The organism is Henriciella sp. (genome assembly GCF_029937755.1).
GTDB lineage: Bacteria > Pseudomonadota > Alphaproteobacteria > Caulobacterales > Hyphomonadaceae > Henriciella.
The window spans coordinates 1-53432 of the sequence record NZ_JAPYPG010000011.1; the positions used below are offsets into that span (position 1 = coordinate 1).

General features: G+C 62.4%; 61 protein-coding genes and 1 tRNA gene (1 of these 62 running past the window's edge). 40 read left to right on the forward strand and 22 right to left on the reverse strand.

Features of this window, described 5'->3' with window-relative positions; all coding sequences use genetic code 11:
* Together Q1K29_RS18530 and Q1K29_RS17015 are read left to right on the forward strand one after the other, a co-directional pair.
* Positions 1–128: rhodanese-like domain-containing protein (locus tag Q1K29_RS18530; RefSeq protein ID WP_366524230.1), on the forward strand; the 128-nt coding region annotated here is incomplete at its 5' end.
* A gap of 58 nt (positions 129–186) precedes the next feature.
* Positions 187–462, forward strand: coding sequence for a metal-sensitive transcriptional regulator (locus Q1K29_RS17015; protein ID WP_300396447.1), 276 nt, complete (start codon positions 187–189; stop codon positions 460–462).
* Positions 463–598: 136 nt separating this feature from the next.
* Here Q1K29_RS17015 and katG read toward each other — a convergent pair whose 3' ends face one another.
* Together katG and Q1K29_RS17025 are read right to left on the reverse strand one after the other, a co-directional pair.
* The gene (gene katG / locus Q1K29_RS17020) at positions 599–2812 is read right to left on the reverse strand and encodes a catalase/peroxidase HPI (RefSeq protein ID WP_300396449.1); all 2214 of its coding nucleotides are present in this window, start codon (positions 2810–2812) and stop codon (positions 599–601) included.
* A 203-nt stretch (positions 2813–3015) separates the two neighbouring features.
* Positions 3016–3483, reverse strand: a complete 468-nt coding sequence (locus Q1K29_RS17025) for a GNAT family N-acetyltransferase (RefSeq protein WP_300396451.1) — start codon at positions 3481–3483, stop codon at positions 3016–3018.
* Positions 3484–3634: 151 nt separating this feature from the next.
* On the opposite strand from Q1K29_RS17025, the gene Q1K29_RS17030 reads away from it, so the two are divergent.
* Entirely contained in the window at positions 3635–4117 is a 483-nt protein-coding gene (locus Q1K29_RS17030) for a hypothetical protein (protein WP_300396452.1), read from the forward strand.
* 33 nt (positions 4118–4150) lie between these two features.
* Positions 4151–4705: a DUF1697 domain-containing protein gene (locus tag Q1K29_RS17035; protein ID WP_300396453.1), complete on the forward strand. Its 555-nt coding sequence runs from the start codon at positions 4151–4153 to the stop codon at positions 4703–4705.
* Here Q1K29_RS17035 and Q1K29_RS17040 read toward each other — a convergent pair.
* Positions 4702–5085, reverse strand: coding sequence for a glutathione S-transferase N-terminal domain-containing protein (locus Q1K29_RS17040; RefSeq protein WP_300396454.1), 384 nt, complete (start codon positions 5083–5085; stop codon positions 4702–4704). The genes Q1K29_RS17035 and Q1K29_RS17040 overlap by 4 nt on opposite strands.
* A 162-nt stretch (positions 5086–5247) precedes the next feature.
* Between Q1K29_RS17040 and Q1K29_RS17045 the strand changes: the two genes are divergently transcribed.
* The gene (locus Q1K29_RS17045; protein WP_300396455.1) at positions 5248–5946 is read left to right on the forward strand and encodes a hypothetical protein; all 699 of its coding nucleotides are present in this window, start codon (positions 5248–5250) and stop codon (positions 5944–5946) included.
* A 22-nt stretch (positions 5947–5968) separates the two neighbouring features.
* Here the strand turns inward: Q1K29_RS17045 and yihA are convergent, their stop codons facing one another.
* The 4 genes from yihA to rpmH are packed head-to-tail and all read right to left on the reverse strand — an operon-like array spanning position 5969 to position 9042.
* Entirely contained in the window at positions 5969–6613 is a 645-nt protein-coding gene (gene yihA / locus Q1K29_RS17050; RefSeq protein ID WP_300396456.1) for a ribosome biogenesis GTP-binding protein YihA/YsxC, read from the reverse strand.
* Entirely contained in the window at positions 6614–8452 is a 1839-nt protein-coding gene (gene yidC / locus Q1K29_RS17055) for a membrane protein insertase YidC (protein WP_300396457.1), read from the reverse strand.
* A gap of 37 nt (positions 8453–8489) precedes the next feature.
* Positions 8490–8873, reverse strand: a complete 384-nt coding sequence (rnpA, locus tag Q1K29_RS17060) for a ribonuclease P protein component (RefSeq protein ID WP_300396458.1) — start codon at positions 8871–8873, stop codon at positions 8490–8492.
* A 34-nt stretch (positions 8874–8907) separates the two neighbouring features.
* Positions 8908–9042, reverse strand: a complete 135-nt coding sequence (rpmH, locus tag Q1K29_RS17065) for a 50S ribosomal protein L34 (RefSeq protein WP_018148127.1) — start codon at positions 9040–9042, stop codon at positions 8908–8910.
* Between the two features lie 170 nt (positions 9043–9212).
* Between rpmH and Q1K29_RS17070 the strand changes: the two genes are divergently transcribed.
* The 4 genes from Q1K29_RS17070 to Q1K29_RS17085 are packed head-to-tail and all read left to right on the forward strand — an operon-like array spanning position 9213 to position 13704.
* Positions 9213–10007 (forward strand): DUF547 domain-containing protein, encoded by a 795-nt coding sequence (locus Q1K29_RS17070; RefSeq protein ID WP_300396459.1) that lies wholly within the window; start codon positions 9213–9215, stop codon positions 10005–10007.
* Between the two features lie 38 nt (positions 10008–10045).
* Entirely contained in the window at positions 10046–10792 is a 747-nt protein-coding gene (locus Q1K29_RS17075) for a TVP38/TMEM64 family protein (RefSeq protein ID WP_300396460.1), read from the forward strand.
* Entirely contained in the window at positions 10789–12297 is a 1509-nt protein-coding gene (locus tag Q1K29_RS17080) for an FAD-dependent oxidoreductase (protein WP_300396461.1), read from the forward strand. The genes Q1K29_RS17075 and Q1K29_RS17080 overlap by 4 nt, the downstream gene beginning before the upstream one ends.
* Positions 12298–12312: 15 nt before the next feature.
* Positions 12313–13704: a HAMP domain-containing sensor histidine kinase gene (locus Q1K29_RS17085; protein WP_300396462.1), complete on the forward strand. Its 1392-nt coding sequence runs from the start codon at positions 12313–12315 to the stop codon at positions 13702–13704.
* Here Q1K29_RS17085 and Q1K29_RS17090 read toward each other — a convergent pair.
* Positions 13701–15485, reverse strand: a complete 1785-nt coding sequence (locus Q1K29_RS17090) for a gamma-glutamyltransferase family protein (protein ID WP_300396463.1) — start codon at positions 15483–15485, stop codon at positions 13701–13703. The genes Q1K29_RS17085 and Q1K29_RS17090 overlap by 4 nt on opposite strands.
* An 81-nt stretch (positions 15486–15566) precedes the next feature.
* On the opposite strand from Q1K29_RS17090, the gene Q1K29_RS17095 reads away from it, so the two are divergent.
* Both Q1K29_RS17095 and Q1K29_RS17100 read left to right on the forward strand, forming a co-directional pair.
* On the forward strand, positions 15567–16559 hold the full coding sequence (locus Q1K29_RS17095; protein WP_300396464.1) for a P1 family peptidase: 993 nt from the start codon (positions 15567–15569) through the stop codon (positions 16557–16559).
* 50 nt (positions 16560–16609) lie between these two features.
* Positions 16610–16686, forward strand: a tRNA-Arg gene (locus tag Q1K29_RS17100).
* Between the two features lie 21 nt (positions 16687–16707).
* On the opposite strand, the gene Q1K29_RS17105 is transcribed toward Q1K29_RS17100, so the two are convergent.
* Positions 16708–16983: a hypothetical protein gene (locus tag Q1K29_RS17105; RefSeq protein ID WP_300396465.1), complete on the reverse strand. Its 276-nt coding sequence runs from the start codon at positions 16981–16983 to the stop codon at positions 16708–16710.
* Positions 16984–17108: 125 nt separating this feature from the next.
* The gene (locus Q1K29_RS17110) at positions 17109–17633 is read right to left on the reverse strand and encodes a hypothetical protein (RefSeq protein WP_300396466.1); all 525 of its coding nucleotides are present in this window, start codon (positions 17631–17633) and stop codon (positions 17109–17111) included.
* 156 nt (positions 17634–17789) lie between these two features.
* Between Q1K29_RS17110 and Q1K29_RS17115 the strand changes: the two genes are divergently transcribed.
* The 9 genes from Q1K29_RS17115 (at position 17790) to Q1K29_RS17155 (ending at position 26664) form a co-directional block, all read left to right on the forward strand.
* Positions 17790–18875 carry a hypothetical protein gene (locus Q1K29_RS17115; protein WP_300396467.1) on the forward strand — a complete coding sequence of 362 codons (1086 nt, stop codon included), beginning with the start codon at positions 17790–17792 and terminating at the stop codon, positions 18873–18875.
* Between the two features lie 369 nt (positions 18876–19244).
* Positions 19245–21071 carry a tetratricopeptide repeat protein gene (locus tag Q1K29_RS17120; protein WP_300396468.1) on the forward strand — a complete coding sequence of 609 codons (1827 nt, stop codon included), beginning with the start codon at positions 19245–19247 and terminating at the stop codon, positions 21069–21071.
* A 55-nt stretch (positions 21072–21126) separates the two neighbouring features.
* A complete protein-coding gene (locus Q1K29_RS17125; protein ID WP_300396469.1) occupies positions 21127–21756 on the forward strand; it encodes a hypothetical protein in 630 nt (209 codons plus the stop codon).
* A 12-nt stretch (positions 21757–21768) separates the two neighbouring features.
* The gene (locus Q1K29_RS17130) at positions 21769–22278 is read left to right on the forward strand and encodes a tellurite resistance TerB family protein (protein ID WP_300396470.1); all 510 of its coding nucleotides are present in this window, start codon (positions 21769–21771) and stop codon (positions 22276–22278) included.
* A gap of 91 nt (positions 22279–22369) precedes the next feature.
* Positions 22370–23551: a VWA domain-containing protein gene (locus Q1K29_RS17135; protein ID WP_300396471.1), complete on the forward strand. Its 1182-nt coding sequence runs from the start codon at positions 22370–22372 to the stop codon at positions 23549–23551.
* 116 nt (positions 23552–23667) lie between these two features.
* Entirely contained in the window at positions 23668–24153 is a 486-nt protein-coding gene (locus Q1K29_RS17140) for a DUF2165 domain-containing protein (protein WP_300396473.1), read from the forward strand.
* Positions 24154–24245: 92 nt separating this feature from the next.
* Positions 24246–25169: an alpha/beta hydrolase gene (locus tag Q1K29_RS17145; RefSeq protein WP_300396475.1), complete on the forward strand. Its 924-nt coding sequence runs from the start codon at positions 24246–24248 to the stop codon at positions 25167–25169.
* A gap of 4 nt (positions 25170–25173) precedes the next feature.
* Positions 25174–25881 (forward strand): DUF4336 domain-containing protein, encoded by a 708-nt coding sequence (locus Q1K29_RS17150; RefSeq protein ID WP_300396477.1) that lies wholly within the window; start codon positions 25174–25176, stop codon positions 25879–25881.
* 12 nt (positions 25882–25893) lie between these two features.
* Positions 25894–26664 carry a crotonase/enoyl-CoA hydratase family protein gene (locus Q1K29_RS17155; RefSeq protein ID WP_300396479.1) on the forward strand — a complete coding sequence of 257 codons (771 nt, stop codon included), beginning with the start codon at positions 25894–25896 and terminating at the stop codon, positions 26662–26664.
* Here the strand turns inward: Q1K29_RS17155 and Q1K29_RS17160 are convergent.
* The 3 genes from Q1K29_RS17160 to Q1K29_RS17170 all read right to left on the reverse strand — a co-directional run bounded on the left by Q1K29_RS17160 (position 26661) and on the right by Q1K29_RS17170 (position 29522).
* Positions 26661–27182 (reverse strand): hypothetical protein, encoded by a 522-nt coding sequence (locus Q1K29_RS17160; protein ID WP_300396481.1) that lies wholly within the window; start codon positions 27180–27182, stop codon positions 26661–26663. The two genes, Q1K29_RS17155 and Q1K29_RS17160, sit on opposite strands and share 4 nt — an antisense overlap.
* 82 nt (positions 27183–27264) lie before the next feature.
* Positions 27265–28956, reverse strand: coding sequence for a DUF2207 domain-containing protein (locus tag Q1K29_RS17165; protein WP_300396483.1), 1692 nt, complete (start codon positions 28954–28956; stop codon positions 27265–27267).
* A complete protein-coding gene (locus tag Q1K29_RS17170; RefSeq protein WP_300396485.1) occupies positions 28956–29522 on the reverse strand; it encodes a LemA family protein in 567 nt (188 codons plus the stop codon). Before Q1K29_RS17170 ends, Q1K29_RS17165 begins: the two co-directional genes overlap by 1 nt.
* A 134-nt stretch (positions 29523–29656) precedes the next feature.
* Here Q1K29_RS17170 and Q1K29_RS17175 point away from each other — a divergent pair, with 134 nt between their 5' ends.
* Genes Q1K29_RS17175 through Q1K29_RS17195 form a run of 5 tightly spaced genes read left to right on the forward strand, consistent with a single transcriptional unit; the run spans position 29657 to position 33547 of the window.
* Complete coding sequence (locus Q1K29_RS17175) at positions 29657–30514, forward strand: DMT family transporter (RefSeq protein WP_300396487.1); 858 nt, start codon at positions 29657–29659, stop codon at positions 30512–30514.
* A gap of 41 nt (positions 30515–30555) precedes the next feature.
* Entirely contained in the window at positions 30556–31815 is a 1260-nt protein-coding gene (locus tag Q1K29_RS17180; protein ID WP_300396489.1) for a TCR/Tet family MFS transporter, read from the forward strand.
* A gap of 60 nt (positions 31816–31875) precedes the next feature.
* A complete protein-coding gene (locus Q1K29_RS17185; RefSeq protein ID WP_300396491.1) occupies positions 31876–32406 on the forward strand; it encodes an HAD family hydrolase in 531 nt (176 codons plus the stop codon).
* Positions 32403–32843 (forward strand): GNAT family N-acetyltransferase, encoded by a 441-nt coding sequence (locus tag Q1K29_RS17190; RefSeq protein ID WP_300396493.1) that lies wholly within the window; start codon positions 32403–32405, stop codon positions 32841–32843. Before Q1K29_RS17185 ends, Q1K29_RS17190 begins: the two co-directional genes overlap by 4 nt.
* Before the next feature lie 11 nt (positions 32844–32854).
* Complete coding sequence (locus Q1K29_RS17195; RefSeq protein ID WP_300396495.1) at positions 32855–33547, forward strand: aspartate/glutamate racemase family protein; 693 nt, start codon at positions 32855–32857, stop codon at positions 33545–33547.
* On the opposite strand, the gene Q1K29_RS17200 is transcribed toward Q1K29_RS17195, so the two are convergent.
* The 4 genes from Q1K29_RS17200 to Q1K29_RS17215 all read right to left on the reverse strand — a co-directional run bounded on the left by Q1K29_RS17200 (position 33544) and on the right by Q1K29_RS17215 (position 36184).
* A complete protein-coding gene (locus Q1K29_RS17200; protein WP_300396497.1) occupies positions 33544–33981 on the reverse strand; it encodes an EVE domain-containing protein in 438 nt (145 codons plus the stop codon). The two genes, Q1K29_RS17195 and Q1K29_RS17200, sit on opposite strands and share 4 nt — an antisense overlap.
* A 67-nt stretch (positions 33982–34048) precedes the next feature.
* Positions 34049–34837 carry a heme-dependent oxidative N-demethylase subunit alpha family protein gene (locus Q1K29_RS17205; protein WP_300396499.1) on the reverse strand — a complete coding sequence of 263 codons (789 nt, stop codon included), beginning with the start codon at positions 34835–34837 and terminating at the stop codon, positions 34049–34051.
* Between the two features lie 13 nt (positions 34838–34850).
* Positions 34851–35411 carry a class I SAM-dependent methyltransferase gene (locus tag Q1K29_RS17210; protein ID WP_300396500.1) on the reverse strand — a complete coding sequence of 187 codons (561 nt, stop codon included), beginning with the start codon at positions 35409–35411 and terminating at the stop codon, positions 34851–34853.
* A 71-nt stretch (positions 35412–35482) separates the two neighbouring features.
* The gene (locus tag Q1K29_RS17215) at positions 35483–36184 is read right to left on the reverse strand and encodes a hypothetical protein (RefSeq protein WP_300396502.1); all 702 of its coding nucleotides are present in this window, start codon (positions 36182–36184) and stop codon (positions 35483–35485) included.
* Between the two features lie 475 nt (positions 36185–36659).
* Between Q1K29_RS17215 and Q1K29_RS17220 the strand changes: the two genes are divergently transcribed.
* From Q1K29_RS17220 to Q1K29_RS17235, 4 genes are all read left to right on the forward strand, one after another.
* Positions 36660–38741, forward strand: coding sequence for a S9 family peptidase (locus tag Q1K29_RS17220; protein WP_300396504.1), 2082 nt, complete (start codon positions 36660–36662; stop codon positions 38739–38741).
* Positions 38742–38746: 5 nt separating this feature from the next.
* Positions 38747–39760 (forward strand): adenosine deaminase, encoded by a 1014-nt coding sequence (locus Q1K29_RS17225; RefSeq protein WP_300396506.1) that lies wholly within the window; start codon positions 38747–38749, stop codon positions 39758–39760.
* Positions 39761–39843: 83 nt separating this feature from the next.
* Positions 39844–40899 (forward strand): FUSC family protein, encoded by a 1056-nt coding sequence (locus Q1K29_RS17230; RefSeq protein ID WP_300396508.1) that lies wholly within the window; start codon positions 39844–39846, stop codon positions 40897–40899.
* A gap of 9 nt (positions 40900–40908) precedes the next feature.
* Positions 40909–41313 carry a DUF1622 domain-containing protein gene (locus Q1K29_RS17235; RefSeq protein ID WP_300396510.1) on the forward strand — a complete coding sequence of 135 codons (405 nt, stop codon included), beginning with the start codon at positions 40909–40911 and terminating at the stop codon, positions 41311–41313.
* Here Q1K29_RS17235 and Q1K29_RS17240 read toward each other — a convergent pair.
* Positions 41246–42280: an AraC family transcriptional regulator gene (locus Q1K29_RS17240; RefSeq protein WP_300396512.1), complete on the reverse strand. Its 1035-nt coding sequence runs from the start codon at positions 42278–42280 to the stop codon at positions 41246–41248. The two genes, Q1K29_RS17235 and Q1K29_RS17240, sit on opposite strands and share 68 nt — an antisense overlap.
* A 130-nt stretch (positions 42281–42410) precedes the next feature.
* On the opposite strand from Q1K29_RS17240, the gene Q1K29_RS17245 reads away from it, so the two are divergent.
* Entirely contained in the window at positions 42411–43238 is an 828-nt protein-coding gene (locus tag Q1K29_RS17245) for a DUF2306 domain-containing protein (RefSeq protein WP_300396514.1), read from the forward strand.
* 6 nt (positions 43239–43244) lie between these two features.
* On the opposite strand, the gene Q1K29_RS17250 is transcribed toward Q1K29_RS17245, so the two are convergent.
* The gene (locus Q1K29_RS17250; protein WP_300396516.1) at positions 43245–43685 is read right to left on the reverse strand and encodes a GNAT family N-acetyltransferase; all 441 of its coding nucleotides are present in this window, start codon (positions 43683–43685) and stop codon (positions 43245–43247) included.
* A gap of 152 nt (positions 43686–43837) precedes the next feature.
* Between Q1K29_RS17250 and Q1K29_RS17255 the strand changes: the two genes are divergently transcribed.
* Positions 43838–44359 (forward strand): hypothetical protein, encoded by a 522-nt coding sequence (locus Q1K29_RS17255; protein ID WP_300396518.1) that lies wholly within the window; start codon positions 43838–43840, stop codon positions 44357–44359.
* A gap of 5 nt (positions 44360–44364) precedes the next feature.
* Here the strand turns inward: Q1K29_RS17255 and typA are convergent, their stop codons facing one another.
* Entirely contained in the window at positions 44365–46197 is a 1833-nt protein-coding gene (typA, locus tag Q1K29_RS17260; RefSeq protein ID WP_300396520.1) for a translational GTPase TypA, read from the reverse strand.
* Between the two features lie 194 nt (positions 46198–46391).
* Here typA and Q1K29_RS17265 point away from each other — a divergent pair, with 194 nt between their 5' ends.
* Both Q1K29_RS17265 and Q1K29_RS17270 read left to right on the forward strand, forming a co-directional pair.
* Entirely contained in the window at positions 46392–46862 is a 471-nt protein-coding gene (locus Q1K29_RS17265) for a PH domain-containing protein (RefSeq protein ID WP_300396522.1), read from the forward strand.
* A 101-nt stretch (positions 46863–46963) separates the two neighbouring features.
* Complete coding sequence (locus tag Q1K29_RS17270; protein ID WP_300396524.1) at positions 46964–47536, forward strand: type 1 glutamine amidotransferase domain-containing protein; 573 nt, start codon at positions 46964–46966, stop codon at positions 47534–47536.
* 69 nt (positions 47537–47605) lie between these two features.
* Here the strand turns inward: Q1K29_RS17270 and Q1K29_RS17275 are convergent, their stop codons facing one another.
* Positions 47606–48034 carry a hypothetical protein gene (locus tag Q1K29_RS17275; RefSeq protein WP_300396526.1) on the reverse strand — a complete coding sequence of 143 codons (429 nt, stop codon included), beginning with the start codon at positions 48032–48034 and terminating at the stop codon, positions 47606–47608.
* A gap of 120 nt (positions 48035–48154) precedes the next feature.
* On the opposite strand from Q1K29_RS17275, the gene Q1K29_RS17280 reads away from it, so the two are divergent.
* From Q1K29_RS17280 to Q1K29_RS17290, 3 genes are read left to right on the forward strand one after another with little or no spacing between them, the layout of a single operon-like run.
* Positions 48155–48454, forward strand: coding sequence for a metalloregulator ArsR/SmtB family transcription factor (locus tag Q1K29_RS17280; protein ID WP_300396528.1), 300 nt, complete (start codon positions 48155–48157; stop codon positions 48452–48454).
* Positions 48451–49152 (forward strand): SdpI family protein, encoded by a 702-nt coding sequence (locus Q1K29_RS17285; RefSeq protein ID WP_300396530.1) that lies wholly within the window; start codon positions 48451–48453, stop codon positions 49150–49152. The genes Q1K29_RS17280 and Q1K29_RS17285 overlap by 4 nt, the downstream gene beginning before the upstream one ends.
* 52 nt (positions 49153–49204) lie before the next feature.
* On the forward strand, positions 49205–49774 hold the full coding sequence (locus tag Q1K29_RS17290) for a cytochrome c (RefSeq protein WP_300396532.1): 570 nt from the start codon (positions 49205–49207) through the stop codon (positions 49772–49774).
* Here Q1K29_RS17290 and Q1K29_RS17295 read toward each other — a convergent pair.
* Positions 49771–50469 (reverse strand): HAD family hydrolase, encoded by a 699-nt coding sequence (locus tag Q1K29_RS17295; RefSeq protein WP_300396533.1) that lies wholly within the window; start codon positions 50467–50469, stop codon positions 49771–49773. The two genes, Q1K29_RS17290 and Q1K29_RS17295, sit on opposite strands and share 4 nt — an antisense overlap.
* Before the next feature lie 162 nt (positions 50470–50631).
* Between Q1K29_RS17295 and Q1K29_RS17300 the strand changes: the two genes are divergently transcribed.
* The 4 genes in view from Q1K29_RS17300 to Q1K29_RS17315 are tightly spaced (each overlapping or abutting the next) and all read left to right on the forward strand, a layout consistent with a single transcriptional unit that may run on beyond the window.
* Entirely contained in the window at positions 50632–51405 is a 774-nt protein-coding gene (locus Q1K29_RS17300; protein WP_300396535.1) for a hypothetical protein, read from the forward strand.
* On the forward strand, positions 51402–52163 hold the full coding sequence (locus Q1K29_RS17305; RefSeq protein WP_300396537.1) for a hypothetical protein: 762 nt from the start codon (positions 51402–51404) through the stop codon (positions 52161–52163). Before Q1K29_RS17300 ends, Q1K29_RS17305 begins: the two co-directional genes overlap by 4 nt.
* Positions 52160–52921 (forward strand): hypothetical protein, encoded by a 762-nt coding sequence (locus tag Q1K29_RS17310; protein WP_300396538.1) that lies wholly within the window; start codon positions 52160–52162, stop codon positions 52919–52921. The genes Q1K29_RS17305 and Q1K29_RS17310 overlap by 4 nt, the downstream gene beginning before the upstream one ends.
* Positions 52918–53432: the 5' portion of a hypothetical protein gene (locus Q1K29_RS17315; protein WP_300396540.1), read on the forward strand. Its footprint extends 58 nt past the window's final position; the window shows 515 of its 573 coding nt (coding positions 1–515); its start codon is at positions 52918–52920; its stop codon lies off the right edge, out of view. Before Q1K29_RS17310 ends, Q1K29_RS17315 begins: the two co-directional genes overlap by 4 nt.

Consider the following 53432-nt stretch of genomic DNA (forward strand, 5'->3'; position numbering starts at 1 on the left):
TGTGCGGAAGCGGCGCCCGGGCCACCATTGCCGCCTCGCAGCTCATGCGGAAGGGCTTCTCGAACGTCGATGTCTATATCGGCTCGATGAAGGCGTGGAGCGCAGCGGGAAAGCCGACCACCAGCTGACCGGGCTCGAAATTCCCCGCAGCCACCATATATCGATACCCGCTACGGGGTACTCTTCATGAAAACTGACACCAAGGACGCCGCAATCAGGAGACTGGCCCGGATCGAGGGCCAGGTCCGCGGCATATCGAAGATGGTGGCGGAAGATCGCTACTGCATCGACGTGATCCGCCAGGTCCAGGCGATCAAGGCGGCCCTCTCCGGCCTCGAACAGGTCGTGCTGGAGGATCACATCGATACATGTGTGGCAGACGCCCTGACCTCAGAGGATGCCGAAGACCGGCGCGCGAAGGTCGATGAACTCGTCGCCGTTCTCGGCGGCCGCAAGAAGTAGGCCTTTCGGACGACTTCGGTCGCCAGCTTCTCTCTTCCCAAATCAACGGCATAGCGACAGGCACAAAAAAGGCGGCGCCCTTGTGAGCGCCGCCTTCTGATGTCTGGCTGCGGCGGGGCCCTCCCCGCCGGTCAGCTTATTTCTCCAGGTCGTAGCGGTCGGCTTCCATGACCTTGACCCAGGCCTTCACGAAGTCGTTGACGAACTTCCTGTCGGCATCGGACTGGGCATAGACTTCCGCCAGGGCGCGAAGCTGCGAGTTGGAGCCGAAGACCAGGTCGGCGCGCGACGCGGTCCACTTCAGTTCGCCCGAGCTACGGTCACGCCCCTCATAGAGGTGGTCGTTGGTCTCCGACTGCTTCCAGGCCGTACCCATGTCGAGCAGGTTCTTGAAGAAGTCATTGGTCAGCTGGCCTTCACGCGTGGTGAAGACGCCGTGCTTCTCGCCATTATAGTTGGCCCCGAGCACGCGCATCCCGCCAACAAGCACCGTCATTTCCGGCGCCGACAGGGTCAGCAGGCTGGCGCGGTCGACCATCAGCTCCTCGGCCGGAACGGTGAGGAAGTCTTCCTTCACATAGTTCCGGAACGCATCGGCATACGGCTCCAGCGGCTCGAAGGATTCAGCATCCGTCATCTCGTCGGTGGCGTCGGTGCGCCCCGGCGTGAACGGCACGGTGATGTCGTGACCGGCATCCTTGGCGGCCTTCTCGACACCGGCAGAACCGGCAAGCACGATCAGGTCAGCCAGCGAAACCTTCTTGCCGCCCGACTGGGCGTCGTTGAAGGCCGACTGGATGCCTTCCAGCGTGGAGATCACGCGGGAGAGGGTCTGAGGCTCGTTGACTTCCCAGTCTTTCTGCGGCGCAAGACGGACACGGGCGCCATTGGCACCGCCGCGCTTGTCGGACCCGCGGAAAGAGCCTGCAGAGGCCCAGGCCGTCTTGACCAGGTCGGAAACCGAGAGGCCGGAGGCGAGGATCTTCGCTTTCAGGTCGGCGATGTCACCGGCATCGACCAGCTCATGGTCGACCGGCGGCACCGGGTCCTGCCAGATCAGGTCTTCTTCCGGCACTTCCGGGCCGAGATAGCGGACCTTGGGGCCCATGTCGCGGTGGGTCAGCTTGAACCAGGCGCGGGCGAACGCATCGGCGAACTCCTGCGGGTTGTCCATGAAGCGGCGGGAGATCTTGTTGTAGATCGGATCTTCGCGCATCGCCATATCGGCGGTGGTCATGATCGTGATCTGCTTCTTGGACGGGTCATGGGCCTTCGGCGCCATGTCCTCTTCCTTCACGTCCTTGGGCTGCCACTGATAGGCGCCGGCCGGGCTCTTGGTGAGCTCCCAGTCATAGCCGAACAGCATGTGGAAATAGCCCATGTCCCACTTGGTCGGGTTCGGCGTCCATGCGCCCTCGATGCCCGAGGTGATGGTGTCATCGCCGATACCGGTGCCGTGGGTGCTGGCCCAGCCGAGGCCCTGGCCGGTGATGTCGTTGCCTTCCGGCTCCGCACCGACAAGGCCGGCATCGCCAGCGCCGTGGCACTTACCGAAGGTGTGACCGCCCGCCGTCAGGGCGACGGTTTCCTCGTCATTCATGGCCATGCGGGCGAAGGTCTCGCGGATGTCCTTGCCGGATGCGATCGGATCGGGATTGCCGTCCGGGCCTTCCGGATTGACGTAGATGAGACCCATCTGGACAGCGGCCAGCGGGTTCTCGAGCGCTCGGCCCTCGCTGTAGCGGCTGTTTTCGTCGCTGCTGTCAGCGAGCCATTCCTGCTCGGTGCCCCAATAGACTTTCTCCGGCTCATAGACGTCTTCGCGGCCACCGGCGAAGCCGAAGGTCTTGAAGCCCATATCCTCTAGCGCGACGTTGCCGGCGAGGATCATCAGGTCAGCCCAGGAGAGCGAATTGCCGTACTTCTGCTTGATCGGCCAGAGCAGGCGGCGGGCCTTGTCGAGGTTGGCGTTGTCAGGCCAGGAGTTGAGCGGCGCAAAGCGCTGCTGGCCGGAGCCGGAGCCGCCACGGCCATCGCCAATCCGGTAGGTGCCGGCCGAGTGCCAGGCCATGCGGATCATGAACGGGCCATAGTGGCCATAGTCAGCCGGCCACCATTCCTGAGACGTGTTCAGCGCCTCGGCGATGTCAGCCTTGACCGCCTTCAGGTCCAGCTTCTTGAACGCTTCGGCATAGTCGAAGTCCGGATCCATCGGATCGCCAGCCGGGTGATTGGCGTGGAGAATGTCCAGGTTCAGCAGCTTCGGCCACCACTCCTTGTTGCCGGGGCCCCTGAACGTGAAGTGTCTCTCGTTTCCGCCCGTTACCGGGCATTTCAGATCATCAGCCATGGTCGCTCCATTCTTGGCAAGTGTGAATTCTGACCTGTCGATATCACCTCCCCATCCATCGAACAAATCGATTTCATGAGGGGATACTATTGACGTTTGCTATGGCTTAGCGCCACAGCGCGAACAGGGTCTGAGGTGGGCCGCCATGGCCCCTGCAGCAACCACCGCAGACGGGACTATCCACGGAAAGTTTTGTAATGCCGCTAGCCGAGGGCCAGCTCCATGAAGACCGAATGCGGGTCATCGACATAGCCCTCGAAGGGGCCGCGATAGGTAAAGCCGGCGCGTTCATAAAGCTTGCGGGCCGGATAGAAGGTGTCCTGGCTGCCGGTTTCCAGCAGCAGGCGTGTGTAATAGCGCGCACGCGCCTCGGCGATGATATGGCTCAGCATTCGCTGGCCAAGCCCGCCTTTCCGGAACTGGGCCACGGTATGCATCGACTTGATCTCGCCTGACTTTCCGTCCGAGAGCGCCTTCAGCGCGCCGCAGCCGATCAGCAGACCGTTCTCGCGCATTTCCCAAACGGTCATCTGCGGGGTCTTCAGCCCATCAATCAGCAACGCATGCGAGCTTTCCGGCGGGGTCGTCTCGAGCATCAGGGCCTTGTGTGCCTCGATCAGGCTCGTGAATTCCTCAGCATCAAGGTCGGCCAGCTCAATAATGACGCTCATGGCGTCAATGTCGCGCAAGGGAGAGGCACGTCAAGATAATCTCGACGACCTCATGGGGCATGCGTTCATCCAGCGCTCATGCAGACCTCGATAAGCTCTTGCGAAGACAGCAAAAAACAGCAAGTCTGGAGACATGGTGAGGGGGCAAGGGATGAAACTGAGGGCTGGCACGGGCGCTATCGCACTAAGCGTTCTGGCGGGATGCACGACCGCCGAACTCGAGGCGATTTCCGCCGGACTCAGCCAGGGCATGGCCGAAGCCGCCTACACATCGTCCTATAACAATACGTCCGCCCCTTACGGCCCCTCGGCCTATGGCTATTCCGGGCCCTACTGGTCACCGAACACGTTCAGTAGCTATGGCGGCTGGCCATCGAGCTACTCCTATGGCGACTGGGTCGGCTACGGCCAGTGCCGCAACACCGGCTCATTCTATACCTGCGACACCAATGGCGATGGCTATGCCGACATGTACGGCAACACCGATGACGGCTCTTATGCCTCATCCTCCCTGCGCGTGAACGGGCGCGGCGAGGCCTTTACCTGGGGCTCCGATTGCGGTTGCTGGGAACGCAACCGCGCCTATGACGGCCCGCGCCAACCAGACGAGGTCGTGATTTACGATGGCGATTAGGAACTGTCCGCCCGTTCAGGCGCTTGCATCGCGATGAAACGCTGGATCAGTTTCTTGCGCGGGGTGAATGTCGGTGGCGGAAACCGCCTGCCGATGAAGGAGTTCCGTGCCGTGCTCGAAGAGGCCGGCTACGAGAATGTCGAGACCTATATCCAGAGCGGCAATATCGTCTTCGACTCAAGCCATGAGAATTACTGGGACGTCTCCAGCGACCTCACCGAACTGCTGCGCGAGCATTTCGACATTACGCCGCGCGGCCATGTCTACGCGCCGACGGACCTCAAGCGGATGATCCAGCTCAACCCCTTCCGCGAGGAGGGTTTGGAAACACCGAAAACGGTCCACTTCTTTTTCCTGTCGGAGCCCGCCAAGGACGCCGACCTCGCCGCGCTGGAAGAATTGAAGGCGCACAATGAAGCCTTCGAACTGACCGACGAGGCTTTCTACTTGCTGGCCCCGGATGGCATCGGCCGCTCGAAGCTGGTCGAGAAGCTGGACCGGACGCTCGGCGTTCCGATGACGGGCCGCAACATGCGCACCGTCTACAAGGTCGCGGCACTGGCGGGCCTCGAGGTCGAGGACATCTAGGCGGTGTCCAGCTTCGCTTTCATCTTCTTGTTCTCCTTGAACATCTCCGTCATCGCGTTGAACACGCCCTCCTCATAATAGGTTAGCAGTGGCAGCGTCTTGCGATTGATATCGAACGCTTCAGCATAGTGGTCGATCACCGTGTCGCTGTCGGACATGTACTGGTCCGGCCCGGTTTCAACGGCGGGAAAGCTCGATTCCGTGCCGGACTTCTTGAGGATCTTTTTTGCCTCATCGTAGGCAGGCGTCCCCTCTTCCACGACCTCGAAGCGAAAGCGGTCAGCCAGGCCGGCTTCGGCGAGGAAGATGCGGAATTTCAGGCTGAACGGGCAATCGAGCTTCAGGATCACGCGGGGTGTAAAATCATCGGATTGCGGCATGATTAGCTCCTTGCGCTTTCAGAAGAGACTCTCCGCACGCCTGTCTTGTTCCCACAGAATGCGTGTCAGTGCGCCTTGCGACTCAATCTGACAGGCCATTCATGCCCCAGTCAGGTGGAACTCATTAACCTGGGCACCATGACACATTCCGCAAAGCAAACGATGAGCGGCCGGAAGACGCGTGGATGGAAACGGGTTGGCGCGATGCTCGGCATCTTCTCTGCCGGCCTTCTGGCGACCGGCTGTGTGAGCGGCTACGGCTATTATGACGACCCGTACTATTACGATGACGGGTATTATGAAGAGGGCTATTACGCGCCCGGCTACTATTCCGACCCGCAATACGGCTACAGCCGTAGTGAGGTCTATATCTACCCGAACACCCGCCAGTACACCCATGACCGCAACAGGCATCGCGGCAAGGCCAAGGGTGACCGGCATCACCGCGGAGATCGACATCATCGTGGAGATCGCCACCAGAGGGGTGACCGCCACCACAGGGGAGACCGCGACAGAGGGGATCGGGGTGACCGCCACCGCGACCCGCGCCATACCGGCCACCGCAGAGACCGTGATGGAGACCGGCGCGGCTGGAACAATCAGGGCCGTCGCGGCGATGACGGCCATCGCGGCCAGGGGCACCGCTCCGACCGTTCAGATGCCAATAACCGGCGAGACAGGGGCGACAACCGCCATCGGGGCCGGCGTGACCGGGCCGATGGCAACCAGCAGTCGCGTCCGCCCCGCCAGCGGTCTCAGCAGGCCCGAAGCCAGCAGAACGAGCGTCAGCGCAGGAGCCAGCGCGGCAAGGAAGAGCTGCGCGGCAACCGGAGCATCACCAAGCCGACACATCATCAGTAAGTCTGTTGGAAGCCGGTAGGCCTTATCCGGCGAGGCCGAGAATTTCGGCGCGCAGCTCCGGCAGGCCCCAGCCCTTCTCGGCAGACGTCACGCGGATGACCGGGTGGGCAGCCGCCCGCTTGGCCAGCACCGCCTCGACCTTGGCCTTCGTGTTGTCGGCCTCGGTCTTCTTGATCTTGTCGGCCTTGGTCAGCACGACCTGGTAGGTGACCGCTGAGGAATCCAGCATGTCCATCACCTCGGTATCGGTGTCCATGATCCCGCGGCGGCTATCGATCAGCAGGAAGACACGGCGGAGATTCACCCGCCCCCGCAGGTAGCGCAGCGTCAGACGCTGCCATTCCTGCGCCTGCGTGCGCGAGACCTTGGCATAACCGAAGCCCGGCAGGTCGACGAGCCACATCCGGCCTTCGCCAAGATCGAAGTAATTGAGCTCCCGCGTCCGGCCCGGCTCCGAAGAGGCGCGCGCCAGGTTCTTGCGGTTGAGCAGCCCGTTGATCAGCGAGGACTTGCCGACATTCGAGCGCCCGGCAAAGGCGATCTCCGGCCGGTCGGCCTCCGGAAGCTGTGAGAGTGCGGCGGCGCCGAGCACGAAGTCGCAAGGCCCCGCGCACAGCACGCGCGCAGCCTCCAGCGTTTCTTCGTCAAACTCGGGTGTCTCGCTCACTCAAGCGTCTTCCTTCTTGCGGCCCAGCAGGCGCCCGATGAGCTTGTCGAGCTCGGTCTCGACGCCATTGCGCCGCATGATGAAGTATTGCTGGATCAGCGACAGGGTGTTCGACCACACCCAGTAGAGCACGAGGCCCGCGGCAAACCCGGCAAAGACGAACATGAAGATGAGCGGCAGGAAGCGCATGATCATCTTCTGCGTCGGATCGGTCGGCGGCGGCGACAGCGCCTGGATGGCGGTCATGGTGACGCCGTAGAGGATCGGCAGGATGCCAATGCCAAGCACCAGGCCGATGATCGGGAGCGCCTTGATGTCAGCTGCTGCCCAAGGCAGCAGGCCGAACAGGTTGCCGATCGCCGTCGGGTCTGGCGAGGACAGGTCGCTGATGTACCAGAAGGGCGCGTGGCGCATCTCGATGGTGACGTAGAGCACCTTGTAGAGCGCGAAGAAGACAGGGATGGTCAGCAGGATCGGGATACACCCGGCAATCGGGTTCGCCTTTTCGCGCTGGTAGAGCTTCATGACCTCCTGCTGGCGGCGCTGCGGATCGGCGGCAAAGCGCTCCTGGATCTCCTTCATCGGTTCGGCGAGCTTCTTCATCTTCGCCATCGACTTGTAGGACTGGTTGTAGAGCGGGACGAGCGGCAGGCGCACGAGCACGGTCAGCGCGAGAATGGCGAGACCGAAGGTGCCGAGGTTCTGTTCCAGCCAGTAAAGCAGCGAGAAGAGCGGCTTGGTGATGTAGTAGAGGATATTGCCCCAGTCGATCGCATCCTCGAAGCGCGGCAGGCCGGCCTCCTCGTAATTCTTGAGGACGGTGTATTCCTTCGCGCCGGAGAAAATGCGGTTTTCCGACGTGATTGTCTCGCCCGGCTCAAGGACCCGTCCGGCGCCGGTGGCCGTAACCTGGAAGACGGCGCCGCTTTCGCGCGACAGGCGCTGATAGCGTCCGGCGAACTCGTAGTCCTGCTCGGGGATGAGCGATGTCATCCAGTATTTGTCGGTAAAGCCGAGCCAGCCACCCTCGGACGCACGGCGCACGCCCTGGTCATCGGCCTTCTTCAGGCCCTTGCCCTTTTCGAGGTTCTTGTAGTTGCGCCAGGTCAGTTCGCTGTCGAACACGCCGAGCAGGCCCTGGTGGGCCATGCCGGATGTGCGCGAGGAGCCGGGGTCTGTCGCATCCAGGAATTCTTTCCACTCGCCATGGCGGCGGATGGAGCCGAGCGGGGCCAGCGTGCGGGTTTCGCTGCCTGTATTGGTGATGCGGTCGGTGAAGGTGAACATGTAGTTCTCGTCGACGTGCACCGTCCGTTCGATCGAGACACCATTGCCCTCATAGGTCATGGTCAGCGGGGAGTCCGTGCTCAGTGTACGGTTCCCCTCCACCTGCCAGCGCGTGGCAGGCCCGGCGACCGGCGTATTCCCGTCAAACCAGTACCAGCCGGCATAATAGCCATACTGCGCATTGGTCGGGCGCAGCAGGCGAAGCTCGTTGACCTTCTCGACCGTGGTGTAGTGATCTTTCAGCTGCAGGTCATCGAGAAGCCCGCCGGTGAGACGGATCGAGCCACTGACGCGGTCGCCGTCGAACCCGACACGCGGATTGGCGTCCAGCGCCTCCTCGACGGAGGGCGCGAGTTCGATGGCGGGCTGGCTTTCGTCGATCGTGCCCGGCTCGACGCCGGCCTTCTGCTGCTCGGCCTGCTCCTGGGCTTCCAGGCGCTCCTGCTGCTCCGGATTGACGATGAAGGCCTGATAGCCAAACACGAAAGCAATCATCAGCACCATCGCGATGATGAAGTTTCGCTGGTCCTGCGGGTCCATCCCCTGGTTCATGTCGTCTTGTCCGTGATCTTTACATACTAAAAAAGGGTCAGGCCGTGCCCGACCCCTGTCTCAAGGATGCCGCGAGGCTTATCAGCGCGCTTTCCATATCGTCAAGCAAGCGCTGCCAGTCGATCCCGGCCGTATCCATGCGGGCGATGAAGACATAGTCGGCCCCCGGTACGCCGAGACGCGGCAGAAGCTCGCGGGCAGCCGCCTTGAGCCGGCGCCGGGCCCTGTTGCGCTTCACGGCATTGCCGGTCTTCTTGGTAGCGGTGAAACCCTCGCCGATATGCAGCCTGTCATCCCCGCGCAGGCGCGCCTGGATGACGAGGCCCTTCCGGCGCTCGGACAATCCGCCGCGCACAAAAAGAAACTGAGGCCGCACGGTGAGCCGTACGACCTCAGCTTTGGATTCGTCTGTCCTTGCCATGGGGGTCACCCCATCAGGCGCAGCAAAAGCGCGCTCAGGCAGAGAGTCTCTTGCGGCCCTTGGCGCGACGGCGGGCGAGCACCTTGCGGCCATTCTTGGTGGCCATGCGGGAGCGGAAGCCGTGGCGGCGTGCGCGCTTCAGGCGGCTGGGCTGAAATGTACGTTTCATGGGCTTACGCCTTGATTGTGTTATTGACCGAATTCGGAAACCGCGGCTGATACAGCCACAGACCAGCCGGGTCAAGGCTGTGATGCCAGTCTCCGGCACTCACGCGAGTGTGATGGCGTTGTGCCGCGACGTGACGTGTTTTGCAAGCCGGTCACGTCTATATCGCGGGCATGATGACACCATCGCTCGCCTCCTTTTCGCCGTTACGCATTGCGCTTGTCCTGCTGGCCTTCGCCCTCTCCGGCGCAGCTGCTCACGCCAAAGCAGGCGAGGTCTCGCATGATGGCTGGGGCGCGCTTCTGGAGCGCTATGTCGTGGCCAGCGAGGACGGGGTGAACCGGGTGGACTATGCCGCGCTGAAGGACAGCCGCGCCGACCGCGACCAGCTCAACCGCTACATTGCCCAGTTCGCCGGTCTCGATTTCTCCACCCTGTCGCGCGACGAACAATTCGCCGCCTGGGCCAATCTCTATAATGCAGTGACGGTGCGCTACATCGTGAACACGTATCCGAGATCCACGATCAAGCCTTGGTACTCGACCGGGCCGTGGAAGAAGATCACCGTCACGGCCAATGGCGGGGAGATTTCGCTCGACGGCATCGAACATGATGTGCTGCGGGTGGAATGGTCGGACGATCCACGCCTGCACTATGCCATCAACTGTGCCTCCTATGGCTGTCCAAACCTGCGCCGGGACCCATGGCGGGCCGCGACGCTGGACGAGGATCTGGACGCCGCCGCCCGCGCCTATATCAACCATCCACGCGGCGTGACCGTGCTCAGGCGCGGGCTTCGCGTCTCCTCCATCTATGACTGGTTCCGCGAGGATTTCGGTGGCAGCGAGGCGGGTGTCATTGCCCATCTCCTCGACTATGCCGACCCGGCACTGGCCGATGAGATCCGCGCAAACCCGGATATCCGCGATCATGAATATGACTGGTCGCTCAATGATACAGACCAGTAAGCGACGCGCAGAAGATATCCATGAAAGGAACCGGGCCCATGTCCGACACTGATGAGAAGACACAAGGCCGGTCGATCTGGATCAGGCTGTGGCCCGTCTATGTAATCGCCGCAGGCCTGCTGGCTGCGTGGCTGTTCGGCGTGTTCGACTATCTCTCGCTCGACACCCTGCAGGCGCATAACAGCACGCTCCAGGCCTTCGTCGCCGAGCACCTCGTCATCGCCTTCATTGTCTACATTCTCGTCTATGCAGCAGCCACGGCCTTCATGCTGCCGGGCTCGGTCTTTACGATTGCGGGCGGACTGCTCTTCGGGCTGGCAGGCGGGTCTGTCGCGACCGTTATCGGCGCCACAGCCGGGGCGAGCATCCTCTTCTTTGCCGCCCGCACATCGCTCGGCAAGGCCATGAACGAACGCGCAGGAAAGCTGGTCCGCCGGCTGGAAGGCGGCTTCAAGGAAGACGCCATCTTCTACATGTTCTCGCTGCGCCTCTTGCCGGTTGTCCCGTTCAACGTGGCGAACGTCGTCCCGGCGCTGCTGGGCGCCAAATACAGGGAATATGCGTTCACCACGGCACTCGGTATCGTTCCGGGCGTTCTCGCCTATACGTGGATCGGCGCCAGCCTCGGTGCGACGTTCGATGCTGGCGAGACGGAAAACCTTTTCGACGTCGTGAAGAATTTCATTCCGGCGCTGGCTGCGCTGGGGATCGTTGCGCTGCTCCCGGTGGCGTACAGGAAAATTGCCGGACGCAAGGCCGCCCGGCTTGAGGAAGCGGCAAAATGACCGATGAACAGCCGACACAGCAAGAGCCCCGTATCGTGGAGACGGAGACCGGCACACCGGGCGATACACCGGAGCGCGAGCCTCGCAGACTGAAGGCTGACCTCGTCGTCATCGGCGCTGGTTCTGGCGGCCTGTCGGCGGCGGCGGGCGCGGCCATGCTGGGCCTCGATGTCGTCCTGTTCGAGAGAGGCGAAATGGGTGGAGACTGCCTGAACTCAGGCTGCGTCCCGTCCAAGGCCCTGATATCTGCCGCGAAATACGCAGCAGCAGCACGCGAGAGCGAAGCCTATGGCATCACCTCCGGCGAGCCCCGTACAAACTGGCCCAAGGTCCAGGCCCATATCCGCAAGGCCATCGACACGATCGCGCCCGTCGACAGCCAGGAAAGGTTCGAAGGCCTCGGCGTCACTGTCATCCGCGAGCATGCGCACTTTACCAATCCGCATACCGTCGCCTCTGAAAGCGCCATCGTCACGGCAAAGCGTATCGTCATCGCAACCGGGTCACGCCCGGCGGTTCCGCCTGTACCGGGCCTGAACGATATCGACTACCTTACTAACGAGACCATTTTCGACATTCCGGAACTGCCTGAGCATCTTGTCGTCCTCGGCGCCGGGCCGATCGGCATGGAAATGGCGCAGGCCTTCCGTCGCCTCGGGTCTGACGTGACCGTGATCGAAATGGGCCGTGTGCTTGCCCGCTCTGACGAGGAACATGCCGCCCTCGCCGCGCGCGCCCTGCGGGAAGAAGGCGTCACGATCCTTGATCACCACAAGGCCGCCCAAATCTCCAATCAGAGCGGTCTTGTCTGCGTGGAGGCCGAAGGGCCGGACGGCACCACATCCGTTCGGGGCACACACCTGCTCGTCGCCACAGGCCGCACACCGGTCACGGATGGCATGGCGCTGGAAGCTGGCGATGTCGAACACGACCAGTACGGCATCAAGGTCTCCGACAAGCTGCGCTCGATCTCCAACAAACACGTCTGGGCGCTCGGCGATGTCGCCGGCAAGGGCCAGTTCACGCATCTGGCCGGCTGGCACGCCTCTGTTCTGGTGCGCCGGGCTTTCTTCAAGCAGGGCTCGACCTCGTCTTCCCTGCCCCTGCCCGCCGTCACCTATACATCGCCGGAAGTCGCGCAGGTTGGCCTGACCGAGCAGGAGGCCCGTGACAAGTATGGCGAGTCTGTCTCCATCAGCGAGTTCAGCTTCGACGAGAATGACCGCGCCATCGCAGAGGGCAAAACCGAAGGCGGCTGCAAGCTCGTCCTCAACAAGGGCAAGCTGGTCGGCGCCTCGATTGTGGGGGAAGGCGCAGGCGATATCATCCAGATCGTCGGCTACGCCATGTCGAACAAGATGAAGCTCACCTCGCTCACCAACTTCATCTCGCCTTATCCGACACGCGCCGAAGTCGTGAAGCGGGCGGCCAGCGCACACTTCCAGGATGCCGTCTTCGGCAAGCCCGCCAAGACGCTTGTAAGCTTGCTTCAGCGCATTCTCTGACTTATCTGCGCAAGCGTGTCTGACGCCCCGTCGCCTCCGTCCGGGACCGGCCGTTCCGGTCTGTTCGACAGCCTGTCCGTCAGGCTTTTCCTCGTCACCATCCTTGCCATTCTACTGGTGGAGTTTCTCGTCTTCCTGCCAAGCGCGGCAAGTTACCGGGCCAACTGGCTGAACGAACGGGTCCAGGCCGCACGCATCGCCGCGCTTTCGCTGGAGGCCGCGCCGAGCCGGATGGTCTCTGAAGAGCTCTCCAACGAACTGCTCCAGCGCGCCGAAGTGCTGGCTGTGGCGGAGCTGAGCGATGACATGCGCGAACAGATCCTCCCGCCCGCCATGCCGCTGGAAGGCCCGAAGAAGCAGGTCGACCTGATGGAAGAAGGCATGATGGGGTCCATCGAAGAGACCTTCGCCACATGGGCGGCACCTGATGGCCGCGTACTGATCATCCGTGCCATGGGCTCAGGGCCCGGCAAGGTGCTTGAGATTGTCGTACCGGAAGCGCCCCTGAAGAAGGGCCTGATCGCCTTCGGCTGGCGCATCCTTGGCCTGTCGCTGCTGATTTCGCTTTCGGCCGGGACAATCATCTATCTGCTGCTCTTCTTCCTCGTCGTGCGCCCGATGCAGCGGGTCACCGCCTCTGTCGTGCAATTCCAGCAGGACCCGGCCGCCTGGACCAAACGTCTGTCGGCCACCCCGCGCCGCGACGAGATCGGGCGCGCCCAGAACGCGCTGGCTGACATGGAAAGCGCGGTCTCCGACACGCTGCGCCAGCGCGAACGGCTCGCCCTGCTTGGGGAAGCGGTCGCAAAGATCAATCACGATCTGCGCAATACGCTGGCCACGGCGCAGCTTGCCTCCGATGCGCTCTCGACCTCCGATGACCCCCGTGTCCAGCGGGCCGTGCCACGGCTTGAGCGGGCGCTGGAACGCGCCATCAAACTCGCCAGCGAGACGCTGAAATATGGCCGCTCCAATACGCCCATGCCCCGCATCCAGACGATCAGCCTTCACGCGGCCGCGGATGAGGCCGCAGCAGAAGCGCTTGGCCCCCATCCCGGTATCCACTTCAGCAACGACATTCCCGAAACGCTGCAGGGAGAGGCTGACCCGGACCATCTTCACCGCATTCTCGCCAACCTCATGCGCAATGGCGCTGAGGCGCAGCAAGGAGAGGGCGACATCCTGATCCGCGCGGGGGAAACGGGGCTGGAGGTCTGCGACAGCGGACCCGGCCTGCCGAGGAAGGCGCAGGAGAACCTGTTCAAGCCGTTTGCAGCCTCATCGCGCCGCGATGGTTCCGGCCTCGGCCTCTCCCTGTCGCGTGATCTCGCCCGCTCGATGGGCGGTGAGCTTGAGCTGATAGAGACCGGGCCGGACGGCACCTGCTTCCGGCTGGTGCTGCCTTAGTCCTGAGGCAGGATCGCCTTCGCGACGCCTTCACGACGTGGATCGGCGCCGCCTTCGAGGCCCTTGTCCCGCACGACAATGACATGCAGGCCGGAATTCTCCCCGCTGCGCTCCTCGACCGGATAGCCCATGGCTGACAGGACATCCGCCCATTCCTGGCCTTTGGGAACATCGACCTCGACACCGACGGACTTTCCGCGCGCAATCACGTTCGGAAGGTTGATCGCGTCCTGTGCGGTGAGATTCCATTCCAGAACGCCAATGATGGTCTTGGAAACGTAGGCCACGATTGAATTGCCGCCGGGCGAACCGGTCACCATGAGCAGGTCACCGGCCTTGTCGAAGACGATGGTTGGCGACATGGACGAGCGCGGGCGCTTGCCGGCGGCCGGGGCGTTGGCCACCAGCTTGCCATTGATGCGCGGCTGGCGGGAAAAGTCGGTCAGCTGGTTGTTGAGCAGGTAGCCATTGACCATGCGCGAGTCGCCAAAGGCGGACTCCACCGTCGCCGTCATAGAGACGGCATTGCCATACGGGTCGACAATGGAGATGTGCGTCGTGCCGGCCTTCTCGTCCGTCATGTCGCGGCCCCAGATCCCCAGCATCGGGCCACGGCCAAGCACCTCGCCCGGATCGCCGGGCTGCGGTGTGGCATCCATGGCCCCGCCCTGTCCGGCGCGGGCATCGAGATAATCCGGATTGATCAGGTCCTCGCTCGGCACCTGCACGAAATCGGCGTCGCCGACATAATAGTCGCGGTCGGCATAGGCGAGGCGCTGGGCCTCGACCCAGGCGAGCAGAACGTCTTCCTCTGCCAGGTCTCCACCGACCGGCAGCATGCGGTTATAGAGCCCGTAGATCATGTTCTGCGTGATCCCGCCCGAAGAGGGCGGCGGCGCCGAACAGATACGCACCGCCTTGTGCTCGCCGCAGAGGGCCGGACGGGTCTTCACCTTATAGCCGGCCAGATCCTCGACCGTCATGGCACCGGGCAGCGGATCTGCGCTGAGCGCCGCAACAATCGCCTTGGCATTGTCGCCGGTATAGAAAGCGTCCGGGCCCTCTTCGGCCACCGCACGCAGCGTTGCAGCATAATCGGGATTATCGCGCACGAAGCCGACCTGCAGCGGCTCGCCATCGGGATAGAAATAGGCCGCGCTCGTTTCATGATCGTCAAGCTGCATCGCCCCGCGCAGGCGCTCATTCGCGAGCAGGCCGGCCAGGCGCGGGGACACTTCAAAGCCTTCTTCCGCAAGGCTGATCGCCGACTGGAAGAGCTTTGCCCAGTCGGCCTTGCCCTCAGCCTCGTGGGCCGTCTTGTAGAGGGCGATCATGCCCGGCACGCCCGCAGAGCGGCCAGACTGCCAGGCGGTGACATAGTCCAGCACCTCGCCATCCTCGATAAACAGGTTTTCGTCAGCCGCCATCGGCGCTGTCTCGCGTCCGTCGAAGACAGTCAGCCGGTCATCCTCGAAGTCGTAATAGACCATGAAGGCGCCGCCCCCGATGCCGGAGCTCTGAGGCTCGACAAGACCGAGCACAGTGTGCACCGCAATCGCGGCATCGACCGCCGTGCCGCCCTCCTCCAGCACATCGAGCCCGGCCTGCACGGCGCGCGGATCGGCCGCCGCCACCATGCCGCCCTTGGTCCACTCCCGTACCGGCGCGCTCGTCTCTTCAGACGGCTGCGTATCGCCCCCGGCGGGCGCAGACGGTTCGGGCTGGCAGGCCGGCAGGGCGAGCAGCATGGTCAGGGCGGGTAGGAAAAATCGCGGTTTCATGCTTGGGCGCATATCCTGTTTTGTGGTTCAACGCGGACAGACTAGACATTCAGCGCTCAGATAAAAGGTGGTTTTCTTCACATGTCACGACCCGGACCGCGAAACCTGATTACGGATGTGCCTGGAATTTCTGTCGGCAATGCCGAAGACCGCGGCGTGTTGACCGGCACGACGGTGATCGTCGCCGACGCCCCGGCAACAGCGGCCTGCTCGGTCGCTGGCGGCGGGCCCGGCACGCGCGAAACCGACCTCTTGCGCTCCGACATGATGGTCGAGCAGGTCGACGCCATCGTCCTCTCCGGGGGCAGCGCCTACGGGCTCGCCGCCGCCGATGCGGTTGCCACGAAGCTCGGTGCGATGGGCCGTGGTTTCGGTCTGAAGGATCTGCCCGGTGTGCCGAAAACCCCGATCGTCCCGGCGGCCATCCTCTATGACCTGGCCAATGGCGGCGACAAGGGCTGGGGGGACGCCCCGCCCTATCGCGCACTCGGCGAGGAAGCCTTCGAGAACCGGGCCGCAAGCTTCCCGCTCGGCAATGTCGGCTGCGGCCTCGGGGCGAATGCGGGCGCGCATGCCGGCGGGCTCGGCTCGGCCTCGCTGAAGACCAATGACGGCATCACGATGGGCGCGATTGCCGGCGTGAACTGCTTCGGCTCTGTCTTCATGCCGGGCACGACCTGTTTCTGGGCCTGGCCCTTCGAACTCGACGGCGAGTTTGGCGGTCATCGTCCGGGTCCGGATTATGACTGCGATCCGGAGGAATGGGGCGACGCAAAGATGAACCCGCAGCCGGGCCAGAACACCACCATCGCCTGCATCGCGACCGATGCCGCGCTGACCCCGTCGCAGGCCCAGCGCGTGGCGCAGATGGCGCTGTCAGGCTTCTCGCGCGCCATCCGTCCGGTCTTCGCGCCCTTCGATGGCGACGCGCTTTTCGTGCTCTCGACCGGCAAGGTCCCGCTGGAGGACCCAACCCCGATACAGCTTGCGCGCATGGGTGAACTTGCCGCCTCGACCCTTGCCCGGGCCATCGCGCGCGGGGTATATGAAGCAGATCAGAAGAGTGCAGCATAAGCGCTTGCATCGGGAGCGGTGCCCCGCTATGTGTCCGCCCTCGAAACGGAGCACCCGTAGCTCAGCTGGATAGAGCACCAGACTACGAATCTGGGGGTCAGAGGTTCGAATCCTCTCGGGTGTGCCATTTTCCGATTTCCTGAAAGCGTCAGCTTGCGCCGCCGTCTCCGTGCCGGGGGCCGAGCGAGTGCAGGAATTCCCGTGCATCGCCCTTGAGGCCGTCGAGGCAGCCCACGGCGCGGATCATCTCCGCTTCATCGGCAGGCTTGATCGGATCGGTCAGGGAATATTCGAGCCAGGCCTGTACCACGGCAAAGAGTTCCCGGTTGAGATCGAAGAGATAATTGTCACCATCCGCATGCGAAACGAGGCCGCCCGGCATACCGGCGTGGCTGACATAGGTGCTCTGGATCCTGAAACACATGAGCTATCCTCTTCAGCCTAAACTAACAGAGAACGCAGCCTGACCGAACCGGTAATCTTGGCTAATCCGTAGAAATACCGAGGATCGCACCCAATTCAGGGCCTCATTTGTGCCGTCCCGGCTAGCTAGATGGCATCGCCCGGCGTGATCTGCGCGATCACATGGCGGATGGTCAGGAAGAGGCGCATCACGGTGGCGACCAGCAGGGTGCACACCGCGACGGTTAGCCAGAACATCACTTCATACATGTAGAGATACCAGCCTTTGGGCATCTTCTCGAACTCACCGGCCGGCAGGACGAGCAGCAATAGCAGGATCACCGCGCCAACCAGGCTGATCGTCGACAGCCAGGCGACCTCCGAAATGCTCTTATAGGCATCGGCATCGAAATTGGCGTCCGAATTCCGGAGCAGGCCGAGCAGGGTCAGCATCAGGGCGAGCGTGGTTGCGGCCGCCCCCGCAATCGCCGAGCCGAGATAGAGGCCGGTCTGGGTCAGCGCCTGGATGAGATTGGTCGCCTCGGCCTCGCTATAGACCTCACCGATCGCAAAGCGCGCGCCGATGCCGATCAGCACGATCAGGCCGGTCGTGGAGAATATCGCCCAATGCTTCACGCCGGCCCCCGGCGCGGACGCGTCCCATGCGTGCACGTGAATGACATGTCATATCAAAGGCATGGGCGGCGACTTCGTTCCCTCAGGCGATTGTCGCCGCGGCGGCGTCATCACCTGAATCTCCTGCAACCTCGGAACGCGGCGTTGACCGGGCCGTTTTCCTATCAAGCAGATAATCAGGAGAAAACGACCATGTCCGATCACACATCGCTCGAGACATTCAGGCAGGCCTTTGCCGACTTTTCCGACAAGACCGTCAGCGTCTATGTGCCCCGTCCCGCCGTCGAGATTGGCGGCGAGAAGTGGCGCATCCTGCGCAAGAACGTCGTCGACGCCGTCGAGAAACATGCCCCGCAGGCCAAATTCATCCTGCAGCGGCTGGAAAGTTTCGAACTGCCGGACTTCCGCGCCAATGGCATCGCCCTTTTCGATGATGGCAAGCACCAGCGCATGGCGCACCTCAATGCCCGTCCTGTCGCCTCGATCACGACAGATGAGCCGCCCTTCATCCTGCCGCTCCTGGCCGACTTCCAGAGCCGCGAGACCCATTGGGTGCTCTTTGTCGCGCGCGACGAGCCGAAGCTGTTTCTCTATCAGGGCGGCCATGTGAAGGACATGACGGACCGCCTCGACGCGCCGAAATACCGTTCGGTCGAAGCGCGTCGTCACGTGCATGACGATGTCTTCTTCCATTCCGCCTCACGCGGGTCGGCCAGCAACCGTGAAGGCGAAGCCGCCTATCACGCGCTTGGCACGGGTTCGGATGAGGAACGCGACAAGACCAATCGCGCCTTCTATGAGGACGTCGCCAATGCTGCCGACCTTGCGCTTCCGCCGCAGACGAAGACGCTGCACGTCATCGGCGAGGAGGCCACAGTGGGGCACTTTGCCCAGGTCATGGAGCATGGCCGTTTCGACGTCGTGCAACACCATGCCGGTGGCGAGCACGAGGTCGAACAGCACATCAAGGAAGCGTTTGGAAAGGAGCCGGTCACTGAAGGCCAACTGCCGGAAGGCAAGAACCTGCCGGACCTGCAGGATGCCGCGAAGACCGGCCAGCTCGGCACGCTCTACCTGCCGCTGGAACACGCCCTGCTCGAGGAAATGCATGATCAGGCCGACGAGCATGTGAAGTTCCGCGAGTTCGCACATGAGAGCGACGAGGCCGAAGAGAACCGGACCGCCGTTCTCGCGCTGGCGAACGGCGCCGAGATCAGCTGGTATGCCGCGCATGACCATGACGCGGTCGCTGAACCCCGCGCCGACCTGCGCTGGTAACAAAACGATAAAATGGGGTGCGTGTATTAACCGTTTCGCGCACCCCAAATCGTAATAGTAATTACACAATACGGGAATCGAATACTCACAGCACACGGAGTATCCGATCAATTGTCAGGCGAATTCGCCCTGATGATCTCTTTACCCGCGCGAAGAAATCCCCTTTAACGGTGCGATGGTTAACGGCCATAGGTGGGGAATATGTTCGGGTTAGAGTTTTCGTCGCGACGGGGTGTCGTCAGTCTTGTGCTGACATCGTCAATTATCGCTTTTGCAGCGTGTGAAAGTGCGCCTGCACAGACAACCACAACAGCAAATGCTGCAGCAGGATGCACCGAATGGGCGGCTCCGCCGGGATCTGCCTCGGCTGTGGCCAGCCAGTGCAGTGACCGGGCCGACGATTCCGACATTTCCGGGCGCGAGGCTGCGCTCGCCTACTACCATGCCACCGTCGCCTACAACACGCAGGGCGATCACGCCGCCGCAGCCAACATGGCGCAGCGCTCCTTCAGCGAACTCTCCAATAATGACAGCTGGCTGACCTCTCCGCCCTCATCCCTCTCGGACAGGGCGCGGGACGCATGGCTCAGCCAGCGCCGCCAGTTCCAGCTTGACCGCCTTGTGCAGAGCGCGAAGGCCTATAAAGGCCTCGCCGAGAGCTTCGGCACCGCCGGGGCGACCTCTTCATCGGCGGCCTGCACCAGTCGCAATGACTGCCTGTCGCGAGCCATAGACCGGCTGCGCGAAGGTGAATCCATTGCCGCCGGGCTTGCCGGGGGCGGGACCGTCGCGCGCGCGCCGGCCTATGACGATTATTACCTGATGCTGGCGGAGCTCTATCAGGCGCGTGCCAATGCCGCCGACATCGAACCGGCGATCCGCGCCTATCAGTCTGTCGCCTCCAGCCCGCTCACCAGCGGCCAGGCCGCCTCGGCCCGGGCGAAACTCGCCACGATGACGACCAGCCTTGGCCAGGAGGCCGCAAAGAAGCCGACAGCCTCTGATGCCGCCCAGGCGATCCGTTATTTCAACATTGCCCGCGAAGCGGAGCCGAAGAATGTCGATGCCATTCTTGGCCTCGCCCAGGTCCAGCTTCGACTCGGCGGCAGCAGCAATGACGTCGCCCAGCTTCGCAACGCGGAAAGCACCTTCACCGAAGCGCTGGCGCTTGCAGGAACGGATGCCCGCAAGGCTGCTGCCTACTCCGGTCGCGGGGCCGCGCGCGACGCACTGGCAAGCCTGACCGGCAGCTCCCGCGAAGGTGCTATCGAAGACTATGCAGCCGCCTCACAGCTGGCCAACTCCGCCGACACTTTCCTGCTGCTCGCCAGCGCCTGCGGCGACCGGGGAGACTGGAGCTGCGCCGACGAGAACTACACCAAGGGCATCGACCGGCTGAAAGCCGAAGGCGCCCCGGCGGCCCGCCTGTCCGAAACGTTGATTGCGCACGCCAATGTGCGCGCCGAGATGCCCGCCTATAATGCCGGCAGCGTCCGTGCCCTGCTCCAGCAGGCCGTCAACACCAACCCGGCCTCGCCGGATGCCGTGATGGCATTGGCCCGCCATGACATGAAAGCCGGGAACTGGGCGGACGCCGAAGCCGGCTTCAAGCGGCTGGTCGCGACCAGTGTGGCCGGGGCCGATACCTACAAGGCCGAAGCCTATTCCGAGCTGAGCAAGCTGACCGCCGCCCGGCCCGGCGGCGACCTTGCACAGGCCATCGATTATGCCGACGAGGCGGTAAAGCTCGACAGCGCCGATCCGGTCTATCGCCGCCAGCTCTGCCTCGCACGCATCTATCGCGGCGCCAGCAGCGTCACCTCCAGCAAGTTCGCCGGCACCTGCGCACTGGGATCCAGCGCAGAATCCGGCCTGCTCCAGGCGATGTTCGAGATGCGCAAGGCGCAGTATTCGAGCACCAATGGCGCCGCTTCCATCCGCCGGGACGCCCGCGACCATATCAACAGCGCGCTCGACCGCGTGACGCCCGGCGCAAGGATCGACTTCGACTGGCCGGCCAAGACGAGCCAGCCGCCCGTGAAGACGCAGGCCGTCCTGCTCTATCTGCGCGAAGCGACGCTCGCCTGCGGCGGCAACTACACCTTCAACCCGCCGCAGACCGACGGGATCACGTCGGCCGATTATGCAGCGGCCCGCACCTTCCTGGACTTCTACAAGTCCCGGCTGTGCACCTGAGACAGGGACGGCGCCATGAAGACACGTAATGATTTGGGATCACCAGGAGGCGACCATGTCTAGCCAATCCGGAAACGCACCGGTTCTGTACGAAGATCGCACACTCTTCCCTCAGCCGGTGCATGAACGCCAGCAGGAACCGCCGCCGCGCACCGGCCTCTCGGCCATGGGCGTCATTGTTGTGGCCATCCTCGCTGCAGCCGTCGCAGGCGCCATCGTCTGGTTCGCCTCACAGTCGACGGGGGGCAGTACGGCCAGCACCACCACGGCTCAACCAAGCGAAGACTTCATTGCCCTCCAGAAGGAGAATGAGCGCCTCGCCGGGGTCATCGAGGAGTTCCAGGAGAACCAGGCGCAGCAGAAAATCGACAACTACGAAACCCGGATCGCCGAACTGGAAGCCACGGTCGACAATTTCGGCGCCTATGGCCGGCTGGCTGAACTGGAGCAGAAGATCGCTGCCCAGAAGGCCGAGATCGAGCGCCTGCTGGCCCAGCCGGAACGCCAGCGCATGCCCGCCAGCGCCCGCGAAATCCCGGAGCTGGAGAACGATACCGCCTGGGTCTCGCGCGTCGAGGACGAGCTGGAAGACTATCTGAAAATTCTGGAAGACCGGGTCGAATGGGTCGCTTCCTGGCCGGCCCGCAACCCGCCGCCGCCCTGCTCCGACCCGGAAAACTGCTGAAGGATATATGCCATGAGCGATGTGAAAATTCTGTTCGGAAACGAAGACAGCACCGAGCCGGAGAAATCTGCAGAATCCTTCCCGGATATCTCCAAGCTTGAGCAGGAGTTCAACGAGAACAGCGAGTCCGACTGGACGATCCCGGAGGCTTTCCTCTGCCTGCTGCTCGAAGCAGCCTTTGCCGACGGCACGCTCGCGCCGGAAGAGCGCGAGGAGATCGCCGCGCTGGTCAAACGCTCACGCACGATGAAGCGGCTGAGCCCGCAGCAGATGGCGGCGGTGAACCAGACGGTCAACGAGCGCATGCGCGAGCGCAAGGAGGGCCTGCGCGAAGCCTGCCTCGCCTTGCCGGTCGACATGCGGCTTTCGGTCTATGCCCATTGCGTGGACATCGTCCTTGCCGACCGCCAGCTGCGCGAGACCGAGGAAGATTTCCTCAACCGCATTGCTGAAATCATGCATCTGGACCCGGACATGAGCACGGCGATCCGCCGCGTCATGCTGATCAAGAACCGCTATTAGGGGGCCGAATGGCCGCTGGCGCCGCGTCAGCCCTTGGACTGAGCGCTGACGCACGCTACCTTGTTGGGCAGAGACCGGAGATCTGTGCCCCATGTTCCTGAAATTCTTCAATGAACTGCGCGAGCAGAAAGTCCCTGTCACGCTCAGGGAGTACCTCACCCTGCTCGAGGCGATGGACAAGGATGTCATCGGCATGGATGTCGAGGACTTCTATTACCTGTCGCGTTCGGCGCTGGTGAAGGATGAACGCAATCTCGACAAGTTCGACCGCGTCTTCTCGCACGTCTTCAAGGGCCTCGATTCCCTTCAGGATGCCGTCGATGTGCAGGACATTCCCGAGGAATGGCTGCGCAAGATGTCGGAAAAATTCCTGACCAAGGAAGAGATGGACGAGATCGAGGCCATGGGAGGCTTCGAGAAGCTCATGGAGACGCTGAAACAGCGCCTCGAAGAGCAGAAGGAACGCCATGAGGGCGGCAACAAGTGGATCGGCACGGGCGGCACCTCGCCCTTCGGCGCCAATGGCTACAACCCGGAAGGCGTTCGCATCGGGCAGGAAAAGTCCCGTCACCGCCGCGCGGTGAAGGTCTGGGACAAGCGCGAATTCAAGAATTACGACGACAGCGTCGAGCTCGGCACCCGCAATATCAAGGTCGCGATGAAACGCCTGCGCAAATGGGCGCGCGACGGGGCTGACGAGGAACTCGATCTCGACCAGACGATCCGCAACACCGCCAAGCAGGGCTATCTCGACATCGAGATGCGCCCGGAAAAGCGCAACACGGTCTCGGTGCTCCTGCTCATGGATGTCGGCGGCTCGATGGACCCGCATGTGCGCACCATGGAGGAGCTGTTCTCCGCGGCGCGCTCTGAGATCAAGAACCTCGAATACTTCTACTTCCACAACTGCCCCTATGAGGGCCTCTGGAAGGACAATCGCCGCCGCATGAATGAGCGCATCCCGACCTGGGACGTGCTCCACAAATACCCCTCCGACTACAAGGTCATCATTGTCGGCGACGCCACGATGAGCCCGTATGAGATCACCTATGCGGGCGGCTCGGTCGAGCACTGGAACGAGGAAGCCGGCGGCGTCTGGATCCAGCGCTTCGTGGAGCAGTTCCCGGATCTGGTCTGGCTCAATCCGGTCAAGTCCGGCGCGTGGGACTATACCGGCTCGATCAAGCTCATCAACGAACTCATCGGCCCCGGCCGCATGTTCGAGCTGACCATCAAGGGCCTGGAAGACGCGATGAAGGAACTCAGCCGGTAAAGGCCCGTCATCCTGTCGCGAGATAGATAAAAAAGCGCGCCAGCTGCCCTCCCCGAAACCTGTCAGTTGGCTCCGGAAACGACCGGAGCCGATAACGACCCAGGGGGAGGACTATCGTGATCCGCTATCTGAAAATCGTATTCGTCATTCTCGTCGGGCTTCAGGGCCTGTTCTACTTCATCTCGAACGCGGTGAATTTCGAATATGCACAAGGCGCTGTCGGCGCCGTGCTGGGCCAGGCCGACAGTCCGGCCTACCCGAATCTCGTCATTCCGGCGATTGAATCGCCTGCGCTTGTCACTGTTGCGCTCATTGTCATCATGGCGGGCGAACTGCTTGTCGGACTGGTCTGCTTCAAGGGGGCCTTCGACATGCACAAGGCCGCCGGCGCGCCGGCAGAACAGTTCAACGCCTCGAAGAAATGGGCTGTCCTCGGCTGCGGGATCGCGATCATCGTCTGGTTTGGCTTCTTCCAGGTCTTCGGCGCCGCGCTGCTGCAGATGTGGCAGAGCCAGGTCGGGATCGGCTCATTCGAAGGCGCCTTCATGTATCATGGCGCAAGCGCGCTCGTCCTTCTCTTCCTGAACCAGAGAGACGACTGACGCCCCTCACCTGACCGCTTAGTTTCAAAGGGGTCCTTGAGGTTTACACGCGCGCGCCTAGTGTCTTCGAAAACAATGTCAGGAGGAGAGCCATGGCGCGCGCGAAAACCAATGGAATCGAGATCGAGTACATGGAATTCGGATCGAAGGACGATCCGCTCATGCTGCTCGTGTCCGGTTTCTCCGGGCAGCTGACGCGCTGGTCGCAGGCTTTTATCGACGGGCTGGTCGATGCCGGGCGCCGTGTCGTCGTCTTCGACAATCGCGATATCGGTCTCTCGACCGAGTTCACAAACGAGGTCCCGCCCGCGCCGAAGGACATCGTGAAGGGTATCGCCGCCGGCGAAGCGATGCATGAGAAAGTGCCCTACATACTCGACGACATGGCCGCTGATGCCGCCGGCCTGATCGAGGCGCTTGGCGCTGACAAGGCAGATGTGCTCGGCGCGTCCATGGGCGGGATGATCGTGCAGCTGATGGCGCTCAACCACCCGGACCGTGTCCGCACATTGATCCCGGTCATGACCACCTCCGGCGCCCCCGGCCTGCCGCAGGCCGATCCTGAAGCCCAGGCCGCACTCACCGCCGTACCCGAGATGCGCACCGCTGAGGTGATCGGGGATCTCGCCATCCAGTCGCGCAAGGCTATCGGCTCGGTCGAGGGCATCCGCGATACCGATCCGGATATCCGCGCCGCCGCCATGGCCGATTTCAACCGCTCCGACCGGCCGATGGGTGTGGCCCGGCAATACGCTGCTATCCTCGCCCAGCCGCGCTGGCATGAGCGCCTCTCCGGCATCAAGCATCCGACCCTCGTCCTGCATGGCGGCGCCGACCCGCTGATCAAGCCTGATTGCGGGCGCGACATCGCCGACCGCGTGCCGGGCGCCGAGATCGAGATCATCGACAAATGGGGCCACGATCTGCCGCAGAAGATGGTCCCGGTCCTGCTTAACCGGATCGTCCCCTTCCTCGGCAAGCACGTGCCGGAAGAGGCGCGCGCCGACGCCGGCTGAACGGATGACCCTTGAGGCGATCGACAAGGACCTCTGGCTGGCTGAAGGCCCGGTGGTGGATTTCCACGGTTTCCCCTATCCGACGCGGATGGTCGTGGTCCGCCTGCCGGACGGGACGCTGTGGGTCTGGTCGCCCATCGAGCTAACCGATGCGCTGAAAAGCGAGGTCGAGGCCCTCGGCCCGGTCGCGCACCTCGTCAGCCCGAACGCGATCCACTACCTGTTTCTCGGCCAGTGGCACCACGCCTGGCCCGAGGCAAAGCTCTGGGGACCGGCCGCGACGATAAAGAAGTGCAAGGACCTGCCTTTCGAAGCGGCGCTGGAAGACACCCCGCCAGAGGCCTGGCAAGGCGTCATCAGCCAGGCCTGGTTTCGCGGCTCCTTCTTCATGGATGAGATCGCTTTCCTGCATGAGCCGACGCACACCGCCATCTTTGCCGATCTGTCGGAGCATTTCAGCGAGGGCTTTCTCAAACGCCACTGGAAAGGCTGGCAGCGCTGGATTGCGGGTCTCTGGGGCATCACCGAAGGCAAGGGCCACGCGCCACTGGAGTGGCGGCTGTCCTGGTGGAACCGCGAGCCGGCCCGCCGCGCGATCGCCAGGATCATCGCTGCAAAGCCCCGGCGCGTGATCATGGCGCATGGCGAATGGGTCGATGAGGATGCAGGCCTCTTCTTGCGCCGCGCTTTCTCATGGCTGATCAAGGACTGAAGGATTTATCCCATGACTGACGCCGTCATTACAGACCGCGACGATGACATCCTCACCGTCACCATCAATCGTCCGCAGGCCCGCAATGCCGTCGACCGTGACACCGCGCAGGCGCTGTATGACACCTTCAAGGCTTTCGATGGCGATGACGCACTGTCGGTCGCCATCCTGACCGGCGCGGACGGGAATTTCTGCGCCGGGGCCGATCTCAAGGCTGTCTCTGAAGGCCGGGGCAATGTCACGACACCCAAGGGCGATATGGGCCCGATGGGGCCGAGCCGGTTAAGCCTGTCGAAGCCTGTCATTGCGGCGGTCGAGGGCTATGCGGTGGCCGGCGGGCTGGAACTGGCGGCCTGGTGCGACCTGCGTGTGGCCTCCGAGACCGCGCGCTTTGGCGTCTTCTGCCGGCGCTTCGGCGTGCCGTTGATCGATGGCGGGACCATCCGCCTGCCGCGCCTGATCGGCCAGTCGCATGCCATGGACATGATCCTGACCGGCCGGGAAGTCGGCCCCGACGAGGCGATGGCGATGGGGCTGGCCAACCGGCGCGCGCCTGCGGGCGGCGCGCTGGAGGCAGCAAAAGACCTCGCCCGCCAGATCGCCGGTTTCCCGCAGCTCTGCATGCGCACCGACCGCCGCTCCGCACTCGATCAGTGGAGCCTCGATGAGGAAACCGCACTGAGAACGGAAATCACCGGCGGGATGGACGTGATCCGCTCAGGTGAAACCGTCGAGAGCGCCAGCGCCTTCAAGTCCGGCAAGGGCCGGCACGGCGCGTTCTAGCGAAGCTTCTTCGTTTCAAAGATACCCGTATTCACGAAATTGGGTATCTCGTCCGGATTGAAGGGATTTTGGCCAACATTGTAGTTTCGGGCCTCGAAGGTGCCTTCGGTACCTCGACCGCCTCTCACAGCGCGAGAGCGACTCTCGACAACATCAAAAGTCTGGGCCCGGCTGTCTTCATCATAATAGATCGTCACCATACGTGACCGGAACGTTGTTGCCGTTGGCGAGTCCCAGATACCCATCGAGTCGCTGCGAGCGTTCGGAGACGCATTGTTATCGGCAGTCTGTGCTGTCCCGTCTGCGTTCACCATCACCAGCTGACTGGAATTACAGGTGGTCACGAATCCGGCATCGAGGATGTCCTGGCAAGGTGTGCCGTCGATGAACTCGACCGTATAATCGGAGAAATATACACCGACAAATGGACCAGGCTCTGCTCCACTGTTCTGAGCTGACGCAGCGACACTCCATGCACTGGATACAAGGCCTGCCGCCACAATACTTTTGCAGATCATAGTTCCCTCCCTTTTTATTGAGAGTGGAATTGATGCCACTTCAGGTAATTTCGGCAAGTAAATTTTAGGCGACGAAGGCTGCTTACCAGCCGCCACCGCCGCCGCCGCCACCGCCGCCGCCAGAAAAGCCACCGCCGCCTGCCCCGGATGAGGAGGAGCTTTGCGGCATCGAGCTCGACACCGCCGAACTCATCGTTGAGACCATCGCCTTGTTCATGCTCGAGAAGCTTGAATGGCGGCCCATATGGCTCCAGCCCGGATTGTAGGCCGCTGCCTCTTGCGGGAGCACTTTCTCGAAATGCTCCGTCCACGGCTTCTCAACGCCGAGCGCGATGGCATAGGGCAGGAAGGTCTCGTAGCGCTCCACCGTCATCGGCGGCTCCTGGCCGGAGCCGACCTCGGCCACATTCAGCTGCAGCTTCTCAGCCTTTTCAAGGTAGAGTTTGAAGCCCTCGATCTCGGTGCGGACATCCTGGCCCTTCGGCGTCGGGGCGGGCATCAGGTACATGAAAACGCCATTCATCAGGACGATCGCAAGGACGAGCCCGAACAGGACCGGGGACCAGCCTGTCGCCTGCACGATCGCCCAGACAATCGCTGCGCCTGACAGCACGACGGCAAAGATCGTGTAGCCGACATTCCATTTGAAATAGTCCGAACCGAACTTGCGCGACACACGCTTGCGGAAGCTCGAATAGGCGCTGGTGAAGTCCCTGTTGTACTTGTCGCCGAGCGTCACCGGCCCGTCGGCGAGCAGCTTGCGGTCGAGCAGCGCCTCTTCGCCAGCGAGCGCGGCCTCACTGCCGGGTTTTGGCGTCAGCACCGTCTTCTTCTTGTCCCCGGCATCGATATCAACACGGCCCTTGATGCCAAGATTGACCAGCGTCGCGATCAGCGCGTCATGGTCATGGAATCCGCGATGGTAGATGTGGTGCACGGCCGCCGGGGAATAGCCCTTCGGCGCCTCATAGCGCGGGAAGACCGGGCCTTTGGGCGGATCGACGCCCACCGACCGCCACGACCGGTAAAGGAAATAGAAGACCCCGACCAGCGACGCCAGCAGAATGACAACGGCGCCGTAACGTTGCCACCAGAGCCATGTCTTGTCCGACATGCTTGGCGGATCGATGACGCCTTTCGGGAACGTCAGGGAGATCGACAGCCCCTCTTCCACGCCCAGTGGCTCGGTGGTCTCGAAGACATAAGCGTCCCCGTCCCGGCTGAACCGATAGGCCGACCCGGGGTCGCCATATCCGCCGGTATAGCCGTTCTGCTCAAGCAGCTCAGCGCCTTCCGGCAGCGTCACGCGCGCGGTCGCCACGAGGATCGGGAAATTCCAGTAACTGCCGGTGACGTTCCAGAATAGCTCGTCAAACGCTTCGCCGTAGCGAACCTCGTTCTTCACGCGGTAGCGCAGGACATAGGCATGCTCGCCACGCGACAGGAAAACATCCTCGTCACCAATGCGGATACGCCAGGCATTACCAACCGTGTCGGTGTCATAAGGCTCCTTCTCGCCATCGCGCTGGATCGAGAGGATGTCGTAGTCATAGCGAAGCTTGTCGCCGTCATTCATGAAATAGCGTGGCAGGTCGCGGAAGATACCGCGCCGGATCCGGTTACCTTCGGCCGTGACCGTGATCGTCTCAGTGACGAGGATGTCGCCATCCTGCTCGACCTCGATGCTGACATCGAAGCGGTTGATAAGCTCCTGCGCCGCGGCGCCGAGCGACAGGAGCGCGGCAGCAAGACAGGCGATCAGCAGTCGCACCATCAGGCCGTGCCTCCGAACTCGACATCGGGCAGCGCGCGTTCGGAGGTCTCGATCTCGAAGAACTCAGCCTGACGAAAACCAAACGGCCCGGCGACGAGATTGGACGGGAAGCTCTCGATCAGCGTGTTCATCTCGCGCACGGCACCATTATAGAAGCGACGCGCCATCTCGATCTTGGTCTCTGTATCGGACAGCTCCTCCTGCAGCTGGCGGAAATTGTCGCTGGCCTTGAGGTCGGGATAGGCTTCGGCCACCGCCATCAGCTTGCCGACCGGCCGCGACAGTTCGCTCTCGGCGGCGCCCCGCGCCTTTGCATCGTCTCCGGCCTGCTGGGCCTGGGCGCGCTTGGCAGTCACCTCCTCGAAGAGCTGGCGCTCATGCGCGGCATAGCCCTTCACCGTCTCGACCAGGCTCGGGATGAGATTGGCCCGGCGCTTCAGCTGCACGTCGATATCGGCCCAGCCATTGCGGACCATCTGGCGCTTGCCGACGAGCAGGTTGTAGACGACGATGAGGCCGATGAGCGCAACAAGCGCGATCACGCCAATGACAATCAGTGCAACCATCGCAGGTCCCCTCGTCTCCGCTGGTGTCGAGACGGCGACTATCGGCGAGTTTGCCGGGCCTGTTAAGGGCGGAAATACGGTGCAGGCCAGCACTGCCTCTGGCCAGCCGCGCCGATCTGCGGCATCGGGACCGGATGACCGCGTTCCCGCTTCGCCTCTTCCTTGTCACGGCGCTCGCCATGACGGCCTTTGCCGCAAACTCCGTGCTTGCCCGGCTGGCCATGGCAACAGGCGAGGCCGGACCTTGGACCTTCACCCTGCTGCGCATCGTCTCCGGGGCGGTGGTGCTGGGCGTCATCGCGTCGCCGGTTCGCGCGATCCAGTCGGGCAGCTGGGCCTCCGGGCTGGCGCTCTTCGTCTATGCGGCGGCTTTTTCCATCGCCTATCTGACGCTCGCCACGGGAACCGGCGCGCTGATCCTGTTCGCGCTTGTCCAGATCACCATGATCGGCTGGGGGCTTGCTTCGGGTGAGCGGCTTTCCGCGCAGCGTTGGGTGGGCCTGATGCTGGCGCTCGCCGGCCTGGTCTGGCTGCTGCTGCCGGGACTGGAAGCACCGCCTCTTCAGGGCGCAGCGCTGATGGCCATCGCCGGGGTCGCCTGGGGCGTCTATTCCCTTCGCGGACGCGGGCAGCGCCAGCCGACCGCGCAAACCGCCGGCAACTTCCTGCGCGCCGGGGTCATCGTCCTCGCGCTTTCCATTCCGGCATTCCTGATCATCGACGAAGCCACGCCGAGCTGGCCGGGCATCGGCTATGCGCTTGCCTCCGGCGCGGTCACCTCCGGGCTTGGCTATGCAATCTGGTACGCCGCCCTTCGCGATCTCAGTGCGAGCCTCGCCGGAATCGCCCAGCTCACCGTACCCGCCATTGCTGCAGTCGGCGGCGTCGTCTTCCTGTCCGAACCGCTGACTGTGCGCTTTCTTCTGGCCACGGCCCTCATCCTCAGCGGCGTCGCCCTGGCGAGCCTTGTGCGGCGCAAGCCTCAGCAGTGAGCGATTGACGAACCCGGCAATCCTCGCCATTGCCCTGCAGCATGACCGAGGCCCCCGCCACCCGAAAGCATGGGAAGAACGCCTTCCTGTTCGTCATCGTCTGCGTGGCGATGGACATGATCGGCTTCGGCATCATCATCCCCGTCATGCCGTCTCTGCTGGAAGAGCTGACAGGCAATCCGGCGGAGGAAACCATTGTCATCGCCGGCTATCTGATGGCGACCTATGGCCTCCTCAATTTCGTCGCCATGCCGACCATCGGCAACCTGTCGGACCGGTTCGGCAGGCGCCCGGTGCTGCTGGTCTCCATCGCGACGCTCGGCATCGACTTCATCATCATGGGGCTGGCAGATTCTGTCTGGCTGCTCTTTGTCGGCCGGGCGCTGACCGGCATTTCATCGGCCACCTTCTCGACCGCCAACGCTTATATTGCCGACGTCACCGAACCGGAGGAACGCGGCAAGGCCTTCGGCATGATCGGCGCGGCATTCGGGATCGGCTTCATCCTCGGCCCGGCCCTGGGCGGCTTTCTCGGCTCGATCGATACGCGCCTGCCCTTCTTCGGTGCCGCGGCACTGTCCATCCTGAACTTCCTGTACGGCGCTTTCGTCCTGCCGGAATCGCTGCGAAAAGAAGATCGGCGGGCCTTCAACATTACGCGCGCAAACCCGTTCGGGGCGGTGAAACACTTCTCGCGGCTCCCCAAGGTGGCCTGGTTTATCGTGGCCTTCGGCATTTTCCAGTTCGCCCACAGCGTCTTCCCGTCGACCTGGAACTTCTATGCCGACATTCGCTACAACTGGTCGGAAGCACAGATTGGCCTGTCGCTTGCCGCTGTCGGCCTCGGGTCGGCGCTGACGCAGGTCGTGCTGATCGGCCCCTCCATCAAGCGGTTCGGACCGGTCCGGACCGCGCTTGGCGGCATCGTCATCACAGTGTTCTCACTGACCCTGTTCTCGCTCGCCGTGAGCGGCTGGATGATCTATGCGATCATTCCATTGAGCGCGCTTGGCGGGGTCTTCGGCCCGTCGCTGAACCAGGTCATGTCGGGCCTCACACCCCGGAATGCGCAGGGCGAACTGCAGGGCGCCACTGCAAGCCTGAACGCCTTTTCCGTCATCTTCGCCCCCCTGCTGATGACGCAGACGCTGCACACATTTTCTGCCGCCGACGCGCCGGTCTATTTCCCCGGCGCGGCCTTCCTGCTGGCTGCGATCCTCACTGGCCTGTCCCTGATCCCCTTCTTCCTTGGCGTCCGGGCCAACCGGAAAGAGGTGGCAAGTCTCGCACCGGCCGAATAGGCACACGGCCGCTTCGCATATGGCCCATCGGGATGGACTCGTTTATGCACGCAAGCTGAGATGACCATCCGACACCCTGCCCTCTTCCTGGACCGCGACGGCGTGCTCAACGTCGACCGTGGCTATGTCAGCCGGGTCGAGGATTTCGAGTGGATCGAAGGCGCCATCGACTGTGTGAAGAACTTCAAGGCGCGCGGCTGGTATGTCTTCGTGGTGACCAACCAGTCCGGCATCGCCCGCGGCCTCTATACCGAAGAGGACATGCAGACTCTGCACGCCCATATGACCGAAGAACTTGCTGCCCACGGCACGGCCATCGACCGCTTCTACCACGCGCCCTGGCATGAGGAAGGCGAGGTCGCGCGCTATCGCAAGGCCAGCATCGACCGCAAGCCCGGCCCTGGCATGCTGCTGCAGGCCATGGCCGAGTTTCCGGTCAATCGCGAACAGAGTTTCCTGATCGGCGACAAGCCGACCGACATGGAAGCCGCGCGCGCGGCGGGTGTCGGGTCCTTCCTGTTCACCGGCGGCAATATCGCCACCTTCGCGGAATGGGCGCTGGCAAGTTTCGAGGATGGAGTGCGTGGATGAGTCTCAAGGTTCGCCCTTTGGAAGCCAGCGACAAGGCTGACTGGCGTCGCCTCTGGACCGGCTATCTCGACTATTACGAGACCGAGGTCGCCGAAGAGGTCTACCGCGCCACCTTTGCCCGCCTGCTCGATCCGCAAATGCCGGAAATGGCGGGCTTCCTCGCTGAGGTCGATGGCACCCCTCAGGGCCTCGTCCACTATATCTTCCACCATCATTGCTGGCGCATCGAGGATGTCTGCTACCTGCAGGACCTGTTCGTCTCACCGGATGTGCGCGGCGGCGGGGTCGGGCGCGCGCTGATCCAGGCCGTCTATGACGAGGCCGACCGGCGCGGCATGCCGTCGGTCTACTGGATGACGCAGGAATTCAATTATCGCGGGCGGATGCTCTACGACCAGGTCGCGAAACGCACGCCCTTCATCAAGTATCAGCGGTGAGCCGGAGGCCCATGAAACGTATCGGCATCCTTGGCGGGATGAGCCCGGAGAGCACGGTGATCTATTACCGGCTGCTGAATGAAGGTGCCCGGCATGCGCTCGGGCCGCTGGCGACTGCAGACTGCCTCATCGCCTCGATGAATTTCGGTGAGATCCAGGCGATGCAGAAGGCGGGAGAATGGGAGAAGGCCGGGGAGCACCTCGCCCGCGCGGCAAAAGGGCTTGAAGCGGCTGGCGCCGATCTGATCATCCTCGCGACCAATACGATGCACCGCTGCGCAAGCGCCATCGAGAACGCGCTTACCGTCCCCTTCCTCCATATCGCCGATGCGACGGCGGAAAAGCTGAAAGCAGACGGCCGGTCAAAGCCGCTCCTGCTCGGCACCGCCTACACGATGGAGCAGGATTTCTACAAAGGCCGGCTGATTAACGACCATGGAATGGACGTGATCATCCCCTCGGCCGCCGAGCGCGAACTCATCCATTCGATCATCTTCGAGGAACTCGTGAACGGCGTGGTGCGGGAAGAGAGCCGAGGCGCCTATATCGCAATTGTTGCCCGCCACGCCGCGGCAGGCGCTGACAGCGTCATCCTCGGCTGCACGGAAATCGGCATGTTGCTGGATGGCAGCAACTCGGTGCTGCCCGTCTACGACACGGCCCGCATCCATTGTGAGATCGCGCTGGACAGGGCGCTGGCCTAGAGCGGTTTCAGCGTCTTTCCGTTAAGCCCGCCCATACGGCAGACTTCCATCCACTCGTCTTCCTTCACCGGCTGCACCGACAGCCGGAAGCTGGTGACGAGCGCCATGTCCTCGAGCTTTTCGTTCGCCTTCACATCCTTCAGCGTGACTGGCTTTGGCATGTCGGTGACGGCGCGGATATCGACGCAATCCCACCGCTCGTCATCGGTGGTGGAGTCCGGATGGCTCTCGGCGCAGATTTCGACAATGCCGACGACCTCAAGCCCCTTGTTGGAGTGATAGAAGAAACCGAGATCGCCCTTCTTCATGTCACGCATGAAGTTGCGCGCCTGATAGTTGCGAACCCCGTCCCACTCGGTGCCTTTCTTGCCCGCCTTCTTCTGGGCATCCCAGCCCCATTTGAACGGTTCGGACTTGAACAGCCAGTACGCCATGAAACCTCCGTCGAATCTTCAGCTACGCGCTTCACTTAACGCAGTTTGCGAAGAATGCGACCGGTCCTCATGACGCGCCAGCCGACTGCCGGCAGGCCTGGCGCACCAGTGGTTCCAGCTGGTCCCAGCCCTTATAGGCGCGGATTTCCGGCGCAGTGCCGATCCAGGCATCCTCGAAGGCTTCGCGGATATCGGGGTCGGCCAGCATCGGCATCAGCGGGTCCATGCAGACGCGGATCGTGAAACAGATCGCGTCCGTCTCAGGCAGCTTGCGGATGGTCTGGCGCTCCACCCGAAGGAAGAGCTGCTCCGGCTCGATCCCGGTCGCGCTCGGGCGCTCCGGCGTATGGCGTGTGCCTTCGGCCTGGATCGTCCAGTTGAACCGTTCGAGCACTTTGCCGGGCTGGAGATTGTCAAAGATGCGATTGATACGGGTCGCCAGTTCCGGATCGCCGCCGGGGACAGGATTGTGTAGCTCGAACAGTGTCTGGCCGATCTGCTCGTCCAGCCACCAATATGTCGGCGCAGCGACCACAGCGGCCGTTAGCAGCCAGTCCCCCTCATCATCCTGTTCGAGCAGGCAGAGATCGTCGGAGACGAGCGAGGCGGCCGCCTCGAGCGCATTGTCCCAGCTGTGATGGGCAGAATCCCCGACGGCTTCACCGACCAGCGACAGCAGCTCACGGGCATGCTCGCCATCGGTGTCGCCAAGCACGGTATCGTGCGGACGCGTCGCCATGATGATGCGCTTGCCCGGCAGCCAGGCCTCGGCCTCGGTGTCGGGTAGCAGCCACTTGCTTTCCGGGATGGGGCGCAGGCCAGGCGTGACTTCGGGTGGCCCTGTCAGGAATGGCATATAGGGCGGGCGCCTATGCGACACGAGCCGACCCCCAGCTCACAAAGCCGGCAATCTTTGGCGTATTGGGAAGGTACATCGTCTCCATGCCTTCCAGCGCGAAACCCGACTGGGTCAGCATCCGGCCCGTGTCACGGGTCAAATGGCAACCGCCGGCCAGCGGCTTCCAGACAGGCTCGATGCGGCGCTGCCATTTGGCGACCCCTTCGTCCGGCGAGAGGCCATGTTCCGAGAACAGGACCTGCCCGTCCGGGCGCAGGACACGCCTCGCTTCGCGCAGCGCGGCCTCCCAGTCGGGAATGGAGCAAAGCACGAAGGTGATGACGACCGTGTCGATGGAGTTGTCCTCCAGCTCCACGGCTTCTGCCCCCGTCTGCATGAATTCAATCTTGTCGCCCCAGCCCAGGTCTCCGGCCTTCTTCTGCGCACGCTTGATCATGCCTTCCGACGGATCGATCGCGAAGAGACGCTCGATGTCGGCATGCGAATAGAAGTCGAAATTTGTGCCTGATCCGCACCCGATTTCCAGCACCCGGCCATCGGCGCGCGGCACAACCTTGGCACGCTGCTTCATGATCGGTTTTGTCGAACAGGCGCAGGAGACCAGTGGGGGAACGACATATCTCTCCCACAGATTCATCGGCTTCAGTCCCTCCGGTCCATCGCCTGGGCTGTCAGCGCATTGCCAGGCTTCAATGTCAGCGCATCCTGCGTCAGGACGACGTCATAGGAAAGCCCGTCGCCCATCGGCGCATAGACCGCCGAGCCGAATTGCGTCCCGTCCATACCGAAGCGTGTCCCCTCTTCCCTGGCAAGGGCGTAAACGTCGAGGCCGGGATTTTGCGACAGGGCGAGGCCGTTTGTAGTGGCTTCGGAAATCGTGGCGGTGTTGTAGCGCTTGGAATTGCGCCCTTCCATGTATTCGAGGCGATAGACGCTGTCATAGCCGAGCATGTTGGCCATCGGCTCGAAGGTGATGATGCGCGCGCCCATCGAGAACTCATCGCCGCGCAGGAGGCAGTCTTCCTCGCTGCCGTCGCTGACAAAGCAGGTCACCGCGTCCCCCTCGGCGAGATTGACCTTCACGCGATAGGCATTGTCCTCGCCGGCAACCTGATCGAAGCTCACCTGCGCAACCGGGCGCTCATAGGTCAGCCGCTTGTAGGTCTGCAGGTTGAGGCCGGCGAACGTGCCGATACCAGCCGCGCCAAGGAAGCCGACACCGAACAGGAAACGCAGCCCGCCCGCCGCCAGGCGCAGCTTCATCAGCCGGCCGAGACCTGCAAAGGTCAGCATCAGCCCGACCACACCGGCCAGCGCAGGCAAGATCCACCAGATCAGTCCCATCCGTCACCTTCACTTTTTGCCAGCATGCGCCTCATCGCGAAAACTTGTAGCGCAGCGCCAGCTTTTACCAAACACGTCATTGTGGATGCTGGGGATTTTTGCCGTTTCTGAGGCAAAGCTGCATCGCGGGTGAAGAACGCGCGAGAGCCATGCCCCGTTGCCCGCGGACACAGGGACAGCTTGAAGCGCAGAAAAAAAAGCGGGGCCCACAAAGGACCCCGCCATCAAGTCTTCAACTGCTCCCGGACACGTGTGGGAGCAGGAGACTGGCTTTGGTCTGGGAGGACGCTGAACAAGCCAGTGGCGGACATATCTGGTGATAGCCTGCTATCGTCAAGCTTTTATATAGCAGTCAATACAGTTTATTGCAGTCTGCCTCTCTGGTGGGCAGATGCGTCACATCCGGCGCACCTTGTCACCTCTGCGCTGGCGGCGCATGCTAGCGGCTCAATTCTGGTCCGATGGAGAGGTTTTCATGAAACGCCTATATTGCATGGCCGCGCTTGCGCTTGCGGCGACACTGCCAGCGATGGCGCAGGACACAGGCGATGACAGCCGCCGGTTCACCGCCGAGCGTGTCTTCGACCTCGAATATGCGACCTCGCCCCGGATCTCTCCGGATGGCTCGAAGATCGTCTATGTCCGCCACTCCATGGACATCCGCAAGGATCAGGACCGCGGTGATCTCTGGATCATAGACGTGAAGACCGGCCAGCAGCGCCCGCTCGTGAATGGCGGTTCCTCCGCAAGCAGCCCGGTCTGGTCACCGGATGGCACGCGTCTGCTTTACACGACCTCCAATGATGGCAAGCCAGAGCTTCGCCTCCTCTATCTCGATAGCGGCGACAGTTTCTCGCTCGCCCAGCTTGAGGAAGGCGCCTCCGGCGCGGAATGGTCGCCGAATGGCGAGATGATCGCCTTCTCCATGTTCGTCGCCGAGGACAAGCCAAGCTTCGCGACCCCGATCGACCAGCCTGAAGGCGCCGAATGGAACGAGCCGGTCAAGGTCTATGATGACCTCACCTTCCGCTTCGATGGCGCGGGCTATCTCGAAGACGGCTATGACCAGATCTTCGTACTCTCGGCCGATGGCGGTTCGCCGCGCCAGATCACCGATGATGAAGGCGGCTTCTCACCGCCCGTCTGGCTCGACGATGATACGCTGCTCGCCAGCGGCAATCTCGATGAGGACCGCGATATGCAGCCGGTCGAAAGCGAGATCTATGCGATCGAGCTCTCCGACCAGTCGGTCCGTCCGCTGACCAGCCGGGTCGGCCCGGACTATGGGCCGGTCGTCTCTCCGGATGGCGAAACAATCGCCTTCCGCGGCTATGACGATGAAGTCATGGCTTACCAGCAAGCCAATCTCTATCTGATGGACGCTGACGGCTCGAATGTCCGCGAACTCGCCGCAGATCTCGACCGCGAATTCGGCCAGGTCGAATGGGCGCAGAATGGCCGCAGCCTCTACTCTCTGATCGAGAATGCCGGCAATATGGATGTCTTCGAGATCGGCATGAATGGCGCCACCAGCATCGCTATCACCGGGCTTGGCGGAACCTCGATTGGCCGGCCTTATGCCGGCGCTGACTTCTCCGTATCGGACACAAACCGGCCCGTCTTCGCTTACACAGCAGGCTCTCCGAATACGCCATCCGAAGTCGCCGTCGCGGGCCGCAATGTCGATGACCGGGTGCTCACCGCGCTCAATGCCGATGTGATCCCTTATCTCGACATGGCGAGCATCGAGGAGATCAAGGTCTCGTCCAGCGCCGATGGCCGCGAGATCGAGGCCTGGGTCGCGCTGCCGCCAGACTTCACCGCCGATGGTTCCTTCCCGATGATCCTCGAAATTCATGGCGGCCCCTTCGCCATGTACGGGCCGTTCTTCGCCGCCGAGATCCAGCGCTATGCCGCCGAAGGCTATGTCACCGTCTGGTCAAACCCGCGTGGCTCGACCGGCTATGGCGAGGAATTCGCGCAGCTGATCGACAAGAAATATCCGGGCAATGACTATGATGACCTGATGAGCGTCGTCGATGAGCTGGTCGCGCGCGACTATGTCGATGAGGACCGCCTCTTCATCACGGGCGGCTCAGGCGGCGGGATCCTCACCGCGTGGACCGTCACGAAGACAGACCGTTTCGCGGCGGCCGCCTCGATCAAGCCGGTCATCAACTGGATGACGATGGGGCTTGCGAGCGATATCGGCGTCTATGTGAACAAGCACTGGATCGGCGCCAACCCCTGGGATGAACCCGAGAAATTCCTTGCCCTGTCGCCGATCAACTATGTCGGCAATGTCACCACGCCGACGCTGATGATGGTCGGCGAGGAAGACTGGCGCACGCCCGCCTGGGAGGCCGAACAGTTCTATTCCGGCCTGAAGCAGGTCGGCGTCGACACCGCCCTCATCCGCGTGCCCGGCTCCCCGCACTATATCGCGAGCCGTCCGAGCCGCCTGATCGCAAAGACCGACAACATCATGGGGTGGTTCGAGATGTACGACCCGGCCCTTGAGGATGAGGACGAGGCCAACGAAACGGACGCGGAATAGCGCCCATGGCGGACCTCGATGCCCTGATCGATGCGCTGCCCAAGGCCGAGCTGCACCTTCACCTCGAAGGCAGTCTCGAGCCTGAGCAGCTCATGGAATTTGCCGCGCGCAACGGCGTCGATATCCCGTTCAGGACGCTGGACGAGGTCCGCGCCGCCTACAGCTTCTCCAACCTGCAGGACTTTCTCGACATCTACTATCAGGGCATGTCGGTCCTGCAGACCGAAGCTGATTTCCACGATCTGACGGACGCCTACCTGCAGCGCGTGGCGGCCGACAATGTCCGCCATGTCGAGGTCTTCTTCGACCCACAGGGCCATACCGGACGCGGCCTTCCCTTCGAGGTCCCCATCAATGGCATCCTGAAAGCCCTTGATGCGGCAGAGGAAAAGTACGGCATCACCTACCGGCTGATCATGTGCTTCCTGCGCCACCTCCCGGAAGACGAAGCGTTCGAGACCTGGAAACAGGCCGAGCCATGGCTCGACCGGATTCATGGCATCGGCCTCGACAGTTCCGAGATGGGGCACCCGCCCTCCAAATTCGCCCGCATATATGAGGCGGCTCGCGAACGCGGGTTGAAACTCGTCGCCCATGCCGGCGAGGAAGGCCCGCCCGCCTATGTCTGGGAGGCCGTCGACGGGCTCAAGGTCGACCGGATCGACCATGGCAACCGCTCGCTCGAGGATGAGGCGCTGGTCGCCCGTATCCGGGATGCCGGGCTGACGCTGACGGTCTGCCCGCTGTCAAATCTCTCGCTCTGCGTGGTGGATGACCTGAAAGACCATCCCATGAAGCGGATGCTGGAGCTTGGGCTAAAGGCCACGGTGAACTCGGATGACCCGGCCTATTTCGGCGGCTATGTGAACCAGAACTTCCGCGAGACGGCCAGGGCTGTCGGCCTGACGCGCGAACACGTCATCACCCTGGCGAAGAACAGCTTCACCGGCTCCTTCCTGTCGCCGGACCAGCAGCGCGAGCATCTCGCCGAGATCGACCGCATCGCCGCCTCTCACTGACAGTCCGCCGGGAACCACGCCGGCGGATGGAACTCTGCCGTCTCTGATCGCTTGGTAAACCAAGCCGACCGGATAGATGAAGAATGTCGCCGAAGGATTTCCTGCCGACAAACATTTCACGCCAGAAAGTGATAAGCGCCGCGCGACTTGCCCTGCAATCCTCGCTCGCGGCAGCGCTCACCTTCTCCGCCATGGAAGCGCTCAGCCTTCCCGAGAAATTCATCGGGATCCTGGGCGCCATTTTCGTCATGCAGCCCAGTGTCGGTAATACGTTCGGCCAGGCCACAAGCCGCGTCCTGGCCACACTGGTCGGCTCCGGCGTTGGTGTCGCCTGTCTGTTCGCCTTGCCGGATGGCTATGGGACGGCGGCTGCTCTTGGTATTTCCGTCTTCGTCATGAACGCCATCGCGGGTCTTCGTCCTGACTGGGCCTATGGCGTGATCGCTGCGGTCGCGCTGGCGCTGAGATCGGGAGACGAACCGCTTCAGGTCGTACAGGACCGGGCCATCGCCATTGCGCTTGGCGCCGCCATCGGTGTCCTGATCGCGATGACGATCTGGCCGGACAGGGCGAAAAACCGCGCGCAACGTCATCTGGCCGCAGCGCTTCGCGCCGCCGGGGACAGTCTCGACAACGCCATCAAGGGCCTCAGCGGCGCCGGCCAGGAGGCGAGCGATGCACGCTCCCGCTACAATTTGAATATTGAAACCGCGCGCGGTGAAGCCGAAGGGATACGCTTCGGCAACCGGCAACAGATGGAAGAAAAAGTGAGCAAGACAGAGCGTCTCTACAACTCCGTCCTCATCCTGAACCGGATTGCCGAAGACACCACTGAGGCCGCCAGTGCCCGTGATGGACTGGATGAGCACGTCCGGACGGTCCAGGTTTGCGGCCATGAAATCGCGCACGGCCTGGCCGACGGGGATTTCGACCAGCAGGCGCGTCTCGATGAGATCAGGAGCGCCCTGGCATCGGCCCGCAAACTCGTCTCCTATGAAGCCGACGATGCCGAGCTGCACGTCTACTCATCCGCCCTCATCTTCGGTCTGAATGGGGTGGCAGAAAGCCTGTCAGGGCTCATCGAGGCCATGCAACCCAAAGAGAAGCCTGCCCCGAAGGCGCAAGCGCAATCCGCCTGAGGAGGCTCTATGGACACTGATACCGGAGAATGGCTGGGCCCACTCCTCGAAACCCTGTCCTATGGCATCGAGCTCGTCTCGGCGTTCATCCTCGTCATCGGGTCGCTGGTCTTTGTCTGGACGGTCGGCGCCGGGCTGCTTTCCCCTTCAATCAGCGTGACGACGGCGCTGCAGCGCGGACGGCTGAAGCTCGGCACCTACATTCTCGCCGCGCTGGAATTCCTGATCGTTGCCGACATCCTCTTTACCATTGTTCACCGCACGCTCGATGATGTCATCGTGCTCGCCATTGTGGCGGGTGTGCGCACCGTCGTAAGTTATTTCCTCGGCAAGGAGATCGAGGCGCTCAGCCAGGAGGAGAGCGAAGCGATCGGCGTGCGCCGGCGCCCGGACTCTGGCCCGTCCACCGCTTGAAGGCGCGTGAGAAGGCACTCGGATCGGAAAAACCGACCAGATAGGCCGTCTCGTTCACCGAGACTTTCTCGCCGTCGAGATAGTCGAGCGCCAGGCGCTTGCGCAAATCGTCCAGCAAGGCGTCAAAACTCGCGCCTTCCTGTTTCAGCTGGCGGTAAAGCGTCTGGCGGCTCATGCCCATCTGCCGCGCAATCGCACTCATATTGATGTCGCCCGTGTGCAGGTCCGCCATCATGCGCCGCTCGACCTGCGAGGACACCGTTTCGGACGCCTCAAGGCTTTTCAGGAGGGCGTTGGCATGCTCGCTCAGCGTACCGAAGACATAGCCGGGCGAGGTCGAAATCGACATTGAGAAATAGGCTGGATCAATTTCCATCGTGTTGCGCCCGGCGCTGAACCGGACCGGCACGCCGAGAAGCTCCTCATAAAGATCGCCATAGTCTGGCCGGGCATGCGTGACCTCTGCGGACAGATAGAGCGGCACCTTGGGGAAGAACCGGCGAAACCCGCAAATGAACCGCCCGAGTGTCGATTCCGTCAGTTCGGGGAAGGCGTTGGCATTGGCCCGCTTGTCGACGATGTAGGTGCGCCCACCATGCTGCTCGATGACAAAGCGGTCTTCGCGTCCCACGCCTTCCACCTCGATCACCAGCCGGCCATAGCGGTTCATCTGCCGGAAGGCCTCATCCATGGTCGGCGCGGCAAAGCAGATCAGCCCGACGATCGACAACACATTGAACGAGATGTCTGTGCCAAAGCGCAAGGCGAGCGCAGGATCGCCCGAGAGTCTCTTGCCCTCGCGCATCAGGCGCTTGAACCGGTCAAACGGAACCCGCGCCTCGCTTTTCTCAAGATCATCTTCGCTTAGCCCCGCTGCCGAGAGTAATTGGGCCCGGTCAGCGCCCAGGTTGACGGCAAGGTCAAGCAAGGCGCTCGCATAGCCAGCCGATACTGTCGCTCCCGCCATCATTCCTCCTCGCGGCGTCACTCCGCACCCTCATTGTTACCACAGGTCATGAAATTGGAACCCGCTGTCATGGGGCAGACGGCGCAGCGCCGATAATCTGCTGCAAAACATCACAAAAGAAGATCAAAAAATGACAGAACTGACCTTCCGCCCCGCAATCCTCCCGCGTCCCGATGCCTTGCGCCTCCTTAAACTTTCAGGCGCGCTATGGTTCGTCATCGCCGTCATAGGCCAGGCCGCCTTTGCGGCCTATATCCTCGGCTTTTACGGCGTCTCGACTGTCGAGGGCGATTTCGAGCGCATGGATGGCCGCGTCTTCCACGGCTTCATCAATGGCGACCTGCTCGGCAACAGCCTGTTCCTGAGCCACGTCCTGCTCGCCTTCATCATCACCTTCGGTGCGCCATTTCAGCTCGTCCCGCAAATCCGGAACCGCTTCCGCACTTTTCACCGATGGAATGGCCGCCTCTTCCTTCTCGTCGCCCTGGTGATCAGTACCGGCGCGCTCGTCCTCGTCTTTCATCGCGGCGTTATCGGCGGCGCCGTTGTTGCGACGGGCAATACAATCAATGCGATCTGCATTCTTGTCTGTGCAGCCATGACACTGAGATTTGCCCTCAAGCGCCGCTTCGCAGATCACCAGCGCTGGGCCATGCGGCTGTTCATAGCGGCCAGCGGCGTGTGGTTCTTCAGGCTCGGCTTCGGGTTCTGGGCCGGCGTCACGGGTGGAACGATGCCAGGCAGCGCCATGGACCTGACCGGCCCGTTTGACCGGTTCCTCGGCATCGGACACGCCATCATTCCGCTGCTTGTTCTGGAGCTTTATCTTCTGGCCCGTGACAGAGGCTCACCAACTGCCCGTTATGCCATGGCAGGCGGGATGGTGACGGTCAGCGCGGCAACAGCCCTCGGCATCTTCATGGCGGCGCAAATCTTCTGGCTGCCAGCCTTCCACTAGCCGGCCCTAGGGCCCGCTCAGGCGTCTCTGGCCGGCGCGGTTCGGGTCGGGGCCGACCTTCTCGATCCAGCCCATCGCCTTGTAGGCACGCACGGCGGTTTCGTTCTGCGTATCGACATCAAGCTGCAGCGGTGCGCGCGCCATGTCGCGGGCGACCCCCAGCAGGCCGGAGCCGACACCGCAAAGCCGCCAGTCGGGATTCACGAAGAGATGGGAAACGTAGGCTTTCTTGCGCTCCAGCACGAGGAAGCCGATCAGACCGGCGCTCAGTTCATGCGCGACGAGGCAGTCTGAAAGACTGATGGCATGACGCAGGCGGATGATTTCTTCGGTCTGCTGGCCCCGCCATGGAAAGGCGGTCAGGCAGTCACGGAAGACAGTCTCGATTCCGGAATTGTCCGATTGCATCCTCAACCGGATCTTCCAGCCAGCGGCCCGATGAGACATCAGCTCCATATGGCCAATTTACGGCGAAGTCGTGTCTGCGTCGATATGTCCGCTGCACGTTTCGCGACGCAAGACGCCTGAAATGCCCGCCACTGTTGATTGCCAGAACTGCTTTTGCAGCCGATACTCGGCCCGGAAGGAGGAGGAAAACCATGCTCAGACCCGCGCTTGCCGTTGCGGCAGCTACAGTTCTGGCCGCGCCGGCCGGGGCCGAAATAATCGCGGCCTCAGCCGACCATTATACGCTTCGTCACGAGGCTACCTCCACGCGCTCGCCCGGGGAAATGTGGCAGCGGCTGATCGATCCCGCCGCCTGGTGGTCACCGGACCACACCTTTTCCGGCGATGCCGCCAATCTCTCGCTCGATCCGCAAGCCGGCGGCCTGTGGCGCGAGGACTGGGCGGACGGGTCGGTCAGCCATGGCACGGTACTGAGTGTCATGGAGGGCAAGATGCTGCGCCTCGACGCCCCCTTCGGCCCGCTTCAGGGCATGGGGGTCACTGTCATCTGGACGATTACCATCGAACCCGATGGAGAGGGCGGCTCAACCGTCATCTTCGACGAAGTCGCCAACGGCGCCACCGCCAGCCAGCTCGCCCGGATCGCCCCCGCCGTCGATGGCGTAAAGGGCGAAGCGATCGCGCGGCTGGTGGCTGACGAAGTGGACGATTAGAGACCTTACGCCCCCGCAGAGGCCTTCGCCGCCCTTTTCCGCACGTTCGGGTCGAGGTGGACCTTGCGCAGGCGGATGGATTGCGGGGTCACCTCGACGAGCTCGTCATCGGCGATATAGGCCAGCGAGCGTTCCAGCGTCATCTGCAGCGGCGGGGTGAGGCGCACGGCCTCATCGGTCCCGGAGGCGCGGACGTTGGTCAGCTTCTTGCCCTTCATGACGTTGACCTCGAGGTCATTGTCGCGCGTGTGCTCACCGATGATCATGCCCTGATAGACCTTGTCGCCCGGATGGATCATCATCGGGCCACGGTCTTCCAGGTTGAACAGCGCGAAAGCCACGGCCTCGCCCTGCTCCATCGAGATCAGAACGCCGGTATGGCGGCCCTTGATGGCGCCCTTGTACGGCGCGTATTCGAGGAAGACGCGGTTCATGATGGCGGTGCCGCGCGTATCCGAGAGCAGCTCGCCCTGATAGCCGATCAGGCCGCGCGTCGGCGCATGGAAAACCATCCGCGTGCGGCCTGCGCCCGACGGCTTCATCTCGGTCATGTCGGCTTTGCGCTCATTCAGCTTCTGTACGATGATGCCGGTATGCTCGTCATCGACGTCGATGACGACTTCCTCGATCGGTTCGAGCTTTTCGCCCGTATCCGGGTCTTCCTTCATCACGACCTTGGGACGCATGACGCCAAGCTCGAAGCCTTCGCGGCGCATGGTTTCGATCAGGACAGCGAGCTGGAGTTCCCCCCGGCCAGAGACGGTAAAGGCTTCGGCCTCGGTCGAGCGCTCGACCTTGAGGGCGACATTGCCTTCGGCTTCTTTCACCAGGCGGTCCCAGATCAGGCGCGAGGTAACCTTCTTGCCTTCGGTACCGGCGAGCGGTGAGTCATTGACGCGGAAGGTCATGGACAGGGTCGGCGGGTCGATGGGCTGGGCCTCGATCGGCTCGGAGACGGATGGGTCAACGAATGTGTCGGCGACGTTTGCCTTGGCGAGGCCGGACAGCGAGACGATGTCGCCGGCAACCCCCTCGTCGATCGGCTCACGGCCAAGGCCGCGGAAAGCGAGCACCTTGGAGACGCGCCCCTGCTCGACCAGTTCGCCATCGCGCGACAGCACTTTCACCGTCTGGTTCGGCTTCACCGTGCCCGACGTGATGCGGCCGGTCAGGATGCGCCCGAGGAAATTGTCGGCGGAAATGGTCGTCGCCAGCATGCGGAACGGGCCCTCTTCGGTCTTCGGCTCCGGCACGTGCTGGGTGACGAGATCGAACAGCGCGGCCATGTCGTCGGCCGGCTTCTCATGGTCGAGGCTCATCCAGCCATTCTTGGCGGAGCCATAGAGGATCGGGAAATCGAGCTGGTCGTCATCGGCGCCGAGATCGGCGAAGAGGTCAAACACCTCGTTGATGACATAGTCAGGACGCGAGTCCGGCTTGTCGATCTTGTTGACGGCCACGATGGGGCGCAAGCCGACCTTCAGCGCCTTGGAGACCACGAACTTGGTCTGCGGCATCGGGCCTTCGGCAGCATCGACCAGCACGATTGCGCCATCGACCATGTGGAGGATCCGCTCAACCTCGCCGCCAAAGTCGGCGTGGCCGGGCGTGTCGACGATGTTGATGCGCGTGTCGCCCCAGACAACCGAGGTCGTCTTGGCGAGGATGGTGATGCCCCGCTCACGCTCGAGGTCATTGGAGTCCATCATCCGGTCTTCGGTCTGTTCGTTCTCGCGGAACGTGCCGGATTGCTTCAACAGGCAGTCGACCAGCGTGGTCTTGCCATGGTCAACGTGGGCGATGATCGCGATATTGCGAAGCGCGGTGGGCTCAGTCATGGGAGGGAGTGCTTTCGGAAGGGCTTTGTTTGCGCGCGTTTACACGGGCTTGAACGATTTGGCTATGGCTAGGGCTCAGCCTCGCCGTTTCCCTCTTCCAGAACGACAAGCATTCGCCTTGACACGCACGTCATGGGAACATGCTCTGTGCGGGAAGGGTTCAGGACAGACCTGCCGACATAGAAGGATGCCCCATGCGCTATATCGAGAAGAGCCTGTCGGACACCGAGGAGGTCCTCTACTGGGGCAAGTTCCACTGGCTCTGGTATGCGCGGGCCTGGGCGGCGCTGATCATTTTCGGCATCCTGATCATCGGCATCATCTACTTCATCTACGAGATGCTGCGCCTCAAGACGACGGAGTTCGCCGTCACCAACCGCCGCATCGTGATGAAAAAGGGCATTCTCTCGGCGCATGTCGACCAGCTGTCGCTGTCCTCCATCGAGGGGGCAGACCTCGACCAGGGCATCATCGGCCGGCTGTTCGGCTTCGGCCGTCTTGAGATCGAAGGCCGCGGCGAAGGCGAGATCCTGTTCCCTCCCATGGCGAAGCCGGGCCAGTTCCTGAGAGCCGCCAACAAGGCCAGTGAACAGCACGATGTCGCCTCGGTCGACCGGCTCGCGGAAGAGATCGAAAACCACGAAAATCACACCTCGACGCGTTAAATCGTTTTCAGGCCGGAACAGGCTGACATCTCCTGTCGTTATTCCCGAAAATGGCCAAGAAAAGCGGCCAGAGACCAACGAATGATCAGAAGGAGATTTCGATGCCAAAAGCAGACGGCAAAACAGTCGCCATTCTCGCCACCGACGGGTTCGAGGAAGTCGAACTGACCTCCCCGAAGGAGGCCCTTGAGAATGCAGGCGCAACCGTGACCATCGTCTCGCTGGAATCCGGTGAGATCGAGGCCCACCAGCACCGCGAAAAAGGCAAGAAGGTCAAGGTCGACAAGACGCTGGACGATGTGAAGGCTGAAGACTTTGACGCCCTGCTCGTCCCCGGTGGCCTGTTCAACCCCGACGCCCTGCGCGTCGAACAGAAAGCGCGTGACTTTGCTTCGGCGTTCTTTGCCCAGGCGAAACCCGTTTTCTCAATCTGTCACGGCCCGCAGCTTCTCATCTCCGCCGGCCTCGTCGAGGGCCGCAAGATGACCGGCTTCAAGGCGATCCAGCAGGATCTCGCGAACGCCGGCGCTGTCGTCACCGACGAAGAAGTCGTCGTGGACAAGGGCCTCGTGACTTCTCGCGATCCGGGCGATCTGGATGCCTTCAACAAGAAAATCGTAGAAGAACTCTGCGAAGGCAAACACGAAGCCCAAAAGCAATCGGTCGTTGCGTAGCCTCATCCCCTCGCTTATGCGACCGACGGAAGCGCCTCTCAAGAATGGGAGGCGCTTCTTTTTTGCGCCCTACTCCTGGCGCCGCTTCTTCACGGCATCCTGCCAGATCGAATAGATGAAGGTCGCCGACCAGGTGAGGATCATGAAGCCGCCGAGCGACTGCATCATCGATATCATGCGGATTGATCCATCGGTCTTCAGCTGCGTGAAGCCGAGCGTGACGAAGTTCATGCCGGAGAAATAGACAAGGTCATCCCAGGAGCCGGTATAGGTCCCGCCCAGCGTCCCGAACCATTCGCCCTCCAGCATCACGGCATAGGCGCCCGCCCAGGCGATGATCTCCAGCGTATGCAGCACAAGCAGGCCGAGAAACGCCGTCAGCACCGCGCGATGCGTCTGCTGTTTGAGACGCGGTACGCAGCGGTGCACGCACAGGATGCCGAAATGGTGCGCGATGCCGAGCAACGCCACAAGAATGAAGCCGGTGAGCAGGGCCATCAGTGTCTCCTTCACGAGCAGGTCAGGTCACACGCGGTGGTAGCAAGCCGCTCGCGGCAATCAACCTTGCCCATACTAATTAGCTTGACTGCTAATTTCTATTCATGCTAATTAGCAGAAATGGCAAATAGCGTTTTCAGTGCGCTCGGCCATCCCCTGCGCCGCCAGGTCATGGCGCTGCTGAGGAAGGGACCGAAGACATCCGGCGATCTCGCCGAGGCGTTCGACGCCAGCTGGCCGACGGTCAGCCGGCATCTGGGCGTCCTCAAGGACGCCGACCTGATCACGGCCGAGCGGCAGGGCACCAGCATCCTCTACCGCGCCAATACCAGCGTGCTGGAAGACGCCGCCGCCTCGATCCTCGCCCTGGTGGGCAGAGACAATGGCGACGATGAGGATTACAAGGAGGCAGCGGAATGATCCGTACAGGACTTATCTGGTCGGCAGGCGCCATCGCCGTCATGCTCGGCACCCTCTGGTGGGCCTGGAGCGCCCTGCCCGCAGGCGAACAGATCCCGGTGCACTGGAATGCGCAGGGCGTGGCAGACGCGTTCGCGCCGCGCAGAGAGGCCCTGCTCTACCTGCTGATGCTTCCCGGCTCTGCCCTGTTTGTGACAGCGCTGCTGGCCATCGCTCCGATAATCGATCCGTTCAGGGAGAATCTGCGCCGCTCCAGCAAGGCCTATCTCGCGATCTGGGCAGCCACGATGGTGCTGTTCGCCGCGCTGAATGGCGGGATCGCCTTCATGATGGCACGGGGCGCCGACGCCGAACCGTCCAACGAGTTCGTCCGCTTCGTCATGGCGGCCTGTGGTGTGATCTTCATCATTATCGGCAACTACCTGCCGAAGACGCGCAAGACCTTCTTCCTCGGCATTCGCACACCATGGACGCTGACCAGCGATTATACGTGGGAGAAAACCCACCGGCTGGTCGGCCCGCTCTACATCCTGGCCGGCCTGATCGGCATCGTGATTGCCTTCACGCTGGACGGTATCTGGATGGTGTTCGCCTTTGTCGGCGTGGTGATGAGCGTGAGCCTGTTCGGGATCGTCTATTCTTGGTTCGTCTGGCGCAAGGCGTCTGACCGGAACGAAGGCGCCGATTATCTGGTGTGACATTCACCTGTCTGGCAAGGCAACTCCTTCCGGGCGGGGGAGTTGTTACGCCATGCACAAATCACTGTTCGCGCTGGCCCTTGTGGCGGCGCTCACGGCCTGCAATGCGACCGACGAGGACATTCAGGCCCCGACCGTTCATGAAGCGATGACAGAGGTCATCATCCCGGCCTCAGAGGATTTCCAGGGCGCGGCCCTCGATATCTATGACGAGGACGGCGAGCTTAATTCCTCTGAGCTGACCAATGATCGCTGGGTGGCGCTGGCCAAGGTCGCCAGTGACGTCGAACAGGCATCCGCCGCCATCGCCGAGGCCGATGTGATCGAGGTGGCCGATGAGGGCGTGGTCCTCGGCAGCAATGACCAAACCGCCCGGCAGGTCGCCACGCTGGAAGATGTACGCAGTTTTATCGCCAGCGATGAGGAAGGTTTCCGCCAGGAATGGCGCACCTTTGCCGCCGCCGCGCAAGCCGTCAGCGTCGCTGCCGAAGCGCGTGAAGCCGCCGGGTTCGAGGAGGCCGCTCTCGCCTTCAACGAAGCCTGCACCACCTGCCATGACCGCTTCTGGTACGCGCCGGAAACCAGTGACCCTGCAGCGCAGGGCGTAGGCGCGAACGACTAGAGCGCCTCAAGCAGGCCCGGCAGGGCGTCAATCGTCTCGATGCGCCGGAAGCGCTCGGCATGCTCCGGCGGTTCGGCATGTTCGAGGTCCCAGGTGAGGTCATGGGGCACATGCACGCCCCAGCTGCCCGCTTCGATGGCCGGGATGACATCGGACTTCAACGAATTGCCGATCATCATGGCCGCACCCGGGCCGCCTTCGGTCGCGCCGAAGATGCGCTCATAAACCGACGGCGTCTTGTCGGAGACGATCTCGACCCCGTCGAAGAAATCCCCCAGCCCCGACTGGGCGAGCTTTCGTTCCTGGTCGAACAGGTCGCCCTTGGTAATCAGGATCAGCGAATAGTCCGGGGCCACCGCCTCCAGCGTGTCATGCACGCCGGGCAGCGTCTCGACCGGGTGGCTCAGCATGGCGCGGCCCGCTTCGAGGATTTCCTTGATCGTGGAGGCCGGCACCTTGCCGCTCGTCACCTCGATCGCCGTCTCGATCATCGACAGGGTGAAGCCCTTCACCCCGAAGCCATAGAGCCCGATATTCCGCCGCTCCGCCGCCAGCAGCTTTTCCCCGATAGTGGCCGGGTCGGCATAGTCATCGAGCATGTCTTGGAACTGCGCCTGGGTAAGCCGGAAGACGCTCTCATTGTGCCAGAGCGTATCGTCTGCATCGAAGCCGATCATAGTGATGGGACGGGTCATGACGGGGTCGTACAGCGGCCAATAAAAAGCGGCAAGCGAAGCATTCATTGCGAATAGTGGAGCCTCGCGGGAGTGTTTGCTTGTGTACCGGAACAATTCGGAGAATACTCGGCTTAGTGGGATTGGGGGCTTTCACAAAATGCTGTTCGAGCAGGGCGAGCCATGATTCTGCGCCGTCTCACCACCGCGCTTCGCAAGCAGGACTGGTTTACCGTCGCCGTGGAGACGCTGATCGTGGTGCTGGGTGTCTTTCTCGGTATCCAGCTCGGCAACTGGAATGCGGCGCGGGCGAGCCATCAACTCGGCGAGGACTATGTCGAACGTCTGACCGAAGACCTTCAAAGAGACCGGTATGGCGCCCGACATATCGCTGATTATTATCGCGAAGTCATGGTCGCCGTCATCGAAACTGACAGGCTGCTTTCGACGGAAGATCCCGACCCGAGGGAACTGGTGATCAACGCCTACCGGGCAACCGAGATCGCCCAATGGCCTCAGAGCAGGTCAACCTGGGAGCAGATCGTATCCTCTGGTCATCTTGGTCTGTTGCCGCAGGGGGCCACCATGGACGCGCTCAACTTGTATTTTGGATATAACCAGTCGCAGGCCTCCTACCTTGTCATGGAGAACTCCGATTACCGGAAGATCGCGCGGTCAGTCATTCCCATTCCGATTCAAGAGGAAATCAGGACGGGCTGCAGCGATGTCCTGGATGAAATCGGTACACCCACTGGCTTTGCCGATCCATGCGTGGTGAATGTGCCGCCGGAAGCCTTTGCTTCTGCTGCCCAGCTTCTGAAATCAGACATCCGGATTCGCGAAACACTCAGCTACCAGTATTCCGAGCTGAGCACCGCGTTGAATAATCTCACGGGCACGGTCGATTATATTGATGGTGCGCTGGAGGCACTGGTAGACGAGGATGGATTGCAATGATCCTCCAGCGTCTCGCCACCTCCATCCGCAAGCAGGACTGGTTCACCGTCGCGATTGAGACGCTCATTGTGGTGCTCGGTGTGTTTCTCGGTATCCAGCTCGGCAACTGGAATGCGGCCCGCCATGCACGGGACACAGAGCAGAATGCACTGACGCTGCTGCTCGAAGAGGCCGAAAACAATGTTTCTTATTCCGAGCTGACCATCTATCGCGCGAGCCTCCTTCAGCAGGATCGTGAGGCCGCGCTCGCAAAACTCAGCGGCGAAACACCGGTGGCCGGAGACCCTGCCCAAGGCATGGCGCTCATGCCGGTGTTTCGTGACATGACCCCAATTCATGCCGCGCATGACGAGCTGGCTGCGTCCGGCGATATCAGGCTCATACGGTCCGCCGATGTCCGCGCCGCGATGTCGCTCTATGAGGGCGTGGTGTTATTTCACGATCGCGCCCGCACCGAATATATGGACCGGGCGCAGGACATACTTACCCTGGCCTCCCCATACATGACCTTGCGCTACGATCTTGCAGCGCCGCTCGGCTATACGGCTGAGGTCGACTGGGCTGCGGCAGGCGAGGATGCCCAGCTCATGAACGCGATCAATCGGGTAATGGGCGAGCAGGTCATTTTCAATGAACGCCGCCAGATTGTCCTCGACCATGTTCGCACACTGTGTGAGGTGCTCTCGCAAGCCGCCGCGAAGCCCTGCGATCCGCAGGACTGGGTGGACATGGAGATCAGGGGAGTGCCCATCGAATGATCCTCCAGCGTCTCGCCACCTCCATCCGCAAGCAGGACTGGTTCACCGTCCTGATCGAGACGCTGATCGTCGTGCTCGGTGTCTTCCTTGGTATCCAGCTTGGCAACTGGAACGAGGCGCGGGCGGAAACGGCGCGGGAAACCGAACTGCTTCAGGCGCTTCATCAGGAAATCGAGTTCTCCATTCGCCTCACCGAGCAGAAAGCCGATGCGGTCCGACAGGTGGTCGCAGCCGGCAAGCGCTCGCTCGACTTCCTTGAAGCGGACGAAGACTGCGCAGACGAATGCTGGCCTGTCCTGGTTGATTTCTTCCACGCTTCCCAATGGCAATCGATCGAGGTCAACCGGTCAACTTATGACGAGATGCGCCGGCAGGGCTTTCCACGCTCGCGGGACGTCGTCGATGCCGTCGAAGGATACCTTGCCCAGAACGCGACCTTGTCGGTCACCAACGTCTTGCCCGGTTATCGCTCACGCGTGCGCCAGCTCATCCCGTTCGACGCTCAGGACTTCTATTGGGAACATTGTTATGTGCTGAACGATGGCGCGGAAACCTACGTCCTCGACTGCCCGAAGGGCATCAGCGACGAGGCCGCCGCACAAGCCATCGCACAGATCGCCGATACGCCCGATATCGGGCTCCTGCTCACCGAATGGGCGGGCCTCAACAGCGCTACGCCCACCGATCTGGCAGAGCAGAACAAGGCGGCACAACGCGCACTCGCAGTGATCGAGGAAGAGCTGGCGCGCCGCCAATGACCGGCTTCGACCTCGTCCTGCTGCTGCTGTCCTTTGTCTACGCCCTCGCGCTTGGCCACCTGCTGTCGCGCCTCGGCGCCCTGCTGGTCGCGCGCGACCGGGTGCGGTTTTCCGGGCTCCTCGCCCTCGCCATGCTGAACGCGGTGACGCAGGTCTATATTGGCTGGCTCGCCCTCTGGGACTTTCGCGGCGTCGAGACCTGGGACCTCTACACGATCACGCTGTTCCTGGTGTCGTCGATCCTGCTTTTCCTGATGTGCGTCGCCGCCTCGCCGGAGAGCCCGCACGGCGAACAGGTCGATATGGAAGCCTTCTACTGGAAGCACCACCGGCTGTTTTACGGCCTCTATCTCGGCCTGCTCGGCGTCTATGTCGCGATGACGGCAGTCTACCTCAACACGCCGACCCCCGAGCTTGCCCTGCAGCAGGCGCTTGGCAACGTGCCCTACATCCTGATCAGCCTGCTCGCCATCCTCGTACCCGGACGCTGGGCACAATGGGCTGCCGGCAT

What these genes read in the sequence shown, in the direction of transcription:
- Q1K29_RS17015 (WP_300396447.1), top strand. Translation starts at nt 187, where the DNA reads ATGAAAACTGACACCAAGGACGCCGCAATCAGGAGACTGGCCCGGATC.
- katG (WP_300396449.1), bottom strand. Translation starts at nt 2,812, where the DNA reads ATGGCTGATGATCTGAAATGCCCGGTAACGGGCGGAAACGAGAGACAC.
- Q1K29_RS17025 (WP_300396451.1), bottom strand. Translation starts at nt 3,483, where the DNA reads ATGAGCGTCATTATTGAGCTGGCCGACCTTGATGCTGAGGAATTCACG.
- Q1K29_RS17030 (WP_300396452.1), top strand. Translation starts at nt 3,635, where the DNA reads ATGAAACTGAGGGCTGGCACGGGCGCTATCGCACTAAGCGTTCTGGCG.
- Q1K29_RS17035 (WP_300396453.1), top strand. Translation starts at nt 4,151, where the DNA reads ATGAAACGCTGGATCAGTTTCTTGCGCGGGGTGAATGTCGGTGGCGGA.
- Q1K29_RS17040 (WP_300396454.1), bottom strand. Translation starts at nt 5,085, where the DNA reads ATGCCGCAATCCGATGATTTTACACCCCGCGTGATCCTGAAGCTCGAT.
- Q1K29_RS17045 (WP_300396455.1), top strand. Translation starts at nt 5,248, where the DNA reads ATGAGCGGCCGGAAGACGCGTGGATGGAAACGGGTTGGCGCGATGCTC.
- yidC (WP_300396457.1), bottom strand. Translation starts at nt 8,452, where the DNA reads ATGAACCAGGGGATGGACCCGCAGGACCAGCGAAACTTCATCATCGCG.
- rnpA (WP_300396458.1), bottom strand. Translation starts at nt 8,873, where the DNA reads ATGGCAAGGACAGACGAATCCAAAGCTGAGGTCGTACGGCTCACCGTG.
- rpmH (WP_018148127.1), bottom strand. Translation starts at nt 9,042, where the DNA reads ATGAAACGTACATTTCAGCCCAGCCGCCTGAAGCGCGCACGCCGCCAC.
- Q1K29_RS17070 (WP_300396459.1), top strand. Translation starts at nt 9,213, where the DNA reads ATGATGACACCATCGCTCGCCTCCTTTTCGCCGTTACGCATTGCGCTT.
- Q1K29_RS17075 (WP_300396460.1), top strand. Translation starts at nt 10,046, where the DNA reads ATGTCCGACACTGATGAGAAGACACAAGGCCGGTCGATCTGGATCAGG.
- Q1K29_RS17080 (WP_300396461.1), top strand. Translation starts at nt 10,789, where the DNA reads ATGACCGATGAACAGCCGACACAGCAAGAGCCCCGTATCGTGGAGACG.
- Q1K29_RS17090 (WP_300396463.1), bottom strand. Translation starts at nt 15,485, where the DNA reads ATGAAACCGCGATTTTTCCTACCCGCCCTGACCATGCTGCTCGCCCTG.
- Q1K29_RS17095 (WP_300396464.1), top strand. Translation starts at nt 15,567, where the DNA reads ATGTCACGACCCGGACCGCGAAACCTGATTACGGATGTGCCTGGAATT.
- Q1K29_RS17105 (WP_300396465.1), bottom strand. Translation starts at nt 16,983, where the DNA reads ATGTGTTTCAGGATCCAGAGCACCTATGTCAGCCACGCCGGTATGCCG.
- Q1K29_RS17115 (WP_300396467.1), top strand. Translation starts at nt 17,790, where the DNA reads ATGTCCGATCACACATCGCTCGAGACATTCAGGCAGGCCTTTGCCGAC.
- Q1K29_RS17125 (WP_300396469.1), top strand. Translation starts at nt 21,127, where the DNA reads ATGTCTAGCCAATCCGGAAACGCACCGGTTCTGTACGAAGATCGCACA.
- Q1K29_RS17130 (WP_300396470.1), top strand. Translation starts at nt 21,769, where the DNA reads ATGAGCGATGTGAAAATTCTGTTCGGAAACGAAGACAGCACCGAGCCG.
- Q1K29_RS17135 (WP_300396471.1), top strand. Translation starts at nt 22,370, where the DNA reads ATGTTCCTGAAATTCTTCAATGAACTGCGCGAGCAGAAAGTCCCTGTC.
- Q1K29_RS17145 (WP_300396475.1), top strand. Translation starts at nt 24,246, where the DNA reads ATGGCGCGCGCGAAAACCAATGGAATCGAGATCGAGTACATGGAATTC.
- Q1K29_RS17150 (WP_300396477.1), top strand. Translation starts at nt 25,174, where the DNA reads ATGACCCTTGAGGCGATCGACAAGGACCTCTGGCTGGCTGAAGGCCCG.
- Q1K29_RS17155 (WP_300396479.1), top strand. Translation starts at nt 25,894, where the DNA reads ATGACTGACGCCGTCATTACAGACCGCGACGATGACATCCTCACCGTC.
- Q1K29_RS17160 (WP_300396481.1), bottom strand. Translation starts at nt 27,182, where the DNA reads ATGATCTGCAAAAGTATTGTGGCGGCAGGCCTTGTATCCAGTGCATGG.
- Q1K29_RS17165 (WP_300396483.1), bottom strand. Translation starts at nt 28,956, where the DNA reads ATGGTGCGACTGCTGATCGCCTGTCTTGCTGCCGCGCTCCTGTCGCTC.
- Q1K29_RS17170 (WP_300396485.1), bottom strand. Translation starts at nt 29,522, where the DNA reads ATGGTTGCACTGATTGTCATTGGCGTGATCGCGCTTGTTGCGCTCATC.
- Q1K29_RS17175 (WP_300396487.1), top strand. Translation starts at nt 29,657, where the DNA reads ATGACCGCGTTCCCGCTTCGCCTCTTCCTTGTCACGGCGCTCGCCATG.
- Q1K29_RS17180 (WP_300396489.1), top strand. Translation starts at nt 30,556, where the DNA reads ATGACCGAGGCCCCCGCCACCCGAAAGCATGGGAAGAACGCCTTCCTG.
- Q1K29_RS17185 (WP_300396491.1), top strand. Translation starts at nt 31,876, where the DNA reads ATGACCATCCGACACCCTGCCCTCTTCCTGGACCGCGACGGCGTGCTC.
- Q1K29_RS17190 (WP_300396493.1), top strand. Translation starts at nt 32,403, where the DNA reads ATGAGTCTCAAGGTTCGCCCTTTGGAAGCCAGCGACAAGGCTGACTGG.
- Q1K29_RS17195 (WP_300396495.1), top strand. Translation starts at nt 32,855, where the DNA reads ATGAAACGTATCGGCATCCTTGGCGGGATGAGCCCGGAGAGCACGGTG.
- Q1K29_RS17200 (WP_300396497.1), bottom strand. Translation starts at nt 33,981, where the DNA reads ATGGCGTACTGGCTGTTCAAGTCCGAACCGTTCAAATGGGGCTGGGAT.
- Q1K29_RS17205 (WP_300396499.1), bottom strand. Translation starts at nt 34,837, where the DNA reads ATGCCATTCCTGACAGGGCCACCCGAAGTCACGCCTGGCCTGCGCCCC.
- Q1K29_RS17210 (WP_300396500.1), bottom strand. Translation starts at nt 35,411, where the DNA reads ATGAAGCAGCGTGCCAAGGTTGTGCCGCGCGCCGATGGCCGGGTGCTG.
- Q1K29_RS17215 (WP_300396502.1), bottom strand. Translation starts at nt 36,184, where the DNA reads ATGGGACTGATCTGGTGGATCTTGCCTGCGCTGGCCGGTGTGGTCGGG.
- Q1K29_RS17220 (WP_300396504.1), top strand. Translation starts at nt 36,660, where the DNA reads ATGAAACGCCTATATTGCATGGCCGCGCTTGCGCTTGCGGCGACACTG.
- Q1K29_RS17225 (WP_300396506.1), top strand. Translation starts at nt 38,747, where the DNA reads ATGGCGGACCTCGATGCCCTGATCGATGCGCTGCCCAAGGCCGAGCTG.
- Q1K29_RS17230 (WP_300396508.1), top strand. Translation starts at nt 39,844, where the DNA reads ATGTCGCCGAAGGATTTCCTGCCGACAAACATTTCACGCCAGAAAGTG.
- Q1K29_RS17235 (WP_300396510.1), top strand. Translation starts at nt 40,909, where the DNA reads ATGGACACTGATACCGGAGAATGGCTGGGCCCACTCCTCGAAACCCTG.
- Q1K29_RS17240 (WP_300396512.1), bottom strand. Translation starts at nt 42,280, where the DNA reads ATGGCGGGAGCGACAGTATCGGCTGGCTATGCGAGCGCCTTGCTTGAC.
- Q1K29_RS17245 (WP_300396514.1), top strand. Translation starts at nt 42,411, where the DNA reads ATGACAGAACTGACCTTCCGCCCCGCAATCCTCCCGCGTCCCGATGCC.
- Q1K29_RS17250 (WP_300396516.1), bottom strand. Translation starts at nt 43,685, where the DNA reads ATGTCTCATCGGGCCGCTGGCTGGAAGATCCGGTTGAGGATGCAATCG.
- Q1K29_RS17255 (WP_300396518.1), top strand. Translation starts at nt 43,838, where the DNA reads ATGCTCAGACCCGCGCTTGCCGTTGCGGCAGCTACAGTTCTGGCCGCG.
- typA (WP_300396520.1), bottom strand. Translation starts at nt 46,197, where the DNA reads ATGACTGAGCCCACCGCGCTTCGCAATATCGCGATCATCGCCCACGTT.
- Q1K29_RS17265 (WP_300396522.1), top strand. Translation starts at nt 46,392, where the DNA reads ATGCGCTATATCGAGAAGAGCCTGTCGGACACCGAGGAGGTCCTCTAC.
- Q1K29_RS17270 (WP_300396524.1), top strand. Translation starts at nt 46,964, where the DNA reads ATGCCAAAAGCAGACGGCAAAACAGTCGCCATTCTCGCCACCGACGGG.
- Q1K29_RS17275 (WP_300396526.1), bottom strand. Translation starts at nt 48,034, where the DNA reads ATGGCCCTGCTCACCGGCTTCATTCTTGTGGCGTTGCTCGGCATCGCG.
- Q1K29_RS17280 (WP_300396528.1), top strand. Translation starts at nt 48,155, where the DNA reads ATGGCAAATAGCGTTTTCAGTGCGCTCGGCCATCCCCTGCGCCGCCAG.
- Q1K29_RS17285 (WP_300396530.1), top strand. Translation starts at nt 48,451, where the DNA reads ATGATCCGTACAGGACTTATCTGGTCGGCAGGCGCCATCGCCGTCATG.
- Q1K29_RS17290 (WP_300396532.1), top strand. Translation starts at nt 49,205, where the DNA reads ATGCACAAATCACTGTTCGCGCTGGCCCTTGTGGCGGCGCTCACGGCC.
- Q1K29_RS17295 (WP_300396533.1), bottom strand. Translation starts at nt 50,469, where the DNA reads ATGACCCGTCCCATCACTATGATCGGCTTCGATGCAGACGATACGCTC.
- Q1K29_RS17300 (WP_300396535.1), top strand. Translation starts at nt 50,632, where the DNA reads ATGATTCTGCGCCGTCTCACCACCGCGCTTCGCAAGCAGGACTGGTTT.
- Q1K29_RS17305 (WP_300396537.1), top strand. Translation starts at nt 51,402, where the DNA reads ATGATCCTCCAGCGTCTCGCCACCTCCATCCGCAAGCAGGACTGGTTC.
- Q1K29_RS17310 (WP_300396538.1), top strand. Translation starts at nt 52,160, where the DNA reads ATGATCCTCCAGCGTCTCGCCACCTCCATCCGCAAGCAGGACTGGTTC.